The sequence below is a fragment of the Mesorhizobium sp. B4-1-1 genome, from assembly GCF_006439375.1.
Lineage (GTDB): Bacteria > Pseudomonadota > Alphaproteobacteria > Rhizobiales > Rhizobiaceae > Mesorhizobium.
In genome coordinates, this window is the sequence record NZ_VFTH01000003.1 from 225,486 (window position 1) to 283,156 (window position 57,671).

A 57,671-nucleotide genomic window follows, 5' to 3' on the forward strand; every position below is an offset into this window, starting at 1 on the left:
TGTTTTTTTGCTCTCAGATCGAGCGAGAACAGGTTCACGGGATAGCTGATCACCATCTCCAGGCCAGGCTTGACGGACCTATGCATGAACAGCGAGCCGCCGCGGCCAACATCGTCGCGCCGGATGGAAATCGTGTATTCGCGCGTGTCGAGCGGCGAGCCCATCAGGGAATAGGGATTGAGCCTGGTGCGGTCGCCGTCGCGCATCTCGACCACGACATGGGCGCCGCCGGAAAAGGTCGGCAGCAACTCGCCGTCGCGGCGACGGAAATGGAAGCGGGTGACGAGATAGTTGACGGGAACGACGTCGCTGACGACGACGTCGAGCTTGGTGGTGCCCGTGCTCATGGGAAGGCCTCCTCCATTGGAGGGATCTCGGAGCGATCCTCGGCGTTGATGCACACGCCCTGGAAGGCGGCGAGGCGCCGCGAATAGTGATCGCGCACCAGGAGCAGCAGGCCGCAATGCGAACAGAGCGCCGGCTGCGTGGTCACATTCTCGGTGATGCCCTTGCAGTGCACGCACTGCATGCGCCGCGCCAGCGAGCCGCGATGCTCGGTCTCAATCGAGGTGTGGTCGATGCCGGCTTCAAGCGCGGCCTGCATGGCCTGGCCGATCAGGCCCTCGGTGCCGGCAAGATAGAGGCGCAACCCCATATGGGCGTTGGTCAGCGTCTGCCTGAGCCGCGGCAGGAGGCTGGCGAAGGACGGCGGCAGATGGAGCTGGGCCGGCCTCAGCGCCTCAAGCGCTGAAATGTGCTTGCCCTCGGGGTCGGGAATAAAGACGATCTCGGCTCCGTCGAAGAAGCCGGGCGGAGCCTTGCCGGCCATGTTCGTTATCGCCAGCGCGCCTTCTGCGTCGGCGATGAAAAGATGATGCTTGCCGGGCTGCGGAGAGAGCGTTCCGTAGATGGGCCGGCTGATGATCGTCTTGGCTGCCATTCTTTCCTTCGTGCCTCGAAATCCCTCCCCCTTGATGATGCCTCAGCCCTTGGCGGTCCGCTTGGTCTTTTTCGGATCGTCGAACGGCAATGGCTGCGCCGTCGCCTTGATGGAGCCGCTCTTGTTGTGGATCTCGAGCTTGGTGTCCTTGACGGCACAGTCCACGTCGAGCCGGGCGATGCCCATCGATTTCTTGACCAGCGGCGAATACATGGCGCAGGTGACCACGCCGACCTTTTTGCCGTCGCGGTAGACCGGCGCGCCTTCGTCCGCCGGCTCCTTGCCGTCGAGCAGCACGCCGTAGATCTTGAAGCGCTCCTTGCCTTTCAGCCTATAGTGTTCCTCGGCACCGCGGAAGCCGGTCTTGCCGGGGCTGACGGTGAAGTCGAGGCCGAGTTCCCACAGCGTGTCGCCGGGGCCTTCGTTCTCGAACGGATACTTTTGGGAATTGTCGTAGGGGTAGAAGAGCAGGTAGCTCTCGACGCGCAGCATGTCGAGCGTGGTGAAGCGGCACGGAATGATGCCGGCGCTCTTGCCCTCCTCGAGGATCCTGTCCCAGATCGTGCCGGCGTCCTGGCCGCGGCAGAAGATCTCGTAGCCGCGCTCGCCGGTATAGCCGGTGCGCGAGATCATCACCGGGAAACCGAAGAGTTGCGTGTGCATGTGGTGGAAGTAGTTGAGGTCGCGGATGCCAGGCACGTGTTTGGCCAGATAGTCGACGGCGGTCGGCCCCTGCAGCGACAGGTCATGCAGATTGTCGTCGAAGCGAATCGAGACATCGCGGCCCATCGCCGCCCGCTGCAGATCCTCGTGGCCGGTGCCGGAGCCGTGCACGACCATCCAGGAGTTCGGGCTGATGCGGTAGAGGATGCAGTCGTCGGTGAATTTTCCGGCTTCGTTCAACATGCAGGCATAGGCCGACTTGCCGGGATAGATCTTTTCGACGTCGCGCGTCGTGGCGAGGTCGATGAGATGCGAGGCGTGCGGCCCGGTGATGTGGACCTTCTTCAGGCCGGAGACGTCCATGAGCCCGGCCTTGGTGCGGATCGCGACATATTCCGCGTCGGCATCCTTGTCGTAGGTCCAGGCGGTGCCCATGCCGCTCCAGTCCTCGAGTTTTGAGCCGAGCGCGCGATGGCGGTCCGCCAGGGTCGAGAATCTCCAGGATGCCGTCATCCGATCGTCCTCCGTGCGATTTAAGTCGTTGCCGTTCCCTGCTCCTGCTTGGTGGCGGAGCTTGGTCGAATATTGACCGCAAACGGCGAAGCCCTGCAATCCCCTTGAAGCAAAAAATTTCATTGTCAGGCAAATTTCTTGACCTGAACAAACGGTTTACGATGCGTAAATCCGGCTTGACAATTCCGGGAATCGAGCGGAATTTATGAAAAAAATTTCACTCTGTTGAAAGAGTGGGCGCCCGGTCGGGGTGTATGGCCGGACGTCGCCAGAAGGGGAAAACCGATGTCCGATATGCAGCAGCGCATCGAAGCGCTGTACCGTTCCGACTTGCGTGGATCCGTGCTCCTGATCGTGTGCCTGTGGGCGACGATCCTCTTCGTCCTCCTGATGACATGGCCGTACATTCCGCACAGCGGCATCAAGCTCGTGGTGGCGGTTGCGGCCGCCGCGGTGCTGATCTTCAACACCGCCGCGATCCTCGCCATGCTCAACCACTACAAGGAAGACAAGGACTTCATCTACGGGCTCGACATCAAGAACGCCGACGCCGCCCGCAACCGTCAATCGTGAAGGGAGAAACCATGCCTCGCTATATCCCGCCGGAGCAGAGCAAGGCCGGACAGGTCCTCGACATCGCGGTCGTGGTGGTCGCAATCTTCGTGGCGCTCTGGCTGCCGCTGAAACTCGGCTTTGCCGGGGCGGCGAAGTCGATCGACGCGCTCGACGCCAAGACCTGGGACGCGCTCGGCCAGAACGCGACCATGGCCTCGATCTGGGAGAAGCTGGGCTACACGCCGGAGACGGCGCACGACATCATCCAGAACCGCTTCCATTACATCATCGACTGGCCGACGCTGATCATCATGGCGATCGTGCTGATCGCCTATTTCGTTTTCCTGTTCCGCGCCTCCGATAAGGAATATCGCGAGGTCATCAACGAGAAGTTCGACGACAAGTAGACTTCGACGACAAAGAGACTTTCGACGATAAAGAGACTTTCGACGAGTCCGGAGAAAACATCATGTGGATGGGACTGTCTTACGTTTGCTGGGCCATCTCGGTCGTGCTTGCGCTGTGGATGCTCTACGACTGGTTCAAGGTCGATACGACCTATTCCGAGGAGACTTTGACGTCTTCCCGTGAAGGTGAGCTTGAAGCCGTTTCCGAAAAACACCGGATCTGAGTGGGGACGATATGACGGCTGCGGTTGAAACGGGACAAACGACGACAATCCACGGCGACAGGGTCTCGCTGCTTCGGGTGCTCGGCCCGGCGCATGTGTGGGCGCTGGGCGTCGGCATCGTGCTCGTCGGCGAGTTCACCGGCTGGAATTTCTCCGCCGACAAGGGTGGCGCGCTCGCGGCGCTGATCGTCTGCTGGGTCGTCGGACTGCTCTACACCTCGGTCGCGATGATCGATTCCGAGGTGACGTCGACAGTCGCCGCCGCCGGCGGCCAATATGCGCAGGCCAAGCATATCGTCGGGCCGCTGATGGCCTTCAACGTCGCGCTGTTCCTGGTGTTCGCCTACACCATGCTCGAAGTGTCGGACGCGATCCTCCTCGGCGACACGATCGTCGCCAAGGCCGGCGTCGAAGGACTGACGCACAATTCCTTCATCGCCGCCACCATCGTCGTGCTCGCCTGGCTGAACTATCGCGGCGTGCTGATGACGCTCAACGTCAATTTCGTCATCACCGCGATCGCCTATGTCTCGATCGTCATCCTGTTCTTCTCGGTCAGCCCGTGGACGCAAGGGGCTGTGTTGAAACTAAACGAGCTGGTCACCCCCGCCAATGCGCTGCCCTATGGCTGGATCGGCGTGATCGCCGCCTTCCAGTTCGGCATCTGGTACTATCTCGGCATCGAGGGAACGACACAGGCGGCCGAGGAAGTGCGCTCGCCGGCCCGCTCCCTGCCCTACGGCACCATGGCCGGCATGATCACGCTGCTGATCGCCGCCGCGATGACCTGGTATGTCTGCGCCTCGCTGATGCCCTGGGAATATCTCGGCATCACCTATTATCCGCTGTGGGACGCCGGCAAGCTGACCGGCAGCCCGCTGCTCGAAAACCTGCTCTTCGTCGCGACGCTGCTGGCCGCGCTCGCCTCGGCCAATGGCTGCATCAACGACGCGGCGCGCGCCTGGTTCTCGCTCGGCCGCGACCGCTATCTGCCGAGCTGGTTCTCGGCGGTGCATCCCAAGTACCGCACGCCCTACCGCTCGATCCTGTTTCTGCTGCCGATCGCGCTGGCCTTCGCCTTCATCGCCGACCTCAACCAGGCGATCACCTTCTCGATCCTGTCGGGCGTGCTGCAATACACCTTCATGAGCATCAACATCATGATGTTCCGCAGGAAGTGGCCGCTGGGCACGATCCGCCGCGGCTACACCCACCCCTTCCATCCGCTGCCGGCGATCGTCCTGTTCTGCCTGTGCATGGTGACGTTCTTCGCCATCTTCCTCGGCTTCGGCTCGCAGCTGATCGCGATGACCGTGTTCTATTTCCTGATTTCGCTATGGTTCCACTTCTACCGCTACAAATTCGTGCGGCGCGGCGACCAGTTCTCCATGCCGTGGCCGAAGCCGCAGGGCTATTGAGTGGAGTGAGAGCCCGCCTGTCGACGGCGGGCCGTGGCGTGTCGAGATGTCCGAGCTGGCGTCAGTATTGCTTACCGGGACGATCGCATTGGGCGTCGTCGCTCATGTTGTTTGGCTCGCTCGCGCCAACCGCAACAGGGCGAAGGCGGCCTTGGCCGCCGATGCCGCCAGCGTTCGCAGCGTCATTGCGGATGCCGCCGACATTTCCGACGGCACGGCCGGCGTCGTCACCTGGGCCGGCTCCTGGAACGGCCAGCGCGTTCAGCTGCGTACCATCGTCGACACGCTGGCGACACGAAAGCTGCCGACACGCTGGCTTAGCGTTTCGATTACCGAGCCGGTCGCGGTACCGGGTACGTTCGACATGATGATGCGGCCGAATTCGGCGACGACTTTCTCCAATTTCGATCATCTTGCTCACACGCTGCCGAAGGTGCTGGGCTTTCCCGCCGAAGCAGTTCTTAAAACGGATCGCAAGGGCGTCGCCTTCCCGCAGGATCTGATTGCCGCCCATACCGGCATTTTTGCCGAAAGCCGCGCCAAGGAATTGCTGATCACGCCGAACGGCGTGCGCATCGTCTGGCTGCTGGCCGAGGCCGAGCGCGCCCGCTACGGCGTGTTCCGGCAGGCGGCGTTCGGCGATACCAGGATCGATCCTGCCTTGATCGAACGCCTGCTCGCGGTGGCCTCAGGCCTGCGCGAAGCCATCAACCGGCGCGAAAGGCAGGCCGCATGACCGACGAAGCCGCTTCCTCCGCCCCGGCCAATCCGTATCTCGTGCTCGGCGCGGCGATCGTTTTGCCGGCAAGCGGCCATGTCATGCTCGGCGTGCCGGTGCGCGGGCTGCAATTCCTGTTCTTCATGGTGATCCTTGGTTGGATAACAACCAAGCTGGCGCCGGCCGAGGCCGGCTTCATCGGCCGCCATGCCGGCGGTTTCCTGATCTATGCCCTCTCGATCCTCGACGCCTACAGGATCGCGCGCATCCGCCATGCGATCTGGGTTCACAAGGCGCGTCCGGACGGCGATAGTGCCAAAGGTGATGTGCCGTCGAATATATAACGACAGGAAAATTTCTTTCATACCAATTGAACTTGGCCAACTCATTGGGTACATCATCTGAGAGCCAAAAAACGCTGGAGGCTGGCATGTGCGGAATCGTCGGACTTTTCTTGAAGGACAAGGCGCTGGAGCCGAAGCTCGGCGCGATGCTGTCGGAGATGCTGGTGTCGCTCAGCGACCGCGGCCCGGATAGCGCCGGCATCGCCATCTATGGCGCCCCTTCCAAGAATGAAGCCAAGATCACCATCCAGTCGGCCAAGCCGGAGCGCGATTTCCGCGGCCTCGATGTCGAGCTCGCCAAGGCGATCGGCGCTCCCGTCAGTCTTGCCACGAAATCCACCCATGCCGTCATCCGAACCGCGCCGGACAAGGTCGACGCGGCGCGCGAGGCGCTGCAGTCGCTTCGCCCCGACATCCGCATCATGGGCGCCGGCGAAGCAGTCGAGATCTACAAGGAGGTCGGCCTGCCGGAAGCCGTCGTCGACCGCTTCGACGTGCGCTCAATGACCGGCACACACGGCATCGGCCACACCCGAATGGCGACGGAATCGGCGGTGACGACGATGGGCGCGCATCCGTTCTCGACCGGCGCCGACCAGTGCCTAGTGCACAATGGCTCGCTGTCCAACCACAACAATGTGCGCCGCGAACTGATCCGCGACGGCATGACCTTCGAGACCGAGAACGACACCGAAGTGGCGGCCGCCTATCTCTCCAACCGGATGGCGCACGGCAAGAATCTCGGCGAGGCGCTGGAAGGCACGCTCTCCGACCTCGACGGCTTCTTCACCTTCGTCGTCGGCACCAAGAACGGCTTCGGCGTGGTACGCGATCCGATCGCCTGCAAGCCCGCCGTCATGGCCGAGACCGACCAGTATGTCGCCTTCGGGTCGGAATATCGCGCGCTGACCAAATTGCCCGGCATCGACAATGCGCGGGTCTGGGAGCCCGAGCCCGCAACCGTTTACTTCTGGGAGCACTGAGCCGATGCCGGCAACCACAATGTCGAAAGCCGAGCGCGATCAGAGCCATGCAAGGGTCTTCGATCTTTCGCAACATTCGCTGCGCGAATTGAACCAGGCGCTGCACAAGCTCACACCCGGCTCGAACGAGACCGCCTGGGAAGTGCTCAACCCCAAGGGCAGCCACTCTGTGGCCGTCGGCGTCGACCAGCCAGTCAGCATCGATGTGCGCGGCAGCGTCGGCTATTACTGCGCCGGCATGAATGACGGCGCCGCGATCACCGTGCACGGCTCGGCCGGGCCCGGCGTCGGCGAGAACATGATGTCGGGCTCGATCGTCATCAAGGGCGATGCCAGCCAGTATGCCGGCGCCACCGGCCGCGGCGGGCTGCTGGTCATCGAGGGCAACGCCTCGTCGCGCTGCGGCATCTCGATGAAAGGCATCGACATCGTCGTGCACGGCAATATCGGCCACATGTCGGCGTTCATGGCGCAGTCCGGCAATCTCGTGGTGCTGGGCGACGCCGGCGACGCGCTGGGCGATTCCATCTACGAGGCGCGGCTCTTCGTGCGCGGCAAGGTGGAAAGCCTCGGCGCCGACTGCATCGCCAAGGAGATGCGGCCCGAGCACATCGAATTGCTGCAGGACCTGCTCGACAAGGCCGGCGTTACCGGCGTCAAGGCCTCGGAGTTCAAGCGCTACGGTTCGGCCCGCAAACTCTACAATTTCAACATTGATAACGCCGACGCGTATTGAGGCAAGATGACCTACCGCAACCCGCCGACGACGCCGCGCAAATCCGCGACCTTCGACGACTATACGCTTTCCGAAATCCGCCGCGCGGCAGCAACCGGCATTTATGACATTCGCGGCGCCGGCGCCAAGCGCAAGCTGCCACATTTCGACGACCTTTTGTTCCTCGGCGCGTCGATCTCGCGCTATCCGCTGGAAGGCTACCGCGAGCGCTGCGACACCTCGGTGGTGCTCGGCTCGCGCCATGCCAAGAAGCCGATCGAGCTGAAGATACCGATCACCATCGCCGGCATGAGCTTTGGGTCGCTCTCCGGCCCGGCCAAGGAGGCGCTCGGGCGTGGCGCCACGCTGTCCGGCACCTCGACCACCACCGGTGACGGCGGCATGACCGAGGAAGAACGCGGCCATTCCAAGCAACTGGTCTACCAGTACCTGCCGTCACGCTATGGCATGAACCCGCGCGACCTGCGCCGCGCCGACGCCATCGAAGTGGTCGTCGGCCAGGGCGCGAAGCCCGGCGGCGGCGGCATGCTGCTCGGACAGAAGATCTCCGACCGCGTCGCCGAGATGCGCACCCTGCCCAAGGGCATCGACCAGCGCTCGGCCTCGCGCCATCCCGACTGGACCGGGCCGGACGATCTCGAGATCAAGATTCTTGAACTGCGCGAGATCACCGACTGGGAAAAGCCGATCTACGTCAAGGTCGGGGGGGCGCGGCCGTATTACGACACCGCGCTCGCGGTGAAGGCAGGGGCCGACGTGGTCGTGGTCGACGGCATGCAGGGCGGCACCGCGGCGACCCAGGAAGTGTTCATCGAGAATGTCGGCCAGCCGACGCTTGCCTGCATCAGGCCGGCGGTGCAGGCGCTGCAGGACCTTGGCATGCACCGCAAAGTGCAACTGATCGTCTCGGGCGGCATTCGCAACGGCGCCGATGTCGCCAAGGCGCTGGCGCTCGGCGTCGACGCGGTATCGATCGGCACGGCAGCACTCGTCGCGCTCGGCGACAATGATCCGCGCTGGGAGGCGGATTACAATGCGCTCGGCACCACCGCCGGCGCCTATGACGACTGGCATGAAGGCCGTGACCCGGCCGGCATCACCACGCAGGACCCCGAGTTGATGAAGCGGGTCGACCCGATCGCGGCCGGCCGGCGGCTCGCGAACTACCTCAAGGTGATGACGCTTGAGGCACAGACCATTGCCCGCGCGTGCGGCAAGAACAGCCTGCACAATCTCGAGCCCGAGGATCTCGTCGCGCTCTCCATCGAAGCCGCCGCCATGGCCGGCGTGCCTTTGGCCGGCACCAGCTGGATACCGGGGAGGAACGGCTTCTAGGACAATTCCGCCTGGAATTGCGTCAAGGCAACAGCTGGGACGGGTCCTCCGCTCCAGCCAGCATCCGAAATACATAAGCGAGGAACTACATAAATGGGGAACGATCTCGCCGCATTCGCCAAGGAGAACGGCGTCAAATATTTCATGATCTCCTACACCGACCTGTTCGGTGGACAGCGCGCCAAGCTGGTGCCTGCGCAGGCGATCGCCGACATGCAGAAGGACGGCGCGGGCTTTGCCGGCTTCGCGACGTGGCTCGATCTGACGCCGGCGCATCCGGACATGCTGGCAGTGCCGGATCCGGCTTCGGTGATCCAGCTGCCGTGGAAGAAAGATGTCGCCTGGGTCGCCGCCAACTGCATGATGGACGACAATGAGGTCGACCAGGCGCCGCGCAACACGCTGAAGCGGTTGATCGCGGAAGCGGCCGGCGACGGCATGCATGTCAAGACCGGCGTCGAGGCCGAGTTCTTCCTGATCTCGCCGGACGGCAGCGCGATCTCCGACCAGTACGACACGGCATCGAAGCCCTGCTACGACCAGCAGGCGGTGATGCGCCGCTATGACGTGATCGCCGAGATCTGCGACCACATGCTGGCGCTGGGCTGGGGTCCGTACCAGAACGACCATGAGGACGCCAACGGCCAGTTCGAGATGAACTGGTCCTTCGACGACGCGCTGGCGACAGCCGACAAGCACTCCTTCTTCAAGTTCATGGTCAAGTCGATCGCGGAAAAGCACGGGCTGCGGGCGACGTTCATGCCCAAGCCCTTCCAGGGCCTGACCGGCAATGGCTGCCATGCGCACATCTCGGTGTGGGACGAGACCGGCAAGACCAATGTCTTTGCCGACAATGCAATGGAGCTCGGCCTCTCCGCCAAGGGCAAGAACTTCCTCGGCGGCATCATGAAGCACGCTTCGGCGCTTGCCGCGATCACCAATCCGACGGTCAATTCCTACAAGCGCATCAACGCGCCGCGCACCATTTCGGGCGCGACCTGGGCGCCGAACACGGTGACCTGGACCGGCAACAACCGCACGCACATGGTGCGCGTGCCCGGGCCTGGCCGTTTCGAATTGCGCCTGCCGGACGGCGCCGCCAATCCGTATCTTTTGCAAGCGGTGATCATCGCGGCCGGCCTCGACGGCATCCGCTCCAAGGCCGATCCCGGCAAGCGCTACGACATCGACATGTATCAGTTCGGCCACACCGTGAAAGGCGCGCCGAAACTGCCGCTCAACCTGCTCGATGCGTTGCGCGAGTTCGACAAGGACAAATCGCTGAAGGCGGCGCTGGGTGAGGAATTCTCGTCGGCATATCTAAAGCTGAAGCACCAGGAATGGAATTCCTATGCTTCGCACTTCACGCAGTGGGAGCGCGACCACACGCTGGATATCTAGAGGATCGGACCGAAAAGCGAAGCAGTTTTCGGGTAAATCCGATGCGTCAGGAAAGATCCTGCGTATGGCGAGCGGCCTTGGAATGAACTTATGAAATATTCGATCTTCTCGCTCGCCCGCGCCGCTCTCTCCGGCCACAAGAACTGGCAGCCGACCTGGCGCGACGCAGCGCCCAAGGATCGCTACGATGTGGTGATCATCGGCGGCGGCGGCCACGGGCTCGCCACCGCCTGGTTCCTCGCCAGCGAGTTCGGCATCCGCAACGTCGCGGTGCTGGAGAAGGACTGGATCGGCTCCGGCAATGCCGGCCGCAACACCACCATCATCCGCTCCAATTACGGCCTGCCCGGCAACACCGGCTTCTACGAATTGTCGATGAAGCTGTGGGAGACGATGGAGCAGGACCTCAACTACAACGCGATGGTCAGCCAGCGCGGCGTGCTCAACCTCTATCACTCCGACGCGCAGCGCGACGCCTTCGCGCGGCGCGGCAACACCATGCGCATCAACGGCATCGACGCCGAGCTACTCGACCAGGCGGCACTGCGCAAGATGCTGCCGTTCCTGAATTTCGACAATGCGCGCTTTCCCGTGCAGGGCGGCCTCTTACAGCGGCGCGGCGGCACGGCGCGGCATGACGCCGTGGTCTGGGGCTACGCGCATGCGGCGAGCGCGCTCGGCGTCGACATCATCCAGAATTGCGAGGTTACCGGCTTCACGCGCGACGCCAACGGCAAGGTAACCGGGGTCGAGACCTCGCGCGGCAAGATCGGCGCCGGCAAGGTCGGCATGGCGGTCGCGGGTTCTTCCTCGCGCGTGGCGGCGATGGCGGGTCTTCGCCTGCCGATCGAAAGCCATGTGCTGCAGGCCTTCGTCTCCGAAGCGATCAAGCCGCTGATCCCCGGCGTCATGACCTTCGGCGCCGGACATTTCTATGTCAGCCAGTCGGACAAGGGCGGGTTGGTCTTCGGCGGCGACATCGACGGCTACAATTCCTATGCGCAGCGCGGCAATCTGCCGGTCATGGAAGATGTCTGCGAAGGCGGCATGGCGCTGATCCCGATGATCGGCCGCGTGCGGCTTCTGCGCCAGTGGGGCGGCATCATGGACATGTCGATGGACGGCACGCCGATCATCGACAAGAGCCCCGTGGACGGCCTCTATATCAACGCCGGCTGGTGCTATGGCGGCTTCAAGGCGACACCGGGCTCGGGCTTCGTCTTTGCCCATCTCATCGCCCGCGATCAATCGCACAAGGAAGCCGCGCTGTTCCGCCTCGACCGGTTCCAGCGCGGCGCCATGATCGACGAGAAGGGCCAGGGCGCCCAACCGAACCTGCATTAGAGATAGAGCACGATGTTATCCAAAAACCGCTCCACACTTTTTGGCATCATGCTCTGAGGACAGCCGGAAAACCATGCGCATTGTCTGTCCCTTCTGCGGCGAACGCGAACTCGGCGAGTTCACCTATCTCGGCGACGCCAAGCCGCAACGCCCCGCGGCCGATGCCGGCGAGGACGCCGTCTACGATTACGTCTATCTGCGCGACAACATCGCCGGCGTGATGAGCGAGCACTGGTACCATGGCGGCGGCTGCCGGGCCTGGCTGAAGGTCACCCGCAACACGCTGACGCATGAGATTTCTTCTGTCGAACCGGCGGCGGGCGCCGGCGCCGCCAAGGTTGGTGCGTGATGCGCGGCAATCAGGCAAACCGGCTGAACAATGGCGGTCTCATCGATCGCTCGGTCGCGCTCAATTTTCGCTTCGACGGCAAGACGCTCTCAGGCTTCAAGGGCGACACGCTGGCTTCCGCGCTGATTGCCAATGGCATCAAGCTGGTCGGCCGCTCGTTCAAATACCATCGCCCGCGCGGCATCCTGACGGCGGGCTCGGAAGAGCCGAACGCGCTGGTCGAGTTGCGCAGCGGCGCAAGGCGTGAGGCGAACACCAAGGCGACGACGGCTGAGCTGTATGAGGGCCTCGAGGCAGCCAGCCAGAACCGCTGGCCTTCGCTCAATTTCGACGTGATGTCGGTCAACCAGCTGTTCGCGCCGATCTTCGTCGCCGGCTTCTACTACAAGACCTTCATGTGGCCGGCCAAGTTCTGGGAAGCGATCTACGAGCCGGCGATCCGGCGCGCCGCCGGTCTCGGCCGCGCAGCGCAGGTTTCCGACCCCGACCACTATGACAAGGCCTGGGCGCATTGCGACGTGGTGATCGCCGGTTCCGGCCCGGCGGGCCTGGCGGCTGCCCTTGCCGCCGCGCGCTGCGGCGCGCGCGTCATCCTGTGCGAGGAGGATTTCGTCCTCGGCGGCCGCCTGCTCGCCGATGGCGGCACGATCGACGGATTGCCGGCCGCCGAATGGGTCGCGCGCGCGGTTGCCGAACTGGTGGCGATGCCGGATGTGCGCATCATGACGCGCACGACTTTGTTCGGCGTCTATGACGGTGGCACCTATGGCGCTATCGAGCGCGTCAACGACCATCTGCCGGTGCCGCCGGAACATCAGGTGCGCCAGCGTCTATGGCGCATCGTGGCCAAGCGCTGCGTGGTCGCAGCCGGCGCGATCGAACGTCCGATCGTCTTTGCCGGCAACGACACGCCCGGCGTGATGATGGCGTCGGCCATGCGCAGCTACATCAAACGCTACGCCGCCACGCCGTCCAGGCGGATCGCGCTGTTCACCAACAACGAGGATGGCTGGCGCACGGCCGAAACGGCGATCGCCGCCGGACTGCAGGTGGCGGCGGTGATCGACGCGCGGCCGGACGTTTCGCCGGCGCATCGCTCGCTTGCCAGCAAGGGCGGCTTCCCGGTGCTGCACGGCTCCGTCAGCGGCGTCGACGGCGGCAGGGGCGGCGTGCGCAAGATTTCCGTCTCGCTGACCGGCGGCGCCCGCGCCGAGGTCGAGGCGGACGGGCTCGCCGTCTCCGGCGGCTGGAACCCGGCGGTCGGCCTCACCTCCTATCATCGCGGCCGGCCGAAATGGCGCGACGACATCGCCGCCTTCGTGCCGGACGGCGTACCGCCCGGCATGGTCGCGGCGGGCGCGGCCAACGGCGCTTTCGGACTTGGCGCCTGCCTGCGCGAAGGGTTTGAAGCCGGCGCTGCCGCGGCACGCGATGCCGGACGCGGCGGCAATATCGGATCGATGCCGGTCGCCGACGACGAAGCCTTTTCGATCACCCCGCTCTGGCATGTCGTCGGCAAGGGCAAGGCGTTCGTCGACCAGCAGCACGACGTCACCGCTTCCGATGTCGAGCTGGCGCAGCGCGAGGGTTTTCAATCGGTCGAGCACCTGAAGCGCTACACGACGCTCGGCATGGCGACCGACCAGGGCAAGACCTCGAATGTCGCCGGCCTCGCCATCATGGCGGCGGTCAGCGGCAAGTCGATACCCGAGACCGGCACGACGATCTACCGGCCGCCTTACGTGCCGGTCGCCATCGGCGCTTTCGCCGGCCACCACCGCGACGAGAATTTCCATGCGACGCGGCTGACGCCCTCGCATCACTGGGCGGCCGAACAGGGCGCAGTGTTTGTCGACACCGGCCTTTGGAAGCGCGCGCAGTGGTACCCCGGCGCGGGCGAGAAGGACTGGCTGGAATCGGTCACCCGCGAGGTGAAGGCCGTGCGCAACGGCGTCGGCTTCTGCGATGTCTCGACGCTCGGCAAGATCGACGTGCATGGGCCCGATGCCGGCACCTTCCTCGACCGCGTCTACATCAACGCCTTCTCCAGCCTCGCCGTCGGCAAGGCGCGTTACGGGCTGATGCTGCGCGAGGACGGAATCGTCTACGACGACGGCACGACCTCGCGGCTGGCCGAGGACCATTATTTCCTCACCACCACGACCGCCAAGGCCGGGCTGGTGATGCAGCACCTCGAATTCTGCCGGCAGGTGCTGTTCCCAGAGCTCGACGTGCAGTTGACCTCGGTCTCCGACCAGTGGGCGCAGTTCTCGATCGCCGGACCGAAGACGCGCGACTTGCTCAAGGAGATCGTCGATCCGGCCGAGGACCTGTCGAACGAAGGCTTCCCGTTCATGGGCGCGCGCGAGGTCAAGCTGCGCGGCGGCCTGAAGGCAAGGCTGTTCCGCATTTCCTTCTCTGGCGAGATGGCGTTCGAGATCTCCGTGCCGGCGCGCTACGGCGAAGCCATGGCGCGCAACCTGATGATTGCCGGCAAGCCGTTTGGCGTGACGCCCTACGGAACCGAGGCGCTCGGCGTGATGCGCATCGAAAAGGGCCATGTCGCCGGGCCAGAGCTCAACGGCACCACCACGGCGGGCGATCTCGGCCTCGGCAAGATGATGTCGACCAAGAAGGATTTCATCGGCCGCGTCATGGCCGGCCGCGAGGCGCTGGTCGCGCCGAACCGGCAGGTGGTCGTCGGCATCAAGCCGACCGACAAGGCGCGCCGGCTCCGCTCCGGCGCGCATATCATTCCGAAGGGCGAGACCCCTGGCCCCGACAACGACCAGGGCTATGTCACCTCGGTCTGCTTCTCGCCGGCGCTCGACCAGTGGATCGGGCTCGGCCTTGTCGAGCGCGGGCGCGAGCGTATCGGCGAGATCGCGCGGGCGCATGATCCGCTGCGCGGCGAGGACTATGATGTCGAGCTCTGCAATTCCGTCTTCTACGATCCGGATGGAGGGCGCCAGCGTGGCTGATTTTTCCTGGGATGTCCGCAGCCCGCTCGACCGCGCGCTGGTCGCCGGCGCTTATGGCGCGCAAGGCGAAGCCGGCGTTTCGCTGACCGAGATCCGCAATTTCGGCCTCGTGCAGGTGATGGCGCGGCGTGGCAAGTCCGCCGAGATGGCGAAGGCCGCAAAGGCGGGCTTCGCTGTCGCCGCGCCGGAAACGCCCAAGGCGACCGACGCGGCCGACGCGACGCTGATCTGGTCGGGACCAGGCCAGTTCCTCGTGCTGTCGAAAGGCGGCAAACACACGATGGATGGGCTTGCGCCTGTCTTTGCCGATTCGGCTTCGCTTTCCGATCAATCGCACGCGCGGGCGCTGATCCGCGTTAGCGGCGACAAGGCACGCGCGATGCTCGCCAAGCTGTCGTCGATCGATCTGCATCCCGATGTGTTTGGCGTCGGCGCGGCGGCCGCCACATCGATGGATCACACCAGCGTCACGCTGTGGCGCGGCAAGGATCGCAACGGGCAGGCCGTGTTCAACTTCCTGGTGTTCGCGACCTTCGCCGAGAGCCTGTGGCACACGATGCTGGACTCGGCTGCGGAATACGGTGTCGAGATCGGCCATTCCGAGGAGTTGGCGTAGCGACGCCCGCCTTCCCCTTCTCCGCTTGTGGGAGAAGGTGGATCGGCGCGTCAGCGCCGAGGCGGATGAGGGGTGTTCCAGCGAAGTGAGACGCCGGCGTCCCCTGGAACACCCCTCATCCGTCGCCTGCGGCGACCCCTTCTCCCGCAAGGGGAGAAGGGAAGACCCGCCTTGCCAAACGCCATCGCCCTGCTATTCTTGCTGCTAAAATAATTTTACACACAGGCAAACTTGTTTCTCGTTCGGAGGAGGGTTTGAGATGACCCAGTCGCCCTACCCCGCCGTCCTGTCCGGAGCGCCCCGTCCAAGCCTGATCCTGAGGCCCGGCCAGATCGCGCTGCCGCCGGGGATGGAACGCTACACCGTGCAGGGCAACGGCGCGGTGCTGATCGACGTCGAGGCCGGCGACAGTGTAAGCGTGACCAATGTCGAGGGTGGGCAGCCCTGCGAGCTTCTGGCCTGGGATACCTCCGGCACGACCGATCCCGGCATTTTCGGAGAACGCTCGAACAGCAATGCAGCCGGCATCAAGGCGCTGCTTGCCGAGGGTGACGACAGCCTTTCGGCGCTGCGCGTCAGCCTTGAGCGTCGCAAGTTAGAGCTCGACCAGCCAAAGGCCGTGCGCGTGTTCGGCGGCGCCACGCCAGCCGGCACCGAGCAGAGCTTTTCCGTCCAGCGCGACGGCGCGCTGCTGATCGCGGCGCCGGGCGGGCCGATGCTGGTCGACGGCCACAACACGGCGACGCCGCTCACCGTCATGGTGCGCCGCGCCACGATCCGGTTGAAGACAAGGTCGCAGCTTCCCGATCCGCTCGCCGATCCGGTGCTCGACCTCAGAGTGCATTCGGCGACCGCCGAATCCTATTTCGTCAAGGCCGGCGACTATCTGCAGATCATCGATGTCGATGGCCGGCAATGCACCGACTTCCAGTGTTTTTCGGCGCGCAAGCTGGACAAGGGCCGCGACCTGCCGCTCGACGTCACGACGACCCGCACGCTGATGGGCTCGGCCTATCCGATGCCCGGCCTGCATTCGAAATATTACGACCAGGACATGGAGCCGCTGGTCGAGGTGGTGCAGGACACATGCGGGCGGCACGACGCTTTCGCGCTCGCCTGCGCCGCCAAATATTACGACGATATCGGCTATCCCGGCCACACCAACTGCTCGGAGAATTTCAACAAGGCGCTGTCGGACAAAGGCGTGACGCCCCGCGCCGGCTGGATGGCGATCAATTTCTTCTTCAACACGGCGATCGACGCGCATGGCGTGATGGTGTCGGACGAGCCGTGGTCGCGGCCGGGCGACTACGTGCTGCTCAGGGCGCTCACCGACATCGTCTGCGTGTCCTCGGCCTGCCCGGACGACACCACGCCCGCCAATGGCTGGGACCTGACCGACATCCACGTGCGCAGCTATTCCGGCCAGCACAAATTCTCGCGAGCGATCGCCAGACGCATGAAGCCCGACTCGGAACCGAAAATGACCCGCGAGACAGCCTTTCATTCCAGCTTTGCCAAGCACACGCGCGACTTCGTCGAATACCGGGGCTATTGGCTCGCCAATTCCTTCGCCAAGGAAGGTCCGATCGCCGAATACTGGGCCTGCCGGCAGGCGGCCGTGATCATGGACCTGTCGCCGCTGCGCAAGTTCGAGGTCACCGGGCCGGATGCCGAAGCGCTGTTGCAATACACGCTGACCCGCGACGTCAAGAAGCTCGGCGTCAGCCAGGTCGTCTATACGGCGATGTGCTACGAGCATGGCGGCATGATCGACGATGGCACGCTGCTCAGGCTCGGCAAGGACAATTTCCGCTGGGTCGGCGGCGACGACCTTTCCGGCGAATGGCTGCGCGAGACGGCGAAAAAACTCGGTCTCAACGTGCTGGTCCGCTCCTCCACCGACCAGATGCACAACATCGCCGTGCAGGGGCCGAAGAGCCGCGACATATTGAAGGAGGTCGTCTGGACCTCGCCGGTGCAGCCCTCGATCGGCGAGCTCGAATGGTTTCGCTTCGCGGTCGCGCGCATCGGCGGCGGCAACGGCATTCCGGTCGTGGTCTCGCGTACCGGCTATACGGGCGAGCTCGGCTACGAGATCTGGTGCCATCCGCGCGACGCCGAAAAGGTGTTCGACGCCGTCTGGGAAGCCGGGCAGCCGCACGGGCTGAAGCCGATGGGCCTGCAGGCGCTCGACATGGTCCGCATCGAGGCGGGACTGATCTTCGCCGGTTACGAGTTCTCCGACCAGACCGATCCGTTCGAGGCCGGCATCGGCTTCACCGTGCCGGTCAAGACCAAGGCCGACGACTTCATCGGCCGCGACGCGCTGATCCGGCGCAAGGAGCACCCGCAGCACAAGCTCGTCGGGCTCGACGTCGACGCCAACGTCCCGGTCGGCCATGGCGACTGCGTCCATGTCGGCCGCGCCCAGATCGGCGTCGTCACCTCCGGCATGCGTTCGCCGGTGCTCGGCAAGACCATCGCGCTGGCTCGGCTCGACGTCACCCACGCGGAGATCGGCACGGAGGTCGAGATCGGCAAGCTCGACGGCCATGCCAAGCGCCTGCCGGCGCGTGTCGTCGCCTTCGCCCATTACGATCCACAGAAGACCAAACCGCGTTCCTAAAAGCCGGGTTTCTGAAAGCCTCCCAAGGCGGATCCGACCCTCGCCGGCTCCGCCGGCGGCGGTCGGGTCAATGTTTCGCAAGCGTGATGTGCATGACATTCACAAAACGCTTGACGCGAAAGCGCGTCGGATCAATCTTCACTCTTAAGAAAAAAATACGACTGAGTGGAAACACGACGGGTCGACGCTGATTTGCCGGGGAGCAAGCTTCGCGAGAGCCGAAGCGTCGCTGGCGGGGAACAACAAAAAGGGGAAGACACAAGATATGAGCACGATAAGCACGGCCCTCGAGCAGCCTGCCGAAAGCAAGCTGCTCAGGCATATCGACTGGCGTGGCGCCTTCTGGGTGGCAAGCGGCGTTCCAGCGCTGGTCCTGTTCTCGATCGGCGGCATTGCCGGGACGACCGGAAAGCTCGCTTTCCTGATCTGGACGGTGTCCATGATCATGGGTTTCCTGCAATCCTTCACCTATGCCGAGATCGCCGGCCTGTTTCCGAACAAGTCGGGCGGAGCCTCGATCTACGGCGCGACGGCCTGGTTGCGCTACTCGAAATTCATCGCGCCGCTGTCGGTGTGGTGCAACTGGTTCGCCTGGACGCCGGTGCTGTCGCTCGGCTGTTCGATCGCGGCCGCCTATATCCTCAACGCGCTGGCGCCGGTGCCGATCTTCACCGACACCTCGCCGGAAGTGATCGCCTATATCGCCGCGCATGCCGGAACGGTGCCCGCCGACGCGATCGCCGCGGTCACCGCCGCCGCGACGCCGGCGATCCGCACATGGTCGCTGTGGGGCCACACGCTTGGCCCGGTGTCGTTCACCTTCAACGCCACCTTCTTCATCGGCGCGGTGCTGATGCTGATCATCTTCTCGATCCAGCATCGCGGCATCCTCGGCACGGCCAGTGTGCAGAAATATATCGGCCTGCTCGTCATCATCCCGATGCTGATCGTCGGCGTCGTGCCAATCTTCACCGGCCAGATCGACTGGGCGAATTTCTCGCCGCTGGTGCCGCTGGCCGCCGCCTATGCGCCCGATCCCGGCTCGTGGAACATTGCCGGCTGGACGCTTGCCCTCGGCGGCATGTTCATCGCCGCATGGTCGACCTACGGCTTCGAAACCGCGGTCTGCTACACGTCGGAATTCAAGAACCCCGGCACCGATACCTTCAAGGCGATCTTCTACTCCGGCCTGCTCTGCATGCTCTTGTTCATCCTGGTACCCTTTACCTTCCAGGGCGTGCTGGGCTTGAACGGCATGCTGGCGACGCCGATCGTCGACGGCTCGGGCGTCGCCGACGCGCTGGCCGGCATGGTCGGCGGCGGCAAGCTGATCCACAGCCTGCTGGTAATGCTGATGATCCTGGCGCTGGTGCTGTGCATCATGACGGCGATGGCCGGCTCTTCGCGCACGCTCTACCAGGGCTCGGTCGACGGCTGGCTGCCGCGCTATCTCAGCCATGTCAACGAGCATGGCGCGCCGACGCGGGCGATGTGGACCGACCTCTGCTTCAACCTGATCGTGCTGGCCATCGCCTCGGCCGACGCGACGAGCTTCTTCTTCATTCTCGCCGTGTCGAACTGCGGCTACATCATCTTCAACTTCCTCAACCTCAATGCCGGTTGGATCCACCGCATCGACAACGGCCATATCAATCGGCCGTGGAAGGCGCCGACCTGGCTGCTCGGCATCGGCGCGATCTTCGCCTATGTCAACGCGATCTTCATGGGCGCCGGCGCCAAGGTGTGGAACCCGATGGCGCTGTGGGCCGGCCTGATCACGGCGGCGCTGATCATCCCGGTGTTCTGCTTCCGTCACTACATCCAGGACAAGGGCAAGTTCCCCGATCACATGCTGGCCGACCTTGGCATGGCGGGCGCCGACCTCTCGGTCAAGAAAGCGGGTATGCTGCCTTACCTGACACTGATCGCCGGCGTGGCGGTGATGCTGATCGCCAACTGGGTGTTCGTCATCTAACATGGCAATTGAAAGAGACGGGCGCGCCTCGGCGCGCCCGTTTCATTTCATTTGGCGCCAGTAAGCGAAGACTGACCGGCGCACGGCGTCGTCAAGACGTGGTTGCCCGTACATGCAGATCATCCGCCACCGTCTGATGACGATGGCGGATGATTCCAGGTTGCCACCTTATTCCGCTGCCAGGGCTAGTTGCGGTCTTTCAATGCCTTCGATCTTCTCCGTCTCAGGCGCCTGCTCGTCGGTCTTGGCCTTTTTCGGCGCGCGGCCGAAGAACAGGGCGTAGCCGGCAGGCAGCACCAGGATGGTGAGCATGGTGGCGACCAGGATGCCGCCCATCATGGCGTAGGCCAGCGGCCCCCAGAAGACGGCGCGCGAGATCGGGATCAGCGCCAGCACGGCGGTCAGCGCCGTCAGCATGATCGGCCGGAAGCGGCGCACGGCAGCACCTACGATCGCTTCCGATCGCTCCATGCCGGCCGCGATATCCTGGTCGATCTGGTCGACCAGGATGATCGAGTTGCGCATGATGATGCCGAGCAGCGCGATCACGCCGAGGATGGCGACGAAGCCGAACGGCGCGCCGCTGATCAGCAGCGCCGCGGCGGCGCCGATGATGCCCAGCGGGCCAGTGGCCAGCACCAGCATCGACTTGCCGAAATGCTGCAGCTGGACCATCAGGAGCACGACGATGATGGCGAGCATGATCGGCGCCTTGGCGGCGATCGAGGCCTGGCTCTCGGCCGAATCCTCGGCGCCGCCCTGGATTTCGACCTTGTAGCCGGGCGCCAGGCCGGCGCGCAGGTCCTTCATGTCGTTGTACATCTTGGTGACGACGTCGTTCGACTGCACGCCATCCGGCAGCGTGGCGCGCACGCTGATCGTCGGCAGGCGGTCGCGCCGCCATTCGATGCCCTGCTCCATGACGGGCACGACCTTGGCCACTTGCGACAGCGGCACCGAGCCGCCGAAGTCGGTCGGGATATAGACCGAGTCGACCGAGGACAGCAGCTTGCGGGTCGCGTCCGGCTCGCGGGCGACGATCGAGACCGTCTCCTCGCCGTCGCGAAAGTCGTCGAGCGGAGCGCCGGACATGGTGGCCTGCAGCATCTGGCGGATGCGCTGGGAGGTGACGCCAAGGGCGCGAGCGCGATCCTGATCGATCACCAGCTTCATCGCCGGCACTGGTTCCAGCCAGTCGTCATGGATGGCGCCGAGCAGCGGGTTGGCCTGGAACTTCGCCTTCACCTCATCGGCAATGCGGCGTACCTCCTGGCGGTCCGGCCCCATGACGCGCATCTGCACCGGCCAGCCCGTCGGCGGACCGAGGAAGAGACGGTCGACCTTGCCGCGGATCGATGGGAAGTCCTGCGCCAGGATCTTGCGCATCTTGACGATCAGCCGCTCGCGCGCCGGCTCGTCCTTGGCCATCACCAGGAGCTGGGCGAAGTTCGGGTTGCGAAGCTGCTGGTCGAGCGGCAGGAAGAAGCGCGGCGCGCCCTCGCCGATATAGGTGGCGATGAAGCGCTTGTCCGGATCGTCCGCCATCCTGCCTTCAAACGACTTGGCCTGGTTTTCGACTTCCTTGATCGAGGTGCCTTCCGGCAGCCACAGGTCGACCAGGATTTCCGGGCGTGAGGATTGCGGGAAGAAGTTCTGCGAGATGAATTGGAAGGCCCAGAGGCTGGTGGCGAAGGTGACCAGCGTCATCACCAGCACGATGATGCGGTGGCGCACCGCCCAGGCGACGGTCGCGCGCAGGCGGCGATAGAAGCTGGTGTCGAAGACATCGTGATGAGTGCCGGCATGCTTGCGCTGCTTCAGGATCATGTAACCCAGCCACGGCGTGAAATAGACCGCGACGAACCACGACACGACCAATGCGATGCCGACGACATAGAACAGCGTGCGCACATATTCGCCGGCGGTCGAGGCGGCGAAGCCGACCGGGATGAAGCCAGCCGTGGTGATCAGCGTGCCGGTCAGCATCGGGAAAGCAGTCGAGGTGTAGGCGAAGCTTGCCGCCTCGATCTTCACCAGCCCTTCCTCGAGCTTTCGCTCCATCATCTCGACGACGATCATGGCGTCGTCGACCAACAGGCCGAGCGCGATGATGAGGGCGCCGAGCGAGATGCGCTGCAGGTCGATGCCGATCTCGTACATGATGGCGAAGGTGGCGGCCAAGACGAGCGGGATGGCGATGGCGATCACCAGGCCCGAGCGCCAACCGATCGACAGCAGCGAGACTGCAAGCACGATGAGCAGCGCCTCGCCGAGCGCCTCCATGAACTCGCTCACCGCGTCCTTGACGACCTGGGGCTGGTCGGAGATCTGGTCGACCGACACGCCGTAGGGCAGCCCCGCCTCGAAGCGCTGATAGGTCGCCTCGACATCCTTGCCGACGTCCCTGACGTTAAAACCCTTGGCCATGACGACGCCGAGCTGGACGCTCTCATGGCCGTTGAAGAGGTATTTGTTGTCGTAAGGATCCTGAAGGCCGGAAGAGACCGTGGCGATGTCGCCGAGGCGCGTCACCTGGTTGCCGGAGCGCAGCCTGAGCTCGCGGATGTCCGCGGCCTTGGTGACGTCGCCCTCGACCGAGATGCGCACCGAGCGCAGGCCGGTGTCGACGGAGCCCGCCGGATCGACGGCATTCTGCCCCTTCACGGCGTTCTGCAGGTCGACAATGGTCAGGCCGCGCTCGGCCAGCGCCTTGGACGAGACGTCGATATAGATCTTCTGCGGCTGGTCGCCGATGATGACGGCCTTTTCGACACCAGGCGTCGTCAACAGCATGTCACGCGCCTGGATGGCGAATTTCTTCAGCTCCGGATAGGTGAAGCCGTCGCCGCTGATCGAATGCAGCGTGATGAAGGTGTCGCCGAACTCGTCGTTGAAATAGGGGCCGAGCAGGCCCTGCGGCAATTCATTGGAGATGTCGCCGACCTTCTTGCGCACCTGGTAGAAGGCGTCCTTCACCTCTTCGGCATTGGTGTCGCCCTTGACCTGCAAGGTGATGATGGCGCTGCCGGCGCGGGTGTAGGAGCGCACGAAATCGAGATGCGGCGTTTCCTGCAGCTTGCGCTCGATCTTGTTGACGACCTGGTCCTCCATGTCCTGGATCGAGGCTCCGGGCCACACCGCCTGCACCACCATGACGCGGAAGGTGAAGTCCGGGTCTTCCTTCTGGCCCATGCGCATCAGGCCGAGCGCGCCGGCAAGGATGATCAGCCCGAACAGGAAGCGGGCGATACTCGGATGTCCGATCGCCCAGCGCGAAAGGTTGAAGGGCCGCTTTTCAGTGCTGCTGTCGGTGGTGGTCATGGCACACGTCCAGTCCAATTGATCGGCAAGGCACGCTCGCTTGGCATGCCGCTTCCAAGTTCGGTGGGCTTCCGGGCGGCGAGACCCCTCAAGCGGAGAGAGACTCGCAAATCGCGCTGGACGCGGCACTGCTGCGGGGGAGCCAACATGCCGGCATCTCACGATCGGGCGTTCGCCGCCCGGAACCCATGCCTTCCCCGGCTCGCGGCTTGACGCAGCGAGAGCGGGAAAGGCGTCTGTTGCGCCTGACTTCAGGTCTTAGTTCGATGCATGTCGTTGTCCCAAAACCGCTTCGCACTTTTGGGCGGCAAGCATCAGTGCAGGCTGCTGGTGGTCGCGACGTCATCCGCCGAGGCGGATTGCTGGGCGTCGCCGGAAAGCTTGACCTTCAGGTTTTCGGTCATGAACTGGGTGCCGGCCGCGACCACCACGTCGCCCTGTTTCAGGCCGTCGGCCACGGCGACGCCGTCGGCGGTGAAGTTGGCGACCTTGATCGGACGGGGATGCACCGTGTCGGAGGCGCGATCGACCGTCCAGACGATCTGCTTGCCGTCCTTCTCGGTCATCGCGGTCAGCGGGATCGATACCAGTTGCGCCTTGCTGCCGACGGTCGCCTGGACATTGGCGGTCATGCCGAGCAGCACGCGCGGATCGTTGGGGAGCGAAACCCGGACGGCGAAGGTGCGCGATTGCGGATCGGCGCTGCCGGCGACCTCGCGGACCTTGCCGTCAAGGGTGAGCCCTTCGTCCGACCAGAAGTTCGCCTTGACCTCCTTGCCGGGCTTGAAGCCTGCGATATCCATCTCCGGCACCGCGATCGACACTTCCTTCTCGCCGTCGACCGCGACGGTCATCACCGGCGTGCCGGCGGCGACCACCTGGCCGACATCGGCGGAGATGGCAGTGACGATGCCGTTCTTGCTGGCCTTGAGATCGGCATACTGAACCTGGTTCTGCGCCTGGGCCAGCGTCGAGCGAGCGGCATCGCGCGTCGCCACCGCCTGGTCGTAGGTCAGCCGTGCCTGATCGAGCTGCGATTTCGGCGCGAAGTTCTTGGCATAGAGCTGTTCGGCGCGCTTCCTGGCGAGGTCGACGGTCTCGACCTGGCGCTCGGCGGCGTCGAGGCTGGCAGCAGCGCTCTTTACCGACAATTCGTAATCGGCTGGGTCGACGCGGGCGAGCACGTCGCCCTCATTCACATGCTGGCCGATATCGACCAGACGCTCGGTGACCTTGCCGGCGATGCGGAAGCCGAGATTCATCTCGGTGCGGGCGCGTACCGAACCGGAATAGTCAAGCTGACGGGTGGTCTGCGCCTCGCCGATCTCGACCACCTTCACCGGCCGGATGACTTCCTGGACGACCTCGGCCTTCTCCTGGCTGCAGCCGGCGAGGCCGAGCACTGCTGCGACGATGGCGGCGGTTGGGAGACCGGCGGACGGCAGCATTCGGAGGATGGAACTGGGGAGGATGGAACTGGACAATGACACCTTAGCACTCCCGAACTGGATATGATTTGTCGAAACCGCACCCGGTGGGCAGCGGCTATTTCAAGGCTCTGATGGCGTAGTCGATAAGTTCGTCGGGCATCGCCCGATTGGTCTTGGCAAGGCACTGCGCCACCATCTGCGGATGGCAAAGAATAACGGTTGCGGCGCCGAAGCAGCGCGAAGCCGTCTCGGGATCCTGCTGTCTGAATTCACCAGCCTCGATGCCCTCGCGGATCACCTCGGCGTAGAGGTCGTGGATGCTGTTGACATGCTTGTCGATGACGCCCCAATCGCGCTCCAGCGCGACGATGACCATCTCATGCACCTTCTCCTGGTCGAGCATGACCTCCAGCGTCATCTTGTACTGCGCATGGATGTAGCGGCGCAGGCGCTCCTCGGCGCTGATCGGCAGGTGCATGATCTCGTAGGCCATCTTGTAGCTGGCGCCGAGCATGCGGCCGCAGACGGCTTGGTGGATTTCGACCTTGGAGGCAAAGAAGCGGTAGATGTTGGCCGGCGACATGCCGAGTTCGCGGGCGATGTCGGCGACGTTGGTCTTGCCGTAGCCGTAGTGGCGGAACAGGCGCTCGGCGCAGTCGAGAATGCGCGTCACATTCTCCTGTCTGGCGGGGTCTGCCACGATGTTGGCGGCTTCTGACATGGCGCTTTCGTTTTACGAGTGACGAATTTCAATTTTCGTCAATCGTAAAGCGAAGGCGGCGGGGAGTCAACGCGAAATCGACGTACACGTATAATTGGTGACAGATGGTGACAGTTACGAGGGTCTGCGGTGGGCGACGAGGATGCTAACTTCTAGCGCGGCGATCCTTCGCGCCCCCCTCTGTCCTGCCGGACATCTCCCCCACTTGGGGGGGATTAGAAGCTTTGGCGCCAGCGCCATTCCTGCAACGTCGGCAATTGGCGAAAGCGGGCGCGACATCCAATCTCCCCCCTTGTGGGGGAGATGTCCGGCAGGACAGAGGGGGGGGCGCTGTCCCGCCAACGTCGAAGGCTCTTAGCCTCGCCGATCTACGCCCCCTTCGCCATTTCCCTTAACCTGAACTTCTGAATCTTGCCCGTCGACGTCTTCGGGATTTCGGCAAACACCACTGTCTTCGGCACCTTGAAGCGCGCCAGCAGCCCTCGGCAATGCTCGATGATCTCGGCCTCGGTCGCGGCTTTGCCCGGCTTCAGCTCGACATAGGCGACCGGCACCTCGCCCCATTTCTCGTCGGCGCGGGCAACCACACCGCAGGAAGCGATCGACGGGTGCTTATAGAGCGCGTCCTCGACTTCGATGGAAGAGATGTTCTCGCCGCCCGAGATGATGATGTCCTTGGAGCGGTCCTTGAGCTGGATGTAGCCGTCGGGGTGCATGACGCCGAGATCGCCGGAGTGGAACCAGCCGCCGGCGAAGGCCTCGTCGGTCGCCTTCCTGTTCTTCAGGTAGCCCTTCATGACGATGTTGCCGCGGAACATGACCTCGCCGATGGTCTCACCATCGGCCGGCGTCTCCACCATGGTCTGCGGGTTCATCACCGTGAGACCCTCGAGCGCGGCGTAGCGGACGCCCTGGCGCGCCTTCTTCTGCGTCCTCGGCCCCTTCTCCAGTGCGTCCCACTCATTGTGCCATTCGTTGACGACGGCCGGCCCATACGTCTCGGTCAGGCCATAGAGATGGGTGACGGCGAAGCCGGCGTCGGCCATGCCGGAAAGCACTGCCTCCGGCGGCGGCGCGGCCGCCGTGTTGAAGGTGACGGTCTGCGCGAACTGGCGCTTGTCCTCGTCCTTCGCGTTGATCAGCACCGACATGACGACCGGCGCGCCGCACAGATGCGTGACGCGATGGTCGGCGATAGCGTTATACATCGGCTTTGCCCGCACCCAGCGCAGGCAGACATGGGTGCCGGCCTGCACGGCTAAAGTCCAGGGAAAGCACCAGCCGTTGCAGTGGAACATCGGCAGCGTCCAGAGATAGACCGCGTGCTTGGCCATGCCGGCATGGATGGTGTTGGTGTAGGCCATCAGCGCCGCGCCGCGATGATGATAGACGACGCCCTTCGGGTTGCCCGTCGTGCCGGAAGTGTAGTTGAGCGAGATGGCGTCCCACTCGTCATCGGGCATCGACCAGGCGAAGGCTTCGTCGCCGGCGGCGACGAACTCTTCATAATCGGCCGAGCCGATGCGCTCTCCTTTCGGGTAGGGGGCGTCAGCGGCATAGTCCGGATCGTCATAGTCGATGACCAAGGGCTTCACCTTGGCCAAGGCCAGCGCTTCCCTGACGACGCCCGAGAACTCGCGGTCGACGATCAGCACCTTCGAGTCGGCATGGTCGAGCTGGAAACCGATGACGGCGGCGTCGAGGCGCGTGTTCAGCGAATGCAGCACCGCCTTGGTCATCGGCACGCCGAAATGCGCTTCCAGCATCGGCGGCGTGTTCGATAGCATCACCGTCACCGTGTCGCCTTTGCCGATGCCATGCTTCGCAAGCGCCGAGGCGAGCTTCAGCGAGCGGCGCCAGAAATCGCGATAGGTGATGCGCTGGTTGCCATGGATGATGGCGACATGGTCGGGATAGGTCTTGGCCGCGCGCTCGAGATAGGTGAGCGGCGTCAGCGGCTGGTGGTTGGCGGCGTTCCTGTCGAGATCCTGTTCGTAGGGATTGGCCATCCCGTTCTCCCCAAGGTTCTTTTCGAACCTTCTAACCTTAGGCCCCTCGTCACGCTATCCCCCTTCCGCGGCTGAAAATGCTATGCTGCGCCGGCTTGGTGGAATGGCGATCCGGATGGAGCCCCACCGTGAGGCGATCGCAGCTCACGCAGGCAAATTTGACTTTTGTCGAGAGCCGTGACTAATGTCAGCCGAGGAGGCGGCATGGCGATCAGACCGGCAGAACAGATCATCCACAAGGCCGCCTGGCTTTACTATGCCCACGGCCTTCGTCAGGACGAAGTGGCGAGCCAGCTCAACATTTCACGCGCTTCGGTCGCCATGTATCTGCGCAAGGCGCGCGAGACCGGCATCGTCAACATCTCGACCTCGACGCAGCTCTTCACCGACGACGTCACGGCGCGCCGACTTGAAGACGCCTTCGATCTCGACGCCGTCTGGATCGCGCCGGAAAATGCCTATCTCGCGGATCCTTCGGCCGATATCGCCGTGCTGGCGGCGAGCGTCTTTCTCGAGCTGGTGAAGAAGGGCGACCGTATCGGCGTCGCCTGGGGCCGCACCGTCTACACCATCGCCGACATCATGTCCTATGCCGACCTGCAGGACGTCACCGTGGTGCAGCTCTGCGGCAATCTCGGCGCGCCCTATTCCTACCGGCCCGACCAATGCACGATGGAGATCGCGCGGCGGCTGAACGCCAAGGGCCTCAATTTCTATGCGCCGCTGGTGCTCTCCACCGAGGAACTGGCGCAAGGCCTGCGCGCCGAGCCGGTAATCCGCGACCAGCTTGCCGGCATCGCCGACTGCGACCTCGCGCTTTATTCCGTCGGCGCCGTCGATGCCGACAGCCATCTGGTGAAATGCGGCGCGCTGTCGCCGGCCGAGATGGAAGCGCTGCGCAGCCAAGGGGCGGCCGGCGTCATCGCCGGGCAGATCATCGACGCCTATGGCGAGGTGCTCGACTGCAGCTACAACCGACGCGTCATTTCCGCCGAACTCGCCTCGCTGCGCGCCATCGAAAAGCGCCTGATGGTGGTGCAGGAAGACACCAAGTTCGAGCCGCTGCTTGCGGCCGTCGCCGGTGGGCTTTGCACGCATCTGGTGATCGGCGCGCACATGGCCGAGCGCCTGCTCACTCACGCGGGCGAAGCCGGCAAGAAAGCATCCTAGAAAACCACCCTCGCCGCTTCTGTCATCAAGACGTCGCGGCTTTCTGTTCATGAGCAAAAAAGACGGAACGGACGGAACGACATGCAGAACCTTTGGAATGACGCCGACGCGGAGAAGATGGTTGCCGACTATGCCAAGAAGGGCGTCGCCCGCGACCTTGCGCTGCGCGTGTACACGACCCGTCTGCTTGGCGGCGAGCCGCGGCTGGTGCTGCATGGCGGCGGCAACACCTCCTGCAAGACCAAGGCCACCGATCTCGTCGGCGACGAATGGGACGTGCTCTGCGTCAAGGGCAGCGGCTGGGACATGGCCGTCATCGAGCCGCAAGGCCTGCCGGCGGTGAAGATGGGCGCGCTGCTCAAGGCGCGCTCCCTGGACCAGCTCGCCGACGAGGACATGGTGGCGCTGCAGCGCTCCAACCTCATCGACCCCGCCTCTCCGAACCCATCGGTCGAAACGCTGCTGCACGCCTTCCTGCCGCACAAATTCGTCGACCACACGCATTCCACGGCGATCCTCGCCATCGTCGACCAGGAAGACAGCAAGCCGCTGATCGAGACCGTGTTCGGCGACAGACTAGGCTACGTGCCCTATATCAAGCCGGGCTTCGACCTCGCCAAGGTCGCAGCGGAAGTGTTCGACGCCGACCCGAACGTCGAGGGCCTGATCCTCGACAAGCATGGCATCTTCACTTTCGGCGACGATGCCAGGCAGGCCTATGACCGCATGATCCACTATGTGACCATGGCCGAGGATTATGTCGCCAGGAACGGCAAGCCGCAGGCGGTCAAGGCGGCGCTGCCGGCAAAGCTCGCCCGGCCGAGCGACATCGCGCCGATGCTGCGCGGCGCAGTCGCGGTGGCGCGCGGCGAAGGCCGCTTCGACCGCATGATCAGCGACTTCCGCACGTCTGACGCCATTGTCGATTTCATCAATTCGGCCAAGATCGCCGACTATGCCGGCCGCGGCGTGTCGACGCCCGATCTGTCGATCCGCATCAAGACCGGACCGATGGCGGTACCGGCGCCCGATGCCGGCAAGCTCGGCGATTACAAGGGCGTGGTGCGCAGCCATGTCGAGGCCTTCGTCAAGGACTACACCGCCTATTTCGAGACCAATGACACGCTGGACGACGTCAAGCGCACCATGCTCGACCCGATGCCGCGCCTGACGCTGGTGCCGGGGCTGGGCATGTTCGGCCATGGCCGGACGCTGAAGGACGCGAAAATCGCCTCCGATGTCGGCGAGATGTGGATCGAGGCGGTGCGCGGCGCCGAGGCCGTCGGCAATTTCCATCCGCTGTCCAAGGCCGACCTCTTTCCGCTCGAATACTGGTCGCTCGAGCAGGCCAAGCTCGCCTCGAACAAGCCGAAGCCGCTGACCGGCCAGGTCGCGCTGATCACCGGCGGCGCCGGCGCCATTGGTGCTGCTACGGCAAAGCTGTTCGCGGCCAACGGCGCGCATGCGGTGATCGTCGACCTCGATCCGGCCAAGGCGGCGGATGCGGCGAAGGCCGCCGGCAACAATTCGATCGGCGTCGGTGCCGACATCACCAATCCGGCCGAGATGCGCGCCGCCTTCGACAAGGCGGTCGCCGTCTATGGCGGCGTCGACATCCTGGTCTCGAATGCGGGCGCGGCCTGGGAAGGCCGCATCGGCGAGCTCGACGACGCCACTTTGCGCAAGAGTTTCGAGCTCAACTTCTTCGCCCACCAGTCGGCGGCGCAGAATGCGGTGCGCATCATGCTGGAACAGGGCACCGGTGGCGTGCTTTTGTTCAACACCTCCAAGCAGGCGATCAACCCCGGCCCGAAATTCGGCGCCTACGGCATCCCGAAGGCGGCGACCTTGTTCCTGTCGCGGCAATATGCGCTTGACTACGGCGCCTATGGCATTCGCTCCAATGCGGTCAACGCCGACCGCATCCGCTCGGGCCTGCTGACCGACGCGATGATCGCCAGCCGTTCCGGCGCGCGCGGCGTGTCGGAAAAGGAATATATGTCCGGCAATCTGCTCGGACAGGAAGTGACCGCCGACGACGTGGCGCAGGCATTCCTGCACCAGGCGCTGGCCGAACGCACCACAGCGGACGTGACGACGGTGGACGGCGGCAACATCGCGGCGGCGTTGCGCTGACGAAGTAAAGACACGACCTTGGAGCGGTTCATCGTTTCATGAACGGATGAACCGCTCCTCGTCTTGACACGGTTCTGAACGGCAGGCCTTTTCACGCTTCTGCTGAAAAACTGCTTCAACCGGTCAAAGTCCCACTCCAATCCTTCGGTTACCACTCGGACGGTTGAAGGGGGATGTCTGGTGTTTCGCGTGCGAGCTCCAACCCCGATCATTGGTGGAGTTGTCGATGCCCGCGAAAAGCCTGCGTATAGGTGTGCTGTTCGGCGGTCGATCCGCCGAGCATGAGGTGTCGCTGCTTTCGGCGGCCAACGTCATGCAGGCGCTGGATCCGGCGAAATACGACGCCGTGCCGATCTTCGTCACGCGCGACGGCCAATGGCTGCTCAGCCGTTTCGAGGACGGCGCCCTGGCGACGCCGTCGGCTGGCATACAGCTGTGCCTGGTGCCGGGCGGGCAGGGGCGGATGCTGGCGATCCCTGCCAGCGGCGCACCCCATGACCTGCCCGTCATCGATATCCTGTTTCCGGTGTTGCACGGTCTGCATGGCGAGGACGGCGCGGTGCAGGGATTGGCCGAAGTGGCGCGGGTGCCGCTCGCCGGCTGCGGTATTCTGGGCTCGGCCACGGCCCTCGACAAGGACGTCGCCAAGCGGCTGCTGAAGGCGGCGGGACTGCCGGTCGCGCGCTCGGTGACGATCGAAGAGGGTCGGCTGCCTTCGCTTGCCAAGCTGGAAGACAAGCTCGGCTTGCCGCTGTTCATCAAGCCGGCGCGGCAGGGCTCGTCGGTCGGCGTTGCGAAGGTCAATGGCAGTCAGGAGTTCGAGCGCGCGCTGGCGGAGGCCTTCCAGCACGATCGCAAGGTCCTGGCGGAGGAATTCGTTCGTGGCCGCGAGATCGAGTTCAGCGTGCTGGAGAGCCCCACGGGCGAGCTCTTCGTCTCGCGGCCCGGCGAGATCGTGCCCGCGGAAAGTCACGGCTTCTACAACTACAACGCCAAATATATCGACGAGAATGGCGCGGCCCTGATCGTGCCGGCCGAGCTGCCGCTGGAAGTCGAGAATGCCATGCGCGATATGGCCGCCAGGGCGTTCAGAGCGCTCGGCTGCGACGGGATGGCCCGCGTCGATTTCTTCCTGATGCCGGACATGAATGTCCTGATCAACGAGCTCAACACCATTCCGGGCTTCACCAATATCAGCATGTACGCCAAGGCGATGGCGGCGAGTGGTGTCAGCTATCCGGAGGTTATCGAGCGCCTGGTGGCGCACGGGCTGGCGCGCGCCGGCCGTTGAGGCCGAGGTCTGAGGATCGGAATCTCGGACGCGACCGACGGATCACGTCGGCCGCATCACTCCGGCAGGCCAGCCGCGCGGAAGCCATCCTCGAAATGCTTGAGCGTCGCCGCGTCGCGGAACGGTTCCGTCTCGACCCAGCGGCGAGTGGAAAAATGCGGATTGCCGACAAGGAACAGCGCAACCTCTGTGCGTGCCTCGTCGAGGCGGCCGAGCTGCGCCAGGCTTGCAGCCAGGAAGCGGCGTGAGCTGGTGCGGTAGGTCTCGTCGCGGCGCAGCGTCTCGACGGCGGCTTCATAGTCGCTGGCCGCATATTGCGCCTGGCCGAGCGTCAGATAATACCAGCCCGGCGGAAATGGGTTGAGCCGGAACGCCTTGCGAATGTGTTCCAGGCCTTGCTCGATCTTTCCCGCTAGCACCTCGATGTCGGACAATGTCGCCCAGATATCGGCCTCGTTCGGGTCGAGCTCGATCGCCTTGGCGAATTCCGCATCGGACTGCTCGAAATCGCGTTCATAGGCAAGAAGGTTCGCCAGAACCCAGCGGCAACCGGCGTCGTTGGGATCGATCGCCACGGCCTTGCGCGCCAGTTCCAGGGACGTGCTGCGGGCAGGCTCGAACGGCTCGCCCCAATGCACCCATCCCATCCAGTGGTTCATCGCAAGCCAGCGATAGGCCTCCGCGTAATCCGGATCGAGAGCGATCGCGCGCGTCAGCATCAGATGCGCTTCGCGCGCCATCTGCGGCGACTCGTCGAACAGTTTTCGCGCGCGCACGACGAGATCATAGGCCTCGAGGTTCTTCGGCCGGTTGCGCGCCGGCGGCGCGCGCAATCGACCGAGCAGCGCCTCGACGATCTTGGCCGTCGCCTCGTCCTGAACGGCGAAGATGTCTTCCAGGCCGCGATCGAAGCGCTCGGCCCACAGATGCTCGCCGCTCAGCGCGTCGATCAGCTGGGCGTTGATGCGCACGCGTCCCGCGGCCCGTCTTGCGCTGCCTTCCAGCAGATAGCGCACGCCAAGCTCCCCAGCGATGGCTCGCACGTCCATGGCCTTTCCCTTATAGGCAAACACCGAGTTGCGCGCGATGACGAAGAGGCCCGCGATCCGCGAGAGATCGGTGATCAAATCTTCGGTCAGGCCATCGGCGAAAGAGTCCTGCTCGGGATCGTTGCTCAGATTGATGAAAGGCAGCACGGCGATCGACGGTTTGTCGGGCAGCGGCAAGGGTTTGCGCGTCGCGTCGGGCTGTTCGACCGTACCGATGAAACGATAGCCGACACGCGGCACCGTGACAATCCACTCGCCACCACCGCTCGCCTGACCGAGCAGCTTCCTGAGCTGCGCGATCTGCACGGTGAGATTGCCTTCCTCGACCGCCGTGCCCGGCCACGCCGCGTCCATCAACTCGGCCTTGGCCAGGATTTCTCCCGGACGCGCAACGAGCGCTTCCAGCAGCTTCAGCCCGCGATGACCGGCGGCAACAGGAACGTCGCCCCGGAGCAGCGTTCCCGCGCCAGGATCAAACACGAACGGTCCAAAAGCAAAGCGCGATCCCTGCATGCGGCGATCTATAGAGTATCCAGGAAAAGTGTGAAGCGGTTAAGTTCGGCGTCTTCGCCGTAACCTTCCGTCCGGAATTGCTTAAAAACAAAGGGATAGAGCGGTTCGGCGTTTTTCCGTGAAACAGTGACACGCTCTAGTCGATTTGGAAGTTTTGAGAACTATTTGGGAGGGCTTAATTACGCCGCCGGCCACCTGCGGCACACTGCAATCTCAATCAGGGCGAGGGCCTTCAAGCTCTCTGCCGCATGGAGGTTGCCATGAACGATATCCTTACGCCTTGCGCATCTCTGGCGGCGCGTCCAGCCGAGATCAACGGCCGCCGGCGCTATAGTCTCTCAGCTCTGCGCGGCCTCCTCGCCGAGCGCCGCAAACAGGCCTATTTCCGCTTCGAGCTCAAGCGCATGGCGACGGACAATCCGCATCTGATCGACGACATCGGGCTGACAAGGAACGAGGTCGAGGCGGAAATCGCCAAACTGCCCTTCTGGCAGCGGTGACGTCGGTCCCTTGGAAAAGACAGAGAGCGGCCCATTGGACCGCTCCCTTCGTCAGCAACGGCCAGAACCCTTACTTGGCGTTCGGGTTCGGCATCCAGGCGGGCATCGCGACATCGGCATGGGCGAACTGCGGCAGCTTGGCCGACAGGTCTTCCATGTTCTTGATGTCCTTGTCGATCAGCTCCTTCTGGGTGATCAGCGTCGGCGGCACGATGACGTTGTGGCCGGGATCCTCGCCGGCGAGAAGCTGCGCCAGCGCGCGCACCGAGACCTGGCCGACGACGGCCGGGTTGGTGGCGGCGGTGGCCGCCCAGGCGCTGTCCGGCTCGCGCATCGCGGCGATATCCGAGGTCGAGATATCGGCCGAATAGATCTTGATGCCCTTGTTCAGGCCGGCCTCGTCGACGGCGATCTTCACGCCCTTGGCGAACTCGTCATAGGGCGCGAACATCACCTTGATGTCGGGATGCGCCTGCAGCACCGAGCGCGCCTGGTTGGCGACCGAGTTGGCGATCGGGTTGTCGAGCGTGCCGAACATGGCGACCTCGCTGATGCCCGAATACTTCTTCTTCACGTCCACCCAGGTCTCGTTGCGGCGGTCGAGCGGCGCGATGCCGGCGACATAGACATAGCCGGCCTTCCAGCTCTCGCCATTGTCCTTCACCGCCTGCTCAAGCGCGAGCTTGGCGAGATCCTTGTCCGACTGCTCGATCTGCGGGATCTTCGGGTTCTCGACATTGACGTCAAAGGCGACGACCTTGATGCCGGCATCGACCGCGCGCTGGGCGGCGTCCTTCATCGATTCCGTCAGGCCGTGCTGGATGATGATGCCCTGCACGCCGAGCGCGATCGCCTGGTCGACCATGTCGGCCTGGAGCGCCGCATCCTGGCGGCTGTCCAGCACGCGCAGATCGACGCCGAGCGCCTTGGCCTGCGCCTCGACACCCGACAGATAGGCCTGGAAGAAGTCACCGGTCGACAGATAGCGCACCAGCGCGATCTTGACGCCGGGCTTGTCGAACGGCGCCGGCTTGTCCGCCGCCAATGCCGTGCCCTGCATCAGCAGCGCTGCGCCGGCAAGGCCGAGTGCTGCCTTCCCCAAAAATCTTCTTGTGATGCTCACTTCGTTTTCCTCCGTTTTGTCTCAATGCCCCGGTCGAAACTATCTCTTGCCCCTGCCGGAAAGGGCGAAGGTGAAGACAAGAGCGACGACAAGCACCGCGCCCTTGACGAAATCCTGCGTGTAGTAGGGGGCGTTCATCATCGTCAGGCCTTGCAGCAAGACGCCGACGAACACCGCGCCTACGGCCGTGCCGAAGGCGTTGGGCTTGGCGGCGCCGAGCACCGCGTAGCCGATGAGCGCCGCGGCGACAGCGTCGAGCAAGAGATTATTACCCGAGGCGATGTCGCCGCGTCCAAGCCGGGCGGCGAGCAAAATCCCGCCGATCGAGGCAAAAACTCCCGAAATCACATAGGCCCAGATTTTGTATGCCTTGACAGGCGCGCCGGCGAGCTCGGCCGCCCGCTCGTTTGAGCCGACCGCATACATCATGCGGCCGAAGCGGGTGTATTCGAGGAAGAACCAGATCAGCACCGCGAGCACGACGAGCACCACCACCGAAACCGGGATCAGGTTCGGGATGAAGAAGTCGATGCGGTGGCGGCCGAGGGCCAGGAAGGCTTCCGAGAACTTGCCGTTGGCGACCGAGCCGTCGGGCATGGTCATGCCGGTGGCGATCGAGCGGCCTTCCGTCGGGATGCGCTGCAGGCCGAGCAGCAGGAACATCATGCCGAGCGTGGCCAGAAGGTCGGGCACGCGCATATAGACGATCAGCCAGCCATTGATCAGGCCGACGATGACGCCGATGACAAGGCAGGCGATGACGGCGACGATCGCGTTCTGCTCCAGCACGACCATGGCGTAGGAAGCCGCCATCATGGCGCTGGTGGCGACAGAGCCGATCGACAGGTCGAAGCCGCCGACAACCAGCGTGGCGGTGACGCCGAGCGCCAGCACACCGGTGATGGCCACCGACTGGAAGATGAAGACGGCGCTTTGCGGCGAAGCAAAACCATCGGCGGCGACCGCGAAATAGGCGATCAGCCCGACCAGCAGGACGATGAAGCCGTAGCGGATGGCGTAGTCGCGCAACATCATTCAGCGCCCCGGCGCGCGGCTGTCCGACAAAAGCTCATTCCAACTCCACTCCATGCAAATCCCTCGACCTCATGCCGCGCCGTGGAGCGGTCCGCCGGCCACTTCCGCCAGCAGCCGGTCGAGGTCGATATCGGCGTTCCGGTGCTCGCCGACGATCGTATGTTCCGACATCACCAGGATGCGGTCGGCGGTCTCCAGCGCCTCGTCGATCTCGGTGACGAATATCAGCGTCGCGCGGCCGTCGGCGCTGGCCCGAAGCTTCGCGGCGATGTCGCGGCGCGCCGAGATGTCGACGCCCTGGAAAGGCTCGTCGAGGATGAAGAGCCGCGAGGCCTGCGACATCCAGCGCGCCACCATGACCTTCTGCTGGTTGCCGCCGGAAAGCGCCGACAGCTCGTCCTTCTCCGAGCGGCAGACGATGCCGAGTTCGTCGATCTGGCGGCGGGCAGCGACGCGCTCGGCGCGCTTCTTCATGACGCCGAGGCCCGACATGCGCTTGAGGAATGGCAGACTGATGTTGCGCTCGATGTTGAAGCCGCCGACGATGCCGCTCGCAGCCCGGTCCTTGGCGACCAGGAAGACGCCGGCGGCGATCGCCTCGCGCGCCGCGCCCGGCGCATAGGGCTTGCCGTCCATATGCATGGTGCCGGCGAGCGGCCGGCGCACGCCGAACAGCGTCTCCGCCAAAGCCGTCTTGCCGACGCCGACCAGGCCGGTGATCGCCACCACCTCGCCGGTGCCGAGCGTCATCGAGATCGGCCGCGACCCTGGCGCCAGCCGCAACCCTTCGGCGGTGAAGACCGCACGGGCAGAATTTCTCGCCACCACCCTGTCGAGATGGATCTTGCGGCCCAGCATGGCGTTGACGGCGCCCTCATAGTCGAGCGGCTTTTTGTCGAAGACGCCGGAGACGACGCCGTCACGCATCGACACGATGCGGTCGGCGAGCCGCCTTATGTCGGACATGCGGTGCGAGATATAGAGGATGGCGACGCCCTGCCCGCGCAGCCTGTCGATCAGCGAAAACAGCCGGTCGGCCTCGGCGCTCGACAGCGACGAGGTCGGCTCGTCGAGGATCAGCACCTTGGGCCGATGCGCCATGGCGCGGGCGATGGCCACCATCTGGCGGTCGGCCAATGACAAGTCGCTGACGCGCGCCTTGAGGTCGATGGCGAGCCCCATGCGGTCGGCGACGGCCCTGGCTTCGGCCCGGACATTGGCAGGCTTGAAGAGCAACGACGCGCCTTTGCCGCTCAGCCGGTCGAGCGTGAGGTTGGTGGCGACATCAAGGTCGGCGACCACGCCGTCATTGATGTTCTGGTGCACGGTGACGACGCCGGCGCGGATCGCTTCGGCTGGGGTCTGCGGATCGAAGGCCTTGCCGGCGAGCTGCATTGAGCCTGCGCTGCGCGCATAGACGCCGCTGACGATCTTGACCAGGGTGGATTTGCCGGCGCCGTTGGCGCCCATCAGCACGGTCACCTCGCCCGCAAAGAGGTCGAGCGAGATGCCGCCAAGCACCTCGTTCTGGCCGAAGGATTTCCTCAGGCCCTCCACATGGAACACGGCATCTGCGCCCATCCGTTCCTCCCGGATGGTGACGCTATGGGCTCATTCGGCAATTGTCAACACGATTGACATTTGCCAGAGCGCTTCCTAGCTTGGCCTCGCCGCCGTGGCTCCGCTATCGTCGGAAACCACGCGCAGGAGGGGAGAGCATGACCGGGAAGTTCGAAGCATTGTCGGTGGAGACGTTGCCGAAGCGCCTGGGCGAGACCAAAGCGCTGACCGAGCGCATCGGCGAGGACATCAGCCGCTGGAAGGTGCGCGAGGTCGGCGACGGCAATCTCAACCTGGTGTTCATCGTCGAGGGCGATCAGGGCGCCGCGGTGGTGAAACAGGCGTTGCCCTATGTGCGGCTGGTCGGCGACAGCTGGCCGCTTCCGTTGAAGCGCTCCTTCTTCGAATATCACGCGCTGACCAGGCAGGAGCGCCGGGCGCCCGGCTCGGTGCCGGCGATCTATCATTTCGACGAGGCCCAGGCGCTGATCGTCATGGAGTACCTGGCCCCGCCGCACATCATCCTGCGGCGCGCGCTGATCGACGGCCGCGAACTGCCCAACATCGCGCGCGACATCGGCCTGTTCATGGCCCGCACGTTGTTTCGCGGTTCCGATCTGTCGATGCTGGCAAAGGACCGCAAGGCCGATCTGGCGCTGTTCGCCGACAATGTCGAGCTGTGCGACATCACCGAGAACCTGGTATTCTCCGACCCGTATTTCGACGCCAAGTTGAATAGGCATACGTCGCCGCAGCTCGACAGCCTCGTCGCCGAATTGCGCGCCGACCGCGACCTCAAGGTCGAGGCGCAGCGGCTAAAACATCTGTTCGCCGCCAATGCCGAGACGCTGCTCCATGGCGACCTGCATTCGGGCTCGATCATGGTGACCGACACAGAGACCCGGATGATCGATCCGGAGTTCGCCTTCTACGGCCCGATCGCCTTCGACGTCGGCATGCTGCTCGCCAATTTCTGGATGGCCTTCTTCTCGCAACGCGGCCATGAGGAGAAAGGCAGCCGCGCACCGATGCGCGCCTATCTGCTCGGCGTCACCGCCGAGACCTGGGCGACCTTCCGTGCCGAGTTCTCGCATCTGTGGCAGACCGAACGGACCGGCATGCTCTACCAGAAAAGCCTTTTCGAGGATCAGGGCGACCTTCTCGGCTCGGAACAGGCGCTCGACCACATGCTGCATTCCATCTGGGACGACCTGCTCGGCTTCGCCGGCATCGAGGTGCATCGGCGCATTCTCGGCCTAGCCCACAATGCCGATTTCGAGACCATTGCCGATCAAGACCTGCGCGCCAGATGTGAGGCCAAGGCTTTGCGCTTCGGCCGCCATATCGCCGTCAACCGGCGCCAGATCCACAGCATCGACGAGGTCAACAATCTGGCCGCGCTGATCGAACAGGAGAAGAGAATTTGAACGTCGGCGAACGCCACTACCGCACCATCTGGCTGAGCGACGACAAGCGGTCGGTCGAGATCATCGACCAGCGCTGGCTGCCGCATGAGTTCCGCATCGAGACGATCGGAACGGTTGCCGGCATCGCCACCGCGATCCGCGACATGTGGGTGCGCGGCGCGCCGCTGATCGGCGTCACCGCCGCCTATGGCGTCGCCATACAGATGAAAGACGATCCGTCGGACGAAGCGCTCGACGCCGTATGGGAGACGTTGCACAAGACGCGGCCGACGGCGATCAACCTGCGCTGGGCGCTGGACGAGATGCGACGGCATCTCAAGCCGATTGCACCCGCGGAGCGCGCGGAAGCCGCTTACCAGCGCGCCGCGGAGATCGCCGATGAGGATGTCGGGCTGAACCGCGCCATCGGCGAGAACGGGCTTGCCATCATCAGGCAGATCGCCGCGCGCAAGCAGCCGGGCGAAACGGTCAACATCCTTACTCATTGCAATGCCGGCTGGCTGGCGACGGTCGATTACGGCACCGCCACGGCGCCGATCTATCTGGCGACCGAGGCCGGCATTCCGGTGCATGTCTATGTCGACGAAACCAGGCCGCGCAACCAGGGCGCCCAGCTCACAGCCTGGGAGATGGCCGGGCACGGCGTGCCGCACACGCTGATCGTCGACAATGCGGGCGGCCATCTGATGCAGCATGGCGACATCGACATGGTGATCGTCGGCACCGACCGCACCACCGCCAATGGCGACGTCTGCAACAAGATCGGCACCTATCTCAAGGCTCTGGCCGCCGCCGATAATGACGTGCCCTTCTATGTCGCGCTGCCCTCGCCCACCATCGACTGGACGGTGGCCGACGGGCTTGCCGAGATCCCGATCGAGGAGCGGTCGGGAGACGAGGTTTCCCTGGTCTGGGGCAAGACGGCGGATGGCAAGATCGCGCAGGTGCGCGTATCGCCGGATGCGACACCGGCGGCGAACCCCGCCTTCGACGTGACGCCGGCAAGGTTAGTGACGGGCCTGATCACCGAGCGCGGCGTGGCAAAGGCCTCGCGCGAGGGGTTGAGAGCGATGTTTCCGGAACGGCGGTAGTCAGCTGATCTCCCCCTGCACGTCGTCATTCTCGGGCTTGACCCGAGAATCCGTGCCATGACCTCCGTCATCGAGCGCAGTGGTGCAGAATTCTGTAGCCGTTGCAACACGTTAGCGTCACGACATGGATTCCAGGGTCTGCGCGCGTCGCTTTCGCTCCTTGCTCCGCCCTAGAATGACGACCGCGATGTCATCGCCAATTGACACTGTTGCCCTCCTCTCCCATAAAACCCGCGTCAATGTTCTCAGGGCGGGGTGAAAGTCCCCACCGGCGGTAAGAGCCTCGGCTCAAGCCCGCGAGCGCCTTCCAGCCTGTCGGAAGGGTCAGCAGATCCGGTGCGATTCCGGAGCCGACGGTTACAGTCCGGATGGAAGAGAACGTACGCAGAAGACGGTCCGCTCGCGCGGCCGGTTTTTGCGTCGTGCGTCCTGATTCTGGTTCGAAACGGAAGGATGGACCCATGAATCAGCATTCCCCAAAAGCCTATGAAACCCGCCGCATCGCCGTCATTCGCGCGCGATGGCACGCCGACATCGTCGGTCAATGCGTGCAAGCTTTCGAGGCGGAGCTTGCCGCGCTTGGCGGCTTCACCATCGACATCTTCGACGTGCCGGGCGCCTACGAGATCCCGCTGCACGCCAAGACGCTTGCCGAGACGGGGCGCTATGCCGCGATCCTCGGTACCGCCTTCGTCGTCAATGGCGGCATCTATCGCCACGATTTCGTGGCGAGCGCCGTCATCGACGGCATGATGAATGTGCAGCTTGCGACCGGCATCCCGGTGCTGTCGGCGGTACTGACGCCCCACAACTACCATGACAGCGCCGAGCATCACCGCTTCTTCCACGAGCATTTCACCGTGAAGGGCAAGGAGGCGGCCAAGGCCTGCGTCGAAATCCTTGCCGCGCGTGCGCGGATCGCCGCCTAGGCCCGGCCAGGGCCGGATTTCAGCCCTGCAACAAGAATTGCGGCCGAAAAGGCTTCAAAAGGTTGCGGTAGCTCCGAAATCCGGCCAGAAGCAACGGGGTCGCCCGGGCGTCGGGCGGCCTTTTCAAACACCGGCTCGAACCAGATACGGGAGACTATTCGTTGGCTCGCATCACACTGAGACAATTGCTCGACCATGCCGCCGAACATGGCTATGGCGTGCCTGCCTTCAACATGAACAATATGGAACAGGGCCTCGCCATCATGGAGGCGGCCGAGGAGACCAAGTCGCCGGTCATCCTGCAGGCCAGCCGCGGCGCTCGCGCCTATGCCAATGACGTGGTGTTGGCCAAGCTGATCGACGCGCTGGTCGAGATCCATCCCGACATCCCGGTCTGCATGCATCTCGACCATGGCAACAACGAAGCCACCTGCGTCACCGCGATCCAGTACGGCTTCACCTCGGTGATGATGGACGGCTCGCTGAAGGAGGATGGCAAGTCGCCGGCCGACTACGCCTACAATTCCGGCATCACGCGCCGCGTCGTCGACATGGCGCATTGGGGCGGCGTGTCGGTGGAAGGCGAGATCGGCGTGCTCGGCTCGCTGGAGAGCGGCGGTGGCGAGCAGGAGGACGGGCACGGCGTCGAAGGCGCGATCAGCCACGACCAGCTTCTGACCGATCCGGTGCAGGCCGAGCAATTCGTGCGCGACACGCATGTCGACGCGCTGGCGGTGGCCATGGGCACCAGCCACGGCGCCTATAAATTCTCGCGCAAGCCGGACGGCGCGGTACTGGCGATGAACGTGATCGAGGAGATCCACCGCCGCCTGCCCAACATGCATCTGGTCATGCATGGCTCGTCCTCGGTGCCGGAGGATCTGCAGGAGATCATCAACAAATATGGCGGCCAGATGAAGCCGACCTGGGGCGTGCCGGTGGAAGAGATCCAGCGCGGCATCAAGCATGGCGTGCGCAAGATCAACATCGACACCGACAACCGAATGGCGCTGACCGGCGCCATCCGCAAGGTGCTGACCGAGAATCCGTCGGAGTTCGATCCGCGCAAATATCTGACGCCGGCCATGGCGGCCATGAAGAAGCTCTGCAAGGAGCGCTTCGAGCAGTTCGGCACCGCCGGCAACGCGCCGAAGATCAAGCCGATCCCGCTGGCGGACATGGCCAAGCGCTACAAGTCGGGCAGCCTGGATCCGAAATTCGGCTGAGCCGATCAATCCCCGCGACCGGTTCGATCCCGGTCGCGGGCATGTACCCCGCCGAAGCGGGGCGGAACTTCAAGCCAACAAAGTGGTTCCTGCTCAGAGACCTTCCGCACCCATCGAAGGGAAGGAGCACGTCATGAGCAAGGATCGCGACGACGAAGGGCCGGTTTTCTCCGGCCAGAATGCCCGGCAGGGCGAGATCATCCTGCATACGCGCGCGCAACGCATCGTCTTCATCGCAGGGCTGGTCGGTATCGTGGTGCTGGCGCTGGTGGTCAGTCTCGCCGCGCATTGAGGTTATCGCCCGCGAAAAGCCGGGTTTACGCCAAGGAACCATCACCGGCTCCGCCGGTTGAACGTCGCAGACGAAATTGAGGCGCGGCGACCGTTTACCGCCATGTCGAAACCATGTTCGAGACGCTTTGCTGCGACATGCCGCTTCATCCGACCTGGCCGGACCTCGTCGGGCGGCTCTTGGTCACGCTGCTGGCAGGCTTTCTCATAGGCTTGAATCGCGAGGCGCGCGGGCATTCCGCCGGGCTGAGGACAACCATTCTGGTCGGCTTAGCGGCCTGCGTGGCCATGGTCCAGGCCAACATGCTGCTCGATGTTTCCGGCAAAGGGCCGGATTCCTTCGTGCGCATGGACGTCATGCGCTTTGCGCTGGGCGTGCTCACCGGTGTCGGCTTCATCGGCGGCGGCGCCATCCTGCGGCGCGGCGATCTGGTCACCGGCGTCACCACAGCCGCGACGATGTGGATCATGACCATGATCGGCCTTGCCTTCGGCGGCGGCCAGTACGGCCTCGGCGCGATCGCGACGGTACTGACGCTGGTGACGCTGCAGGCGCTGAAATGGGTCGACCTCAAGATCGCGCGCAACCACAAGGCGATCCTGTCGGTCTCATGGCCGAAAAGCTCGCCGCCCGATCTCCCGGACATTGTGCGGCCGCTTGGCTACGATGCCCGCTTCGTGGGCATGGAACATGACGTCGATCACCAACGCTTCGTATTTTCTTTCAAGGTGCAATGGAAGCAGCCCGACGCGGATAGGCCTTCGACCGAAGTGCTGGCCGTAGTCGGTGAACATTGCACGGTCGAGCGGTTCGACGTGATCGGCGAGAATTCGTCCTGAGCAGGATCAGGATGTGGCGGCCATCTCCGCCCCTCCGAGATAAAGCCGGTGCAGTTCGTCCGGCGATTGGCGCAACTTCGCGCAATCGCCGTCATAGACGACGCGGCCGCGGCGCATGACATAGGCGCGGTTGCCGATCGACAGCGCAAGCGCCGCGAACTGCTCGACGAGGACGACGGCCAGGCCGTCATCGGCGAGCTTGCGCACGGCCGTCATCAGCCGCGTGACGATGACCGGCGCCAGGCCGGCCGACATCTCGTCGATGAGCAGCACCTTCGGCCGGGTGAGGAGCGCGCGCGCGATGACCAGCATCTGCTGTTCGCCGCCCGAAAGCAGGCTTGCCTTCACCGAACGGCGCTGCACCAGCTCGGGAAACAGCGCATAGGCTTCCGCGAGGTCGGCGCCAGGCTGCAGGCTGACGCGCAGATTCTCTTCGGTCGTCAGCTGCCGGAAGACGGTGCGGCCCTGCTCGACATGGGCAAGCCCTTCGCGCGAGCGAGCGCCCGGACGCGCTTTCTGCAGCTCGCGACCGTCGATGGCGATGGCCCCTCCGGCGACCGGGATGATGCCGGACAGTCCCTCGAGCAGCGTCGTCTTGCCGGCGCCATTGGCGCCGAGCACGACGCTGATCGCACCGCTCTCAGCGGTGAGATCGACCGACGTGATGACCGGCAATTCGGCGCGGTTGATCGACAGGTTGGAAACGACGAGCCTGCTCATGCCGCCACGCCCTCTTCCTCGATGCCGAGATAGGCCTTCTTCACCGCGCGTTCGCCGAGCACCTTGGCCGGTGGCCCGGAGGCGATGACCTGGCCGAAGTCGAGCACGGTGACCTCCGAGCATACGGCCCGAACCAGGTCCATGTCGTGCTCGACCAGAAGCACCGCCGATCCGAACAGCTTCGGGATCTCGGCGATGCGCTGTCCGAGCCGCAGCGTCTCCTGATGCGACTGGCCGGCAGCCGGTTCGTCGAGCAGCACGACGGCCGGGCGGGCAGCGACGACGCCCGCGACGTCGAGCAGCCGCCTTGTGCCGGCATCGACCGAGGCGACCAGCGTGTCGGGGTGCGGACAGTCGAGCCAGTCGAGCACGGCCTTGGTCTCGCTCGCTGACAGACCCTTGGCCGCCAGCGCCAGGTAGCCGCCGACGGTCAGCTCCGGCGCGATGCGGTTGGTCTGCCAGGTGCGGCGCACGCCCTCGCGGGCGCGCAGATGCGCCGGCACGTCTTCGAGCGGCTTGCCGCCCAGCCGCACGCTCCCCCCATAGGACGACAGGAAGCCGGCGACGGCATCAATGAAGGTCGATTTGCCGGCGCCATTGGGGCCGATCAAGCCGGCAACCGTACCGGCGGCAACGCTCAGGCTGACATTGTTCAGCGCGACCACGCTGCCATAGCGAACCGTCAATCCCTCGATGGTGAGGACGGGTCCGGCGGCGCGCTCGATTGTGGACGGCAATTCCGAGGCAGACACGGCGGCGGCTTTCGGCGCGCGCGCCGGCAGCAGTTTGCGGAACTGGCGCCGGAAGGTCTCGCTCATCGTCTCGCCGGTCGACAGCGCCTGGGTTGCGCCGATGGCAAACAGCACATTGCCGATGTCCTGCGGCCAGTCGAGCCGGCGCAGGATTTCCGGGAACATGACGACGAGCAGGCCGCCGATGATCGCACCCTCGGCGAAATGCGCGCCGGCCATCACCGACACCGCGTAGAGCGAGAGCGACTGCATCATGCTGAAATTCTCGGCGACCAGCGTGCCGAGATAGCCAGCGAGCAGACCGCCGGAAATGCCGGCGACGAAGGCGCTGAGCGCGAAGGCCGAGAGCTTGGCGGTGGCGATGCTGACGCCATGCGCGGCGGCGGCGCGCTCCGAGTGACGCACCGCCAGCCAGGACGCGCCGAGCCGCGAGCGGCTGATGAATTCGAGCGAAACCGCGATCGCCACATAGAAGAGCAGCACGAAGACGAAATAGCCCTCGTCGCTGTCGAACAGTTCCGGCCGCGGTACCTGCAGGAAGTCGGTCTGGCCGGGATAGGTCATGGTGGCCAGGATGGTGTCGAAGGCGGTGGCGAAGGAGAGCGTGACGATGGCGAGGTTGATGCCGCGCAGCCGCAGCGCCGGCAGGCCGATGGCAACGCCGAACGGGACGGCCGCAAGGCCGCCGATCAGGATCCACGCCGCTAGGCCGCCAGGCGCCTCGGCGAGGTTGAGATAGCCGACCGTCCAGGCGCCGACACCGGCGAAAGACATCTGGCAGAGCGCGATCATGCCGGTGCGGCCGGCGACGAGACCGAGGCTCTGCAGCGCGACGCCAGTGATCAGCACCGAGGTTGCGAGAAACACCCAATAGGAGGGCAGCAGGCCGGCATAGGCGACGCCGCCGGCGATAAGCGCCACGACGATGACGATCAACGAGGCTCTCAAGCTAGCGCGCTTCATCCCAGCGGGCCTCCCGCTGCGACCAGAGAAGAACGGCAAGCACCACCAGGAAGGGAATGGCGCTGCGATACTGGCTGATGCTGTCGATTGAGCTTGCCAGCCCTTCGACGATGCCGAGCGCAATGCCGCCGGCCAGCGTCCACCAGAAGCTGCGGAAGACGCCGATGAGCGCCGCGGCAAGCGCCGGCACGACAAGCAGGCTAAGCGTCATGAAGTTCGGCGAGCGCTGCGGCGCGATGATCATCAGCGCGAAAGTGGTGAAGGCGCCCGTCATGCCCCATACCAGCAGCGACAGGATCTGCACCCGCACGCCGAGCAGTTCCGCCGCCATCGGCCGGTCGGCCAACGCGCGCAGATTGAGGCCGATTTTAGTCCGGTTGAGGAAGAGGTCGGAAAGGATGGTGAACAGCACCGCGAGCCCGATGGTGAGCACCGAGGCGATGGTCACCTCTACGCCGGCGAGGCGGAAGGCCGAGCCTGGGAACAACTCGGGCATGTTATGCGGATGCTGGCCGCCTGTCAGGCGCAGACCTATGGCGATCAGGCCGACGAGCAACGCCACCGTCACGGCCGCCTTGGTCGAAGCACTCGCTTCGCCGAACCACCGCGTCATGATGTAGCCGATTGCGACGCCGGTCGCCGTGCCCGCCGCGATCCCCGCCAGCACCGAGGGCCAGATCGGGAACCCGGCCTCGAAGAGCGCGATCAGCACGAAAGTGCCCGCGGTGCCGATGGCGGCCCCGGTGAAATTCACCACGGCGACGAGCCGGTAGGTGAAGACGGCGCAGACGCCGAGCAAGGCATAGGTGCCCCCGGCCGTCAGTCCCGCCACGGCGGATGTGAGCAATGCGTTCATCTCGTATCCCGATCCGGAGGACGGCGCGGCCAGCCGCGCCGTCCGGTTCAAGCGGCCATCACTTGGCCTGCGGCAGCACGATCCAGTCCGGGGTCTCGACCTTCCAGGCGCCGGCCTCGAGCTTCATCACCTTGGTGGCCTGCATCGGCGAATGCGTCTTGGCCTTGCCGAACACGTAAGGCGAGCCGGCGAGCGAGTTGGTGAGCGGCTGCATGTCGTGCAGCGCCTTGGCCACGCTTTCGCGCGTCACCTCGCCGTCGATCGAGGCGACCACCTTGAGGAACAGCTCGGCGGCGAGGTAGCCGCCCTGCGAGAAGGCGGTGAGCGGCCGGTTCGCCTTCTGCATGTCGGCAATCCATTGCGCGTTGGCGGCCGAGTTCTTCTCGGTGTAGGGCTCCCACTCGGTGCCGACATAGATCGGCTGCTTGGTGTCGGCCAGCGCCTTGGCAACCTGCTCGGTGTAGCCGGGCGCCAGGAAGAGCCAGTTGATGCCGGTGATCTTCTGTGCATCCACCGTCTTGATCAGCTGCACCACCTGCGGCTCGACCTGGTTGGTCAACACGGCGTCGCAGCCGGCGTCGCGCGCCTTGATGACGTAAGGCGTGAGATCGCCCTGGAAGGGCAGCGTCAGATCGATCAGGTGGATCTTCTGGCCGCTGATCTGTTCCCAGGTCTCGATCGCCTTCTTGTAGGCCTCCTGGGTGCCGCCGATGATGATGAAGAAGGCGCAGAGCTTCTTCGTCTTCAATTCGTTGGTGGCGTAGTAGGCCATGGCCGTCGACAGCGTGTAAGGGCCGACATTAACGGGTGCGACGTTGGGCGAGGAGAAGCAGGCGGCGTCGACGCCGAGACCCTGCACCGAGAGTATCTTCTTGCGGCTGTAGGTGGCGGAGTTAACGGCACAGTCGAGCAGGCTGGCCGAGCCGACCAGCGCTACCGCCTCCTTGTTGTCGATCAGGTCGCGCGCGGCTTGCGCGGCGACCGCCGGATCCGCCTTGTCGTCGGCGATGGTGTAGTCGATCTTGCAGCCATTGATGCCGCCGGCGGCATTGACCGCATCGAAGGCGGCCTGGGTCGCCTTCGGCACTTCGGAGAAATCGGCCGGGCCGGTGACGGTCGACACGGCGCCGACCTTGATGGCGCCATCCTTGCAGGTTGGGCCGGCGGCGGAAGCCGTGCCGGCCATGGTGGCAAGGCCGATGCCGGCAAATGCCGCTGCGAGCAGTCTCGATTTCCAATGCATGTTTCAGTCTCCCATTTTTGTCATGCGTTATTTGTTTTCAGGCGGCAGCCAGCGCCGACGCGGCAATGCTGGCGGCATCGATGGCGGCGAATTTCACCAGCGTGCGGGCGATGGTCTCGCGCTCGATGTCGCGGACGATGAACACCAACCGGGTGCGGCGGTCCGCCGACGGCCAGCGGTCGAGCCGCACCGGCGGATGAAAGACGTGCTGCACGCCGTGGAGCACCAATGGCTGCTCCGGCTCGTCCGTGGTGCGCACGATGCCCTTGAAGCGCAGCAGATTCTCGCCCTTCAGCGCCGCGACGTAATCGAGCCAACGGGCGAAGGCGCCCCACTCGACCGGCTTGTCGATGATGAAGCTGAAGGACCGGATGCCGTGGTGTGTGTCGCGATGATGATCGTGGCCATGGTGGCAATCAGGTCCGCATTCATGGTCGTGGTGATCAGCCGCTTCGAGCCGCGCGGCGATGCGGTTCACATCCGCCGCAGCATCGGCGGGCAGGCTCTTCAGCAGATCGAGTTCGACTTCGCCGTTGCGGGCAACGGTTTGCTCGACGGCCGGTGCCAAATGCTCCAGCCGGTGCTGCAAGCCACCGAGTGCCTCGTTCGAGACGAGATCGGTCTTGGTGATCAGCAGCCGGTCGGCGACGGCGACCTGCTTGGCGGCCTCCGGGTGACGCTGAAGCGTCGCCGTGCCATTCGCCGCATCGACGGTGGTGACGACACCGCCGATGCGAAAGCGAGCCGTGAGCTCAGCTTCGGCCATCAGCGTGTGCAGGATCGGCGCCGGGTCGGCAAGACCGGTGGTCTCGATGATCACTTGGCTGAGCGGTGGCGTTTCGCCGGCCCGGCTCCTGCGGTCGAGCTCCTTCAGCGTGGCGACGAGATCGCCGCGCACGGTGCAGCAGACGCAGCCATTGTCGAGCAGCGTGAACTGCTCCTCGCTGGCCTCGATCAGCATATGGTCGAGCCCGACGGCGCCGAACTCGTTGACGATGACGGCGGCGCCGGCAAGCGAGGGCTGACGCAGCAGGCGGTTGAGCACCGTCGTCTTGCCGCTGCCGAGGAAGCCGGTGAGGATTGTCACCGGTATCCTCGCGTCGCTTGAGGGATCAGGCGCGCTCATAGACCACCCTCCCCTCGAACCAGGTCGTCAGCACTTTTGTGTCGGCGAGGTCCTCGGCCGGCGTCTCCAGCACGTTGCGGTCGAGCACGATGAGATCGGCCGATTTGCCGATCTCGATCGAGCCGACGGTCTCGGCGAGACCGATGGCGCGGGCCGAATTGATGGTGAAGATCTCGAGCGCCGTGGCCACGTCGATCGCCTGCTCCGGCCAAAGCGACGCGCCCGGAAACTCGCCGCTCGGGTTGCGGCGCGTCACCAGGCCTTCGATGCCGTCCCACGGATCGGGGTTGGGCATCACCGGCCAGTCGGAACCGCCGGCCAGCAGCGCGCCGGCGGCAAGCAGGTCCTTGTTCGGCCAGAAGCGCAGCGCGCGCGCCTCGCCCATGGTCTGCTTGTGGCCTTCGAGGAAGCTCGTCGGATACCACAGGAAAGGCGAGAGATCGGCGACGACGCCGAGCTCGGCGAAGCGGGCGATATCGTCCGGCGCGATGTAGCTCGCATGCGCGATGTGGTGCTTCAGCTTGGTCGGCCCATTGAAGGAGCGCGCGACATCGATCGCGTCCAACGCCTGGCTGACCGCGGCATCGCCGGCGCAGTGGATCTTTACCCCAAGCCCGAGTTTCTCGCATTTGCCGATCCAGCGGATCAGCTCCGGCACGGTGACGATGGTCGAGCCGCGGAAACAGCAGCCCAGCACTGCGTCCTTGGTGTAGGGCTCGTGGAAGGCGGCGGTGCGCGCACCCGGCACACCGTCGAGGAATATCTTGACGAAATCCGGCTTCGCGTGAACGCCGCGATATTGCTCGCGCAGCGCGATCAGCTCGTCGCCGGCAATGCCGAACATGAAGGAGGGCTCGACGGCCGGCATGGCCGACACCGACCAGGCGGTCAGCTCGCCGCGATCGTCGAGGCCTTTCAGCGCCGCGAGGATCGGCTGCATGGCGGCGGCGTCGAGGAATGCGGTGACGCCGTAGGAGTTGAGCGTCGCGATCGAGCGTGCCATCGCGGCGCGGTCCATTTCCTCGGTGTAGTGGCCGGATTGCGCGATGGTGCGCTCGACGATGCCGGCGGCGGATTCGATCATCATGCCGGTCAGCGCGCCGGTGGCCGGATCGCGGCCGATGGAGCCCTTCTCCGGATCGGGCGACGACGCGGAAAGGCCGGCCAAGCCAAGCGCCTGCGAATTGACCCAGCGGTTGTGATAGGTGTCGTCGCGCAGCATCACCGGCCGGCCCTGGCTCACCCGGTCGAGCGCCACCAGCGCCTCCAGCCGGTTGAGCTTCGGCAACAGATCGCTGCCCCATTGTCCGCCGATGATCCAGGAGCCTGCCGGCGCCTTGGCCGCGGCCTCGCCGACGCGCGCTATCAGCGTCTCGAAGCTCCCCGTCGGCGGGAAGCGCAGTTCGAAAAGTTCGGCCTGGCCGCCCATCATAAGATGCGCGTGTACGTCGACGATGCCAGGCATCATCATCGCGCCCTTGAGATCGACGACGCGAGTGGCAGAGCCCTTCAGCGCGGCAACGTCGGCGGCCTCGCCGACCGCGACGATACGGCCGCCCTTGACGGCGACGGCCGAGGCCCAGGGCCGCTTGCGGTCGAGCGTGTAGATGCGGCCATTGGTGAAAACCAGGTCGGCGCTTCTGTCGGGCATTCTCTCTCCTCCTCTCCCGCTGGCCGCACCCTCATGCTGGCGAGCGGGCAAGTTTCAATTCACGTCACACCGCCCTGTTCTGTGTCGGGGCGCGGCCGCCGCCATCCGCGACCAGCACCGCGCCGGTGACGAAGGACGCTTCGTCCGACGCAAGGAACAGGCAGCAGGAGGCGATCTCTTGCGGCTCGGCGACGCGGCGCAGGGCGATGCGGTTGGTCAGCGCCTTGAACTCCTCGTCGGGAGTCGAGCCGTTGGCGCTTGCTGCGACCTTCATCTCGTAGACGCTCATCGGCGTGCGTACCCAGCCGGGCGCCACCGCGTTGGCGCGGATGCCGTCGACACCATGCGCGAACGCGAGCGAGCGGGTGTAGGAGACGAGTGCTGCCTTGCTCGCCGAATAGGCGGCGTTCTGGCCGCTGGCGTTGAAGGCGCCGACCGAGGCGATGTTGACGATCGCGCCGCCGCGCGCCTTGAGCAGCGGCAGCGCCGCGCGGCAGACCATCATCGAGCCGGTGACGTTGACGGCAAAGCTCTTGGTCCAGGTCTCGTCGCTCAGCGTCTCAGGCTCGTCGAGGATCATGACGCCGGCGGCGTTGACGACGATGTCGAGACGTCCGTCGCAGGCATCGATGGCCTGGACGATATCGTTGGCATCGGTGATGTCGCCGCGCACGGCGATGCCGCCGCTGGCCTTGGCCGCCTCCTCCAGCACCTCGCCGCCATGCCCGAAGGCGACGACCCTGGCGCCCTCTCGCCCGAACAGCTCGGCGGTGGCGCGGCCCATGCCGGTGGCGGCACCGGTAACCAGGGCCGTGCGGCCTTCGAGGCGCCGGCTCATGCCAGCCCCCAGTGCCGCTCGACAGCGTAGCCTGTCTCCGGCAGGGTCGAGCCGCCGTCGACGACGATGGTCTGGCCCGTGGTGTATTTCGCTTGGCTCGAAGCGAGGTAGAGCATGGCGTAGGCGATGTCGTCCGCCTCGCCGAGACGGCCCATGGGAATGAATTGGCCTAGGCGGTTCGCTACCTCCGGCTTGCTCATCGTGCCGCGGCCGGGCTTGGCGATAAAGCCCGGCTCGACGCCGTTGACGGTGATGCCGTCGCGCGCGAATTCGAAGGCGGCGCCACGGATGAAGGCGTTGACGCCGGCCTTGGCGGCCGAATAGTGCGCGCCGCCGGCCATGGCAACGCGCGCCGAAACCGACGAGGTGACCAGGATGCGGCCGAAACGGTTGGCGCGCATTGCGGGCGCCGCCGCCTGCGCCAGCCAGAAACAGGCTTTCAGGTTGATAGCCAGCGCCTCTTCCAGCTTGTCCTCATCGAGCTCCTCGACCGAGGCCCAGGGGCAGCCGCCGACATTGTGGACGACGATGTCGAGCCGGCCGGCCTCGCGCGCGACATTGCCGACAAGTGTGTGAACCGCGGCGCGGTCGAGCCCGGGAAGCGCAACGGCGCGTGCGGACAGGCCGCGTGCGGAGAGCTCCGCGGCAAGTGCCTCGGCGACATCGAGCGTTCGATTGGCAATGACCACCGAGGCGCCGGCCTCGGCAAAGCGCGTGACGATGGCGGCACCGATGCCGCGCCCGCCGCCGGTCACCAGCGCCACCCTGCCCGTGAGATCGAACGGGGTCGCCATCGTTCAGACGACGCCCGCGCCACGGACGAGATCGACGAAACGGCCGAAGACCTCCGTATGGCGGTCGATATCGGCCGGCGACGTCGCCGGGCACATCAGGAACATGGTGTGGAAGGGCGTCACCAGTATGCCTTCGTTCATGTAGAAGGCATGCAGCAGCGTCTCGAGGTCGCCGCGCCGGCCGGCGATAACGTCGGCGCCGCTGCGCGGCGGGGTCGGCGTGAACATGATCTCGGCGCGGGCGCCGGTCTGCGTCACGTGCCAGGGCAATTTGTTCCCGGCGATGATTTTCCTCGCGGCTTCGGCAAGGCGCGTGGCGTTGGCGATCATCCGCTCGAAATTGGCCGGCGTGAGCACTTCTTCCAGCACCGCGCGCATAGTGGCGACGGTGAGCGCGTTGCCGGCCAGCGTGCCGCCGATGCCGAGATGCGCCGACTGGCGCACGCGCGGATTGACCATCGGCACGATCTTCCACAGCCGCTCGGCAATCTCCCGCGAGACGCCGAAGATGCCGGCCGGAATGCCGCCGGCGATCGCCTTGCCGGCCACCAGCATGTCCGGCTCCAGCCCGTGCAGCGCGGTGTAGCCGCCAGGCCCGCTGGAGATGGTGTGCGTCTCGTCGATGATCAGCACCGTGCCGGTGCGGCGCGTGATCTCGCGCAGCGCCGTGTGAAAACCCTCGGCGACCGGGATCATGCCGAAATTGGTCATCAGCGGCTCGGTCAGGACGCAGGCGACGTCACCATGCGACAGTGCTTCTTCCAGCGCCGCGACGTCATTGAACTCGACCACCCTGGAGACGGCCGAATGATCGACGCCGTTCGGGTGGATCATGTTGCGCATGCCGATCTTGCCGTCGCGGATCTCGACATGCGCCTCCTCGACGCCGCCATGATAGCAGCCGGAGAAGACCAGCACTTTCGGGCGCCCAGTGATCATGCGCGCGATGCGGATGGCGCCGCGATTGGCGTCGGTGGCAGAGGTTGTCAGCGTCCAGTAAGGCAGGCCGAAACGGCGTGTGAGCTCGGCGCCGACCCAGAGGCTGTCCTCGGTGGGCAGCATCATCGTCGTGCCGTTCTGCAATTGGTGGATTGCCGCGCGCGTCACCGCTTCGGGCGCATGGCCGCACATGCCGCCGGTGTCGCCAAGCGCGAAGTCGATATAGTCATGCCCGTCGATGTCGCGGATATGCGCGCCACGAGCCGAAGCGGCATAGACCGGGAAGCCGCCGGCCCAGCGGCGCATCCAGTGCGACGGCCCGCCATAGAGGAAATGCGCCTTGCCCTCTTCCCAGGCCGCCGCCGAGCGCGGATGCGTGTCGAGGAACCGCGCCTGCTCGCGGTCGAGCAGGTCTTCGATCGTTGCTGATTGCAAAGCGGTCTTGCTGGCGGCCGTCACGGCGCTGAACTCTCCCTGGCGCGCCAAATTCGGGGGCGCGTAGCCGTTCCCAATCGGTTCACTATTTGAACCAGCGTTTTGTATGTTATAGACACACTGAAGGCAGGAAGAGCGCCTGTCAAGTTAATTCACATGCGAAGTATCTGGAGAATGCGCGATGAGCACGGTGGGCAAGGCGGTGTCGCTGCTGGAGCTGTTCACGCTGCACGAACCGGAGATCGGCCTCTCCGACCTCGCGCGCCGCGCCGGCCTCGACAAGGCCACCGTCAGGCGGCTTCTGATAGCGCTTGCCGCGCACCGGCTGATCGAGCAGGAGCCGCGCAGCCGCCGCTACCGGTTGGGCGCCGGCCTGTCGCGGCTGGCGCGCATCCGCGACGCGCATTTCCCTTTCGTGCGGCTGGCCGCGCCGGTCATCCGCGAGCTGTCGCTCGAAACCGGCGAGACGGTGCATCTGTCCGAGTTCAGCGCCGGCGCGCTGCTTACGCTGCATGTCGAGCTATCGGCCAAGGCCAATCGCGTCAATGTCGATGTCGGCCAGGTGCTGCCGCTGCACGGCACCGCCTCGGGCATCGCGTTCCTTGCCGCCTCACGCCTGGAAGCGGTCGGCGCCTATTTGGGAAAGCCGCTGCAGGCCTTCACCTCGTTCACGATGACGCAGCCGGACGACCTGGTGAAAGCCATCGCGCTTGCCGCTTCACGCGGCTATTCGCGCAGCGCCCAAGGCTATGAGGAAGGCGTGCACAGCATTGGCGCGGCCATTCTCGGCGCCGACGGCCAGCCGATCGGCACGCTGGCCGTCGCCTCGCCTGTCTCGCGCGTCGACGATGCGATAGCGACCGGACAAGGCGAGGCGGCGGTCAGGGCAGCCAGGCTGATCTCGGCGCGGCTGACCGGCGAGGCCTGAGGCGCCCCACCAGCGCTCAAAGCCCATGGACCTCTGCTCTGAGGCATTTTTAAGCTACGCGTTCCGTTGTGAACATCGTTCATTTTTTTCTTGAACGCGGTTCACGATATGCTATGGTGCATCCGTGAACAACGTTCAAAGCGATATATCCGGCCCGAAGCAGACCGGCGTCGATCCGGCTTAACGCTGAAACGAAAGGGACCCTATCGATGCTCGCCGACAGCCAAGCCCGCAAACAGTCAAGTGCCTGGAAGGCCTCGAGACCGATCATGGACGACAGATTCCAGCCGCCAAGAACAAGAAACAAATGGATTGGATTGAACCGCAATAACGAAGTTTAACCGCTTCCCGATAAACAAGGCTCAAACCGCGCAAATTTCCGCTCAGTCCAATCGGATTGCCAGCCGGACTTGCCCAATGGAAATTGCCATGAACACCCATCTGATGATGTCGCGGCGCTTCGCGCCTCTCTTCTGGACGCAATTCCTCTCGGCCTTCAACGACAATTTCCTGAAGAACACGCTGGTGTTCCTCATTCTCTTCACGCTGGCGAAGGATCAGGCCGCGTCGCTGGTGACGCTGGCCGGCGCCGTGTTCATGGCGCCCTTCCTGCTGCTTTCCGCGCTTGGCGGCGAGATCGCCGACCGCTTCGACAAGGCGCTGATCGCGCGCCGACTGAAATTCACCGAGATCGCCGCGGCCGCCGTCGCCGTCGTCGGCATCGCGCTGTCCTCGATCCCGGTGCTGATGACGGCACTCTTGATGTTCGGCATCATCTCGGCGCTGTTCGGGCCGATCAAGTACGGCATCCTGCCGGATCACCTGGAGCGCAAGGAACTGCCCAAAGCCAATGCCTGGATCGAATCGGCGACCTTCGCCGCAATCCTCGGCGGCACCATCGCCGGCGGCGTCGTTTCCGCCGACGGCATCGGGGTCGCGGTGTTCGGGCCGATCATGATGGCTTTGGCCGTTGGCTGCTGGCTGGTCAGCCGCTACATACCCGCCACCGGTTCGGCGGCGCCCAACCTCGTCATCGACAAGAACATCTTGCGCTCGACCTGGCGGCAGGTCGCCGAATTGCGCACCGACACGCGCATCTGGCGCGCCGGCCTGATGACCTCGTGGTTCTGGCTGGTCGGCGCGATCGTGCTTTCGATCCTGCCGGCGCTGATCAAGGATTCGCTCGGCGGCAACGAGATCGCCGTCACCGCCTATCTCGCCGTGTTCGCCGTCTCGATCGCCGTCGGCTCGGCGATCGCCGCCTGGATGTCGCAAGGGCGCATGGTGCTGTTGCCGGCGCCGGTCGGCACGGCGCTGCTGGCGCTGTTCGGCCTGCATCTCGCATGGACCATCGGCAGCATGCGGCCTTCGCCGACAGCTGCTAGCCTTTCGGCCTTCTTCGCCGGCCCCAACACCATCCGCGTCGCCATCGACCTCGCCGGCATGGCGATTGCCGCCGCCTTCCTGGTGGTGCCGACCTTCGCCGCCGTGCAGGCCTGGTCGCCCGAGGCGCGCCGCGCCCGCGTCGTCGCGGCGGTCAGCATCGTCAATGCCGGCTTCATGACCGTCGGCGGCATCCTCGTCGCGGCCATCCAGGCCGCCGGCGTCTCCATCGCGGGCATCCTGTTCGGCCTCGTCGTGGCCAACGCCGTCGCCGCCTGGCTGATGCTGAAATACCTGCCGACCAATCCCTTCCGGGATTTCGTCTCGATCCTGTTCCGCGCCTTCCTGCGCCTGGAGGTCGAAGGACTGGACAACCTAAAGGCCGCCGGCAAGGCGCCGATCCTGGCGCTCAACCATGTCAGCTTCCTCGACGGCCCGCTCGCGCTGACGCTGACCGACGAGGAGCCGGTCTTCGCCATCGACTACACGATCGCCCAGGCCTGGTGGATGAAGCCGTTCATGAAGCTCGCCCGCGCACTGCCGCTCAATCCGGCGAAGCCGATGTCGACCCGCACGCTGATCAAGATCGTGCAGGGCGGCGATCCGCTGGTCATCTTCCCCGAGGGACGCATCACCGTCACCGGCGGCCTGATGAAGGTCTATGACGGCGCCGCCATGGTCGCCGACAAGACCGGCTCGATGGTGGTGCCGGTGCGCATCGAGGGGCTGGAGAAGAGCTACTTCTCGCGGCTCTCCTCGCAACATGTGCGCCGCCGCCTGTTCCCGAAGGTCAAGGTGACCATCCTGGAGCCGGTGAAGCTCGAAGTCCCGCAGGAATTGAAGGGCCGCCAGCGGCGCGCCGCGGCGGGCTCCGCGCTCTACCAGGTGATGTCGGACCTGGTCTTCCGCACCCAGGACATCGACAAGACCGTTCTGGAGAAGATCATCGAGACGGCCAACGAGCGCGGCATGAAAGAGCTCGCCGTGCAGGATCCGGTCACCGGTTCGCTGAGTTATGGCAAGCTGCTCACCGCCGCCGCCGTGCTCGGCGAGAAGTTCGAGCATCTCTATGCCGGACAGCAGACGCTGGGCATCATGCTGCCCAACGCCAACGGCGCCTGCGCGGCACTTCTCGGCGTCATGTCGGCCGGCAAGGTTCCGGCGATGATCAACTTCACCGCGGGCGCCGCGAACATCCTGTCGGCCTGCAAGGCGGCCGAGGTGCGCACCGTGCTCACCTCCCGCGCCTT

At 64.7% G+C, this 57,671-nt stretch carries 48 protein-coding genes and 1 riboswitch (2 of these 49 cut by a window edge); of the genes, 28 read left to right on the forward strand and 20 right to left on the reverse strand.

Annotation, left to right across the window (positions count from 1 at the left end):
- The 3 genes in view from FJW10_RS05845 to FJW10_RS05855 are tightly spaced (at most 42 nt apart) and all read right to left on the reverse strand, a layout consistent with a single transcriptional unit that may run on beyond the window.
- A protein-coding gene (locus tag FJW10_RS05845; RefSeq protein ID WP_140899074.1) for a PDR/VanB family oxidoreductase crosses the window boundary here: on the reverse strand, positions 1-347 show its 5' end (the start). 619 nt of this gene lie to the left of the window's left edge; only the first 347 of its 966 coding nucleotides appear in the window; its start codon is at positions 345-347; its stop codon lies beyond the left edge, outside the window.
- Entirely contained in the window at positions 344-940 is a 597-nt protein-coding gene (locus FJW10_RS05850; protein WP_140705117.1) for a dimethylamine monooxygenase subunit DmmA family protein, read from the reverse strand. The genes FJW10_RS05845 and FJW10_RS05850 overlap by 4 nt, the downstream gene beginning before the upstream one ends.
- A 42-nt stretch (positions 941-982) precedes the next feature.
- A complete protein-coding gene (locus tag FJW10_RS05855; RefSeq protein ID WP_140899076.1) occupies positions 983-2,116 on the reverse strand; it encodes an aminomethyltransferase family protein in 1,134 nt (377 codons plus the stop codon).
- 285 nt (positions 2,117-2,401) lie between these two features.
- On the opposite strand from FJW10_RS05855, the gene FJW10_RS05860 reads away from it, so the two are divergent.
- From FJW10_RS05860 to FJW10_RS05935, 16 genes are all read left to right on the forward strand, one after another.
- Positions 2,402-2,689 carry a hypothetical protein gene (locus FJW10_RS05860; protein WP_140705113.1) on the forward strand — a complete coding sequence of 96 codons (288 nt, stop codon included), beginning with the start codon at positions 2,402-2,404 and terminating at the stop codon, positions 2,687-2,689.
- Positions 2,690-2,700: 11 nt separating this feature from the next.
- Positions 2,701-3,078 (forward strand): hypothetical protein, encoded by a 378-nt coding sequence (locus tag FJW10_RS05865; RefSeq protein WP_140705111.1) that lies wholly within the window; start codon positions 2,701-2,703, stop codon positions 3,076-3,078.
- Positions 3,079-3,140: 62 nt separating this feature from the next.
- Positions 3,141-3,302, forward strand: coding sequence for a hypothetical protein (locus FJW10_RS05870; protein WP_140645122.1), 162 nt, complete (start codon positions 3,141-3,143; stop codon positions 3,300-3,302).
- 11 nt (positions 3,303-3,313) lie between these two features.
- The gene (locus tag FJW10_RS05875; RefSeq protein ID WP_140837176.1) at positions 3,314-4,720 is read left to right on the forward strand and encodes an APC family permease; all 1,407 of its coding nucleotides are present in this window, start codon (positions 3,314-3,316) and stop codon (positions 4,718-4,720) included.
- Between the two features lie 46 nt (positions 4,721-4,766).
- Entirely contained in the window at positions 4,767-5,456 is a 690-nt protein-coding gene (locus FJW10_RS05880; protein WP_181177425.1) for a hypothetical protein, read from the forward strand.
- Positions 5,453-5,782, forward strand: a complete 330-nt coding sequence (locus tag FJW10_RS05885) for a hypothetical protein (protein WP_140837179.1) — start codon at positions 5,453-5,455, stop codon at positions 5,780-5,782. The genes FJW10_RS05880 and FJW10_RS05885 overlap by 4 nt, the downstream gene beginning before the upstream one ends.
- Before the next feature lie 86 nt (positions 5,783-5,868).
- A complete protein-coding gene (locus tag FJW10_RS05890; protein WP_140837181.1) occupies positions 5,869-6,765 on the forward strand; it encodes a glutamine amidotransferase family protein in 897 nt (298 codons plus the stop codon).
- Between the two features lie 4 nt (positions 6,766-6,769).
- Complete coding sequence (locus FJW10_RS05895; RefSeq protein ID WP_140899078.1) at positions 6,770-7,501, forward strand: GXGXG domain-containing protein; 732 nt, start codon at positions 6,770-6,772, stop codon at positions 7,499-7,501.
- A 6-nt stretch (positions 7,502-7,507) separates the two neighbouring features.
- On the forward strand, positions 7,508-8,836 hold the full coding sequence (locus FJW10_RS05900) for an FMN-binding glutamate synthase family protein (RefSeq protein ID WP_140837185.1): 1,329 nt from the start codon (positions 7,508-7,510) through the stop codon (positions 8,834-8,836).
- Positions 8,837-8,929: 93 nt separating this feature from the next.
- Positions 8,930-10,237 carry a type III glutamate--ammonia ligase gene (glnT, locus tag FJW10_RS05905; RefSeq protein WP_140899080.1) on the forward strand — a complete coding sequence of 436 codons (1,308 nt, stop codon included), beginning with the start codon at positions 8,930-8,932 and terminating at the stop codon, positions 10,235-10,237.
- A 90-nt stretch (positions 10,238-10,327) separates the two neighbouring features.
- Entirely contained in the window at positions 10,328-11,581 is a 1,254-nt protein-coding gene (locus tag FJW10_RS05910; RefSeq protein ID WP_140899082.1) for a sarcosine oxidase subunit beta family protein, read from the forward strand.
- A gap of 73 nt (positions 11,582-11,654) precedes the next feature.
- Positions 11,655-11,930 (forward strand): sarcosine oxidase subunit delta, encoded by a 276-nt coding sequence (locus FJW10_RS05915; RefSeq protein ID WP_140899084.1) that lies wholly within the window; start codon positions 11,655-11,657, stop codon positions 11,928-11,930.
- The gene (locus FJW10_RS05920) at positions 11,930-14,911 is read left to right on the forward strand and encodes a sarcosine oxidase subunit alpha (RefSeq protein ID WP_140899085.1); all 2,982 of its coding nucleotides are present in this window, start codon (positions 11,930-11,932) and stop codon (positions 14,909-14,911) included. The genes FJW10_RS05915 and FJW10_RS05920 overlap by 1 nt, the downstream gene beginning before the upstream one ends.
- A complete protein-coding gene (locus FJW10_RS05925; protein ID WP_140899087.1) occupies positions 14,904-15,527 on the forward strand; it encodes a sarcosine oxidase subunit gamma family protein in 624 nt (207 codons plus the stop codon). The genes FJW10_RS05920 and FJW10_RS05925 overlap by 8 nt, the downstream gene beginning before the upstream one ends.
- Before the next feature lie 259 nt (positions 15,528-15,786).
- Positions 15,787-18,156, forward strand: a complete 2,370-nt coding sequence (locus FJW10_RS05930; protein ID WP_140899089.1) for an aminomethyltransferase family protein — start codon at positions 15,787-15,789, stop codon at positions 18,154-18,156.
- 265 nt (positions 18,157-18,421) lie between these two features.
- Positions 18,422-20,131, forward strand: coding sequence for an APC family permease (locus FJW10_RS05935; RefSeq protein ID WP_140837198.1), 1,710 nt, complete (start codon positions 18,422-18,424; stop codon positions 20,129-20,131).
- Between the two features lie 168 nt (positions 20,132-20,299).
- Here FJW10_RS05935 and FJW10_RS05940 read toward each other — a convergent pair whose 3' ends face one another.
- The 4 genes from FJW10_RS05940 to FJW10_RS05960 form a co-directional block, all read right to left on the reverse strand.
- The gene (locus FJW10_RS05940; RefSeq protein ID WP_140899091.1) at positions 20,300-23,452 is read right to left on the reverse strand and encodes an efflux RND transporter permease subunit; all 3,153 of its coding nucleotides are present in this window, start codon (positions 23,450-23,452) and stop codon (positions 20,300-20,302) included.
- Positions 23,453-23,766: 314 nt separating this feature from the next.
- Positions 23,767-24,900, reverse strand: coding sequence for an efflux RND transporter periplasmic adaptor subunit (locus FJW10_RS05945; RefSeq protein WP_140837206.1), 1,134 nt, complete (start codon positions 24,898-24,900; stop codon positions 23,767-23,769).
- Between the two features lie 97 nt (positions 24,901-24,997).
- Positions 24,998-25,603 carry a TetR family transcriptional regulator gene (locus tag FJW10_RS05950; protein WP_140837213.1) on the reverse strand — a complete coding sequence of 202 codons (606 nt, stop codon included), beginning with the start codon at positions 25,601-25,603 and terminating at the stop codon, positions 24,998-25,000.
- Between the two features lie 368 nt (positions 25,604-25,971).
- On the reverse strand, positions 25,972-27,612 hold the full coding sequence (locus FJW10_RS05960) for an acyl-CoA synthetase (protein ID WP_140899093.1): 1,641 nt from the start codon (positions 27,610-27,612) through the stop codon (positions 25,972-25,974).
- Between the two features lie 204 nt (positions 27,613-27,816).
- Here FJW10_RS05960 and FJW10_RS05965 point away from each other — a divergent pair, with 204 nt between their 5' ends.
- From FJW10_RS05965 to FJW10_RS05975, 3 genes are all read left to right on the forward strand, one after another.
- Complete coding sequence (locus FJW10_RS05965) at positions 27,817-28,782, forward strand: sugar-binding transcriptional regulator (protein ID WP_140899095.1); 966 nt, start codon at positions 27,817-27,819, stop codon at positions 28,780-28,782.
- An 81-nt stretch (positions 28,783-28,863) separates the two neighbouring features.
- Entirely contained in the window at positions 28,864-30,918 is a 2,055-nt protein-coding gene (locus FJW10_RS05970) for a bifunctional aldolase/short-chain dehydrogenase (RefSeq protein WP_140899097.1), read from the forward strand.
- A gap of 226 nt (positions 30,919-31,144) precedes the next feature.
- Entirely contained in the window at positions 31,145-32,209 is a 1,065-nt protein-coding gene (locus FJW10_RS05975) for a D-alanine--D-alanine ligase family protein (protein ID WP_140899099.1), read from the forward strand.
- 56 nt (positions 32,210-32,265) lie between these two features.
- Here FJW10_RS05975 and FJW10_RS05980 read toward each other — a convergent pair whose 3' ends face one another.
- Positions 32,266-33,771 carry a winged helix-turn-helix domain-containing tetratricopeptide repeat protein gene (locus FJW10_RS05980; protein WP_140899101.1) on the reverse strand — a complete coding sequence of 502 codons (1,506 nt, stop codon included), beginning with the start codon at positions 33,769-33,771 and terminating at the stop codon, positions 32,266-32,268.
- Between the two features lie 260 nt (positions 33,772-34,031).
- Between FJW10_RS05980 and FJW10_RS05985 the strand changes: the two genes are divergently transcribed.
- A complete protein-coding gene (locus FJW10_RS05985) occupies positions 34,032-34,271 on the forward strand; it encodes a DUF1127 domain-containing protein (protein ID WP_140899103.1) in 240 nt (79 codons plus the stop codon).
- A gap of 70 nt (positions 34,272-34,341) precedes the next feature.
- On the opposite strand, the gene FJW10_RS05990 is transcribed toward FJW10_RS05985, so the two are convergent.
- From FJW10_RS05990 to FJW10_RS06000, 3 genes are all read right to left on the reverse strand, one after another.
- Positions 34,342-35,394 (reverse strand): substrate-binding domain-containing protein, encoded by a 1,053-nt coding sequence (locus FJW10_RS05990; protein WP_140899104.1) that lies wholly within the window; start codon positions 35,392-35,394, stop codon positions 34,342-34,344.
- Between the two features lie 39 nt (positions 35,395-35,433).
- A complete protein-coding gene (locus FJW10_RS05995) occupies positions 35,434-36,429 on the reverse strand; it encodes an ABC transporter permease (RefSeq protein WP_140899106.1) in 996 nt (331 codons plus the stop codon).
- A 69-nt stretch (positions 36,430-36,498) separates the two neighbouring features.
- A complete protein-coding gene (locus FJW10_RS06000) occupies positions 36,499-38,010 on the reverse strand; it encodes a sugar ABC transporter ATP-binding protein (RefSeq protein WP_140899107.1) in 1,512 nt (503 codons plus the stop codon).
- Between the two features lie 137 nt (positions 38,011-38,147).
- On the opposite strand from FJW10_RS06000, the gene mtnK reads away from it, so the two are divergent.
- The 6 genes from mtnK to FJW10_RS06030 all read left to right on the forward strand — a co-directional run bounded on the left by mtnK (position 38,148) and on the right by FJW10_RS06030 (position 43,793).
- The gene (gene mtnK / locus FJW10_RS06005; RefSeq protein WP_140899109.1) at positions 38,148-39,416 is read left to right on the forward strand and encodes an S-methyl-5-thioribose kinase; all 1,269 of its coding nucleotides are present in this window, start codon (positions 38,148-38,150) and stop codon (positions 39,414-39,416) included.
- Positions 39,413-40,507, forward strand: coding sequence for an S-methyl-5-thioribose-1-phosphate isomerase (mtnA, locus tag FJW10_RS06010; protein ID WP_140899111.1), 1,095 nt, complete (start codon positions 39,413-39,415; stop codon positions 40,505-40,507). The genes mtnK and mtnA overlap by 4 nt, the downstream gene beginning before the upstream one ends.
- 237 nt (positions 40,508-40,744) lie before the next feature.
- Positions 40,745-40,891: riboswitch (FMN riboswitch) on the forward strand.
- A gap of 77 nt (positions 40,892-40,968) precedes the next feature.
- Positions 40,969-41,436, forward strand: coding sequence for a 6,7-dimethyl-8-ribityllumazine synthase (locus FJW10_RS06015; RefSeq protein WP_140899113.1), 468 nt, complete (start codon positions 40,969-40,971; stop codon positions 41,434-41,436).
- A 161-nt stretch (positions 41,437-41,597) separates the two neighbouring features.
- Complete coding sequence (fba, locus tag FJW10_RS06020; protein ID WP_140675387.1) at positions 41,598-42,662, forward strand: class II fructose-bisphosphate aldolase; 1,065 nt, start codon at positions 41,598-41,600, stop codon at positions 42,660-42,662.
- Between the two features lie 133 nt (positions 42,663-42,795).
- Positions 42,796-42,954, forward strand: coding sequence for a peptide ABC transporter permease (locus FJW10_RS06025; RefSeq protein ID WP_140899115.1), 159 nt, complete (start codon positions 42,796-42,798; stop codon positions 42,952-42,954).
- A gap of 113 nt (positions 42,955-43,067) precedes the next feature.
- On the forward strand, positions 43,068-43,793 hold the full coding sequence (locus FJW10_RS06030; protein WP_140835016.1) for an MgtC/SapB family protein: 726 nt from the start codon (positions 43,068-43,070) through the stop codon (positions 43,791-43,793).
- Positions 43,794-43,799: 6 nt separating this feature from the next.
- Here the strand turns inward: FJW10_RS06030 and FJW10_RS06035 are convergent, their stop codons facing one another.
- The 9 genes from FJW10_RS06035 to FJW10_RS06075 all read right to left on the reverse strand — a co-directional run bounded on the left by FJW10_RS06035 (position 43,800) and on the right by FJW10_RS06075 (position 54,134).
- Positions 43,800-44,513, reverse strand: coding sequence for an ABC transporter ATP-binding protein (locus FJW10_RS06035; RefSeq protein WP_140899117.1), 714 nt, complete (start codon positions 44,511-44,513; stop codon positions 43,800-43,802).
- Positions 44,510-46,228, reverse strand: coding sequence for an ATP-binding cassette domain-containing protein (locus FJW10_RS06040; RefSeq protein ID WP_140899119.1), 1,719 nt, complete (start codon positions 46,226-46,228; stop codon positions 44,510-44,512). The genes FJW10_RS06035 and FJW10_RS06040 overlap by 4 nt, the downstream gene beginning before the upstream one ends.
- Complete coding sequence (locus FJW10_RS06045; protein ID WP_140835013.1) at positions 46,215-47,084, reverse strand: branched-chain amino acid ABC transporter permease; 870 nt, start codon at positions 47,082-47,084, stop codon at positions 46,215-46,217. Before FJW10_RS06045 ends, FJW10_RS06040 begins: the two co-directional genes overlap by 14 nt.
- Before the next feature lie 58 nt (positions 47,085-47,142).
- Positions 47,143-48,327: an ABC transporter substrate-binding protein gene (locus FJW10_RS06050; protein ID WP_140899121.1), complete on the reverse strand. Its 1,185-nt coding sequence runs from the start codon at positions 48,325-48,327 to the stop codon at positions 47,143-47,145.
- 37 nt (positions 48,328-48,364) lie between these two features.
- Entirely contained in the window at positions 48,365-49,453 is a 1,089-nt protein-coding gene (locus tag FJW10_RS06055) for a GTP-binding protein (RefSeq protein WP_140899123.1), read from the reverse strand.
- Positions 49,440-51,104: an amidohydrolase gene (locus FJW10_RS06060; RefSeq protein WP_140899125.1), complete on the reverse strand. Its 1,665-nt coding sequence runs from the start codon at positions 51,102-51,104 to the stop codon at positions 49,440-49,442. The genes FJW10_RS06055 and FJW10_RS06060 overlap by 14 nt, the downstream gene beginning before the upstream one ends.
- Positions 51,105-51,168: 64 nt before the next feature.
- Positions 51,169-51,942 carry an SDR family oxidoreductase gene (locus FJW10_RS06065; RefSeq protein ID WP_140899127.1) on the reverse strand — a complete coding sequence of 258 codons (774 nt, stop codon included), beginning with the start codon at positions 51,940-51,942 and terminating at the stop codon, positions 51,169-51,171.
- Complete coding sequence (locus FJW10_RS06070; RefSeq protein ID WP_140899128.1) at positions 51,939-52,736, reverse strand: SDR family oxidoreductase; 798 nt, start codon at positions 52,734-52,736, stop codon at positions 51,939-51,941. The genes FJW10_RS06065 and FJW10_RS06070 overlap by 4 nt, the downstream gene beginning before the upstream one ends.
- Before the next feature lie 3 nt (positions 52,737-52,739).
- Positions 52,740-54,134, reverse strand: coding sequence for a transaminase (locus FJW10_RS06075; RefSeq protein ID WP_246674126.1), 1,395 nt, complete (start codon positions 54,132-54,134; stop codon positions 52,740-52,742).
- Positions 54,135-54,291: 157 nt separating this feature from the next.
- On the opposite strand from FJW10_RS06075, the gene FJW10_RS06080 reads away from it, so the two are divergent.
- Complete coding sequence (locus FJW10_RS06080) at positions 54,292-55,038, forward strand: IclR family transcriptional regulator (protein ID WP_140899130.1); 747 nt, start codon at positions 54,292-54,294, stop codon at positions 55,036-55,038.
- Positions 55,039-55,467: 429 nt separating this feature from the next.
- Positions 55,468-57,671, forward strand: the 5' portion of a protein-coding gene (locus tag FJW10_RS06085) for an acyl-[ACP]--phospholipid O-acyltransferase (protein ID WP_140899132.1). 1,201 nt of this gene lie beyond the right edge of the window; the window shows 2,204 of its 3,405 coding nt (coding positions 1-2,204); its start codon is at positions 55,468-55,470; its stop codon lies beyond the right edge, outside the window.

Coding starts and splice junctions, on each gene's coding strand:
- FJW10_RS06065 (WP_140899127.1), bottom strand. CDS start 51,942: ATGAGCCGGCGCCTCGAAGGCCGCACGGCCCTGGTTACCGGTGCCGCC.
- FJW10_RS05875 (WP_140837176.1), top strand. CDS start 3,314: ATGACGGCTGCGGTTGAAACGGGACAAACGACGACAATCCACGGCGAC.
- FJW10_RS06015 (WP_140899113.1), top strand. CDS start 40,969: ATGAATCAGCATTCCCCAAAAGCCTATGAAACCCGCCGCATCGCCGTC.
- FJW10_RS06040 (WP_140899119.1), bottom strand. CDS start 46,228: ATGAAGCGCGCTAGCTTGAGAGCCTCGTTGATCGTCATCGTCGTGGCG.
- FJW10_RS05970 (WP_140899097.1), top strand. CDS start 28,864: ATGCAGAACCTTTGGAATGACGCCGACGCGGAGAAGATGGTTGCCGAC.
- FJW10_RS05950 (WP_140837213.1), bottom strand. CDS start 25,603: ATGTCAGAAGCCGCCAACATCGTGGCAGACCCCGCCAGACAGGAGAAT.
- FJW10_RS05900 (WP_140837185.1), top strand. CDS start 7,508: ATGACCTACCGCAACCCGCCGACGACGCCGCGCAAATCCGCGACCTTC.
- FJW10_RS05965 (WP_140899095.1), top strand. CDS start 27,817: ATGGCGATCAGACCGGCAGAACAGATCATCCACAAGGCCGCCTGGCTT.
- FJW10_RS06070 (WP_140899128.1), bottom strand. CDS start 52,736: ATGGCGACCCCGTTCGATCTCACGGGCAGGGTGGCGCTGGTGACCGGC.
- glnT (WP_140899080.1), top strand. CDS start 8,930: ATGGGGAACGATCTCGCCGCATTCGCCAAGGAGAACGGCGTCAAATAT.
- FJW10_RS05930 (WP_140899089.1), top strand. CDS start 15,787: ATGACCCAGTCGCCCTACCCCGCCGTCCTGTCCGGAGCGCCCCGTCCA.
- FJW10_RS05975 (WP_140899099.1), top strand. CDS start 31,145: ATGCCCGCGAAAAGCCTGCGTATAGGTGTGCTGTTCGGCGGTCGATCC.
- mtnK (WP_140899109.1), top strand. CDS start 38,148: ATGACCGGGAAGTTCGAAGCATTGTCGGTGGAGACGTTGCCGAAGCGC.
- FJW10_RS06030 (WP_140835016.1), top strand. CDS start 43,068: ATGTTCGAGACGCTTTGCTGCGACATGCCGCTTCATCCGACCTGGCCG.
- FJW10_RS05890 (WP_140837181.1), top strand. CDS start 5,869: ATGTGCGGAATCGTCGGACTTTTCTTGAAGGACAAGGCGCTGGAGCCG.
- FJW10_RS05850 (WP_140705117.1), bottom strand. CDS start 940: ATGGCAGCCAAGACGATCATCAGCCGGCCCATCTACGGAACGCTCTCT.
- FJW10_RS05870 (WP_140645122.1), top strand. CDS start 3,141: ATGTGGATGGGACTGTCTTACGTTTGCTGGGCCATCTCGGTCGTGCTT.
- FJW10_RS05940 (WP_140899091.1), bottom strand. CDS start 23,452: ATGACCACCACCGACAGCAGCACTGAAAAGCGGCCCTTCAACCTTTCG.
- FJW10_RS05915 (WP_140899084.1), top strand. CDS start 11,655: ATGCGCATTGTCTGTCCCTTCTGCGGCGAACGCGAACTCGGCGAGTTC.
- FJW10_RS05935 (WP_140837198.1), top strand. CDS start 18,422: ATGAGCACGATAAGCACGGCCCTCGAGCAGCCTGCCGAAAGCAAGCTG.
- FJW10_RS05985 (WP_140899103.1), top strand. CDS start 34,032: ATGAACGATATCCTTACGCCTTGCGCATCTCTGGCGGCGCGTCCAGCC.
- FJW10_RS05880 (WP_181177425.1), top strand. CDS start 4,767: ATGTCCGAGCTGGCGTCAGTATTGCTTACCGGGACGATCGCATTGGGC.
- FJW10_RS06025 (WP_140899115.1), top strand. CDS start 42,796: ATGAGCAAGGATCGCGACGACGAAGGGCCGGTTTTCTCCGGCCAGAAT.
- FJW10_RS05995 (WP_140899106.1), bottom strand. CDS start 36,429: ATGATGTTGCGCGACTACGCCATCCGCTACGGCTTCATCGTCCTGCTG.
- FJW10_RS05910 (WP_140899082.1), top strand. CDS start 10,328: ATGAAATATTCGATCTTCTCGCTCGCCCGCGCCGCTCTCTCCGGCCAC.
- FJW10_RS05885 (WP_140837179.1), top strand. CDS start 5,453: ATGACCGACGAAGCCGCTTCCTCCGCCCCGGCCAATCCGTATCTCGTG.
- FJW10_RS05855 (WP_140899076.1), bottom strand. CDS start 2,116: ATGACGGCATCCTGGAGATTCTCGACCCTGGCGGACCGCCATCGCGCG.
- FJW10_RS06060 (WP_140899125.1), bottom strand. CDS start 51,104: ATGCCCGACAGAAGCGCCGACCTGGTTTTCACCAATGGCCGCATCTAC.
- FJW10_RS06000 (WP_140899107.1), bottom strand. CDS start 38,010: ATGGGCGCAGATGCCGTGTTCCATGTGGAGGGCCTGAGGAAATCCTTC.
- FJW10_RS06055 (WP_140899123.1), bottom strand. CDS start 49,453: ATGAGCGCGCCTGATCCCTCAAGCGACGCGAGGATACCGGTGACAATC.
- FJW10_RS06080 (WP_140899130.1), top strand. CDS start 54,292: ATGAGCACGGTGGGCAAGGCGGTGTCGCTGCTGGAGCTGTTCACGCTG.
- FJW10_RS06050 (WP_140899121.1), bottom strand. CDS start 48,327: ATGCATTGGAAATCGAGACTGCTCGCAGCGGCATTTGCCGGCATCGGC.
- FJW10_RS05980 (WP_140899101.1), bottom strand. CDS start 33,771: ATGCAGGGATCGCGCTTTGCTTTTGGACCGTTCGTGTTTGATCCTGGC.
- FJW10_RS05960 (WP_140899093.1), bottom strand. CDS start 27,612: ATGGCCAATCCCTACGAACAGGATCTCGACAGGAACGCCGCCAACCAC.
- FJW10_RS05865 (WP_140705111.1), top strand. CDS start 2,701: ATGCCTCGCTATATCCCGCCGGAGCAGAGCAAGGCCGGACAGGTCCTC.
- FJW10_RS06045 (WP_140835013.1), bottom strand. CDS start 47,084: ATGAACGCATTGCTCACATCCGCCGTGGCGGGACTGACGGCCGGGGGC.
- FJW10_RS05860 (WP_140705113.1), top strand. CDS start 2,402: ATGTCCGATATGCAGCAGCGCATCGAAGCGCTGTACCGTTCCGACTTG.
- FJW10_RS05920 (WP_140899085.1), top strand. CDS start 11,930: ATGCGCGGCAATCAGGCAAACCGGCTGAACAATGGCGGTCTCATCGAT.
- FJW10_RS05895 (WP_140899078.1), top strand. CDS start 6,770: ATGCCGGCAACCACAATGTCGAAAGCCGAGCGCGATCAGAGCCATGCA.
- FJW10_RS06035 (WP_140899117.1), bottom strand. CDS start 44,513: ATGAGCAGGCTCGTCGTTTCCAACCTGTCGATCAACCGCGCCGAATTG.
- FJW10_RS05945 (WP_140837206.1), bottom strand. CDS start 24,900: ATGCTGCCGTCCGCCGGTCTCCCAACCGCCGCCATCGTCGCAGCAGTG.